The organism is Cryobacterium arcticum, assembly GCF_001679725.1.
Taxonomy (GTDB): Bacteria; Actinomycetota; Actinomycetes; order Actinomycetales; family Microbacteriaceae; genus Cryobacterium; species Cryobacterium arcticum_A.
Genome location: NZ_CP016282.1, coordinates 2,808,543 through 2,862,520, shown reverse-complemented (window position 1 = coordinate 2,862,520; position 53,978 = coordinate 2,808,543). Strand labels below are relative to the sequence as shown.

General features: G+C 70.1%; 58 protein-coding genes and 1 pseudogene (2 of these 59 cut by a window edge). 32 read left to right on the top strand and 27 right to left on the bottom strand.

Translation table 11 applies throughout. The features are described 5' to 3' along the window. Positions 1-317, top strand: the 3' end of a protein-coding gene (locus PA27867_RS12895) for an elongation factor G-like protein EF-G2 (RefSeq protein ID WP_084021124.1). Its footprint begins 1,870 nt before the window's first position; only the last 317 of its 2,187 coding nucleotides appear in the window; its start codon lies beyond the left edge, outside the window; it ends in the stop codon at positions 315-317. A gap of 236 nt (positions 318-553) precedes the next feature. Then, positions 554-1,120, top strand: a complete 567-nt coding sequence (locus tag PA27867_RS12890; RefSeq protein ID WP_066596945.1) for an SOUL family heme-binding protein — start codon at positions 554-556, stop codon at positions 1,118-1,120. Between the two features lie 17 nt (positions 1,121-1,137). Here PA27867_RS12890 and PA27867_RS12885 read toward each other — a convergent pair whose 3' ends face one another. Beyond that, entirely contained in the window at positions 1,138-1,326 is a 189-nt protein-coding gene (locus PA27867_RS12885; protein WP_066596943.1) for a hypothetical protein, read from the bottom strand. An 86-nt stretch (positions 1,327-1,412) separates the two neighbouring features. Then, the gene (locus PA27867_RS12880) at positions 1,413-1,814 is read right to left on the bottom strand and encodes a hypothetical protein (protein WP_066596941.1); all 402 of its coding nucleotides are present in this window, start codon (positions 1,812-1,814) and stop codon (positions 1,413-1,415) included. Positions 1,815-1,959: 145 nt separating this feature from the next. Here PA27867_RS12880 and PA27867_RS12875 point away from each other — a divergent pair, with 145 nt between their 5' ends. Genes PA27867_RS12875 through PA27867_RS12865 form a run of 3 tightly spaced genes read left to right on the top strand, consistent with a single transcriptional unit; the run spans position 1,960 to position 5,877 of the window. Beyond that, a complete protein-coding gene (locus PA27867_RS12875) occupies positions 1,960-2,967 on the top strand; it encodes an extracellular solute-binding protein (protein ID WP_420480700.1) in 1,008 nt (335 codons plus the stop codon). Positions 2,968-2,989: 22 nt separating this feature from the next. Continuing rightward, complete coding sequence (locus PA27867_RS12870; RefSeq protein ID WP_066596936.1) at positions 2,990-4,000, top strand: ABC transporter ATP-binding protein; 1,011 nt, start codon at positions 2,990-2,992, stop codon at positions 3,998-4,000. A gap of 8 nt (positions 4,001-4,008) precedes the next feature. Next, positions 4,009-5,877 (top strand): ABC transporter permease, encoded by a 1,869-nt coding sequence (locus tag PA27867_RS12865; RefSeq protein ID WP_066596935.1) that lies wholly within the window; start codon positions 4,009-4,011, stop codon positions 5,875-5,877. 162 nt (positions 5,878-6,039) lie between these two features. Here the strand turns inward: PA27867_RS12865 and map are convergent, their stop codons facing one another. Beyond that, positions 6,040-6,810 (bottom strand): type I methionyl aminopeptidase, encoded by a 771-nt coding sequence (map, locus tag PA27867_RS12860; RefSeq protein WP_066596934.1) that lies wholly within the window; start codon positions 6,808-6,810, stop codon positions 6,040-6,042. Between the two features lie 63 nt (positions 6,811-6,873). On the opposite strand from map, the gene PA27867_RS12855 reads away from it, so the two are divergent. After that, positions 6,874-7,176: a helix-turn-helix domain-containing protein gene (locus PA27867_RS12855; protein WP_066596932.1), complete on the top strand. Its 303-nt coding sequence runs from the start codon at positions 6,874-6,876 to the stop codon at positions 7,174-7,176. A 48-nt stretch (positions 7,177-7,224) separates the two neighbouring features. On the opposite strand, the gene PA27867_RS12850 is transcribed toward PA27867_RS12855, so the two are convergent. From PA27867_RS12850 to PA27867_RS12835, 4 genes are all read right to left on the bottom strand, one after another. After that, entirely contained in the window at positions 7,225-7,986 is a 762-nt protein-coding gene (locus PA27867_RS12850; protein WP_066596930.1) for an ABC transporter permease, read from the bottom strand. Continuing rightward, a complete protein-coding gene (locus PA27867_RS12845; RefSeq protein ID WP_066596928.1) occupies positions 7,983-8,777 on the bottom strand; it encodes an ABC transporter ATP-binding protein in 795 nt (264 codons plus the stop codon). Before PA27867_RS12845 ends, PA27867_RS12850 begins: the two co-directional genes overlap by 4 nt. A 75-nt stretch (positions 8,778-8,852) precedes the next feature. After that, positions 8,853-9,698, bottom strand: coding sequence for a DUF4097 family beta strand repeat-containing protein (locus tag PA27867_RS12840; protein ID WP_066596927.1), 846 nt, complete (start codon positions 9,696-9,698; stop codon positions 8,853-8,855). Positions 9,699-9,791: 93 nt separating this feature from the next. Further along, a complete protein-coding gene (locus tag PA27867_RS12835) occupies positions 9,792-10,280 on the bottom strand; it encodes a histidine kinase (protein WP_066596925.1) in 489 nt (162 codons plus the stop codon). A 370-nt stretch (positions 10,281-10,650) separates the two neighbouring features. Here PA27867_RS12835 and PA27867_RS12830 point away from each other — a divergent pair. Then, positions 10,651-11,116 (top strand): annotated as a pseudogene (locus PA27867_RS12830) (NUDIX domain-containing protein). A 157-nt stretch (positions 11,117-11,273) separates the two neighbouring features. On the opposite strand, the gene PA27867_RS12825 reads toward PA27867_RS12830, so the two are convergent. The 6 genes from PA27867_RS12825 to PA27867_RS12800 all read right to left on the bottom strand — a co-directional run bounded on the left by PA27867_RS12825 (position 11,274) and on the right by PA27867_RS12800 (position 17,471). Continuing rightward, positions 11,274-11,561, bottom strand: a complete 288-nt coding sequence (locus tag PA27867_RS12825) for a hypothetical protein (RefSeq protein WP_066596923.1) — start codon at positions 11,559-11,561, stop codon at positions 11,274-11,276. A 53-nt stretch (positions 11,562-11,614) separates the two neighbouring features. Then, positions 11,615-11,821: a hypothetical protein gene (locus PA27867_RS12820; protein ID WP_066596917.1), complete on the bottom strand. Its 207-nt coding sequence runs from the start codon at positions 11,819-11,821 to the stop codon at positions 11,615-11,617. 243 nt (positions 11,822-12,064) lie between these two features. Next, positions 12,065-14,143 carry a glycogen debranching N-terminal domain-containing protein gene (locus tag PA27867_RS12815; RefSeq protein WP_066596916.1) on the bottom strand — a complete coding sequence of 693 codons (2,079 nt, stop codon included), beginning with the start codon at positions 14,141-14,143 and terminating at the stop codon, positions 12,065-12,067. Positions 14,144-14,206: 63 nt separating this feature from the next. Further along, entirely contained in the window at positions 14,207-15,115 is a 909-nt protein-coding gene (locus PA27867_RS12810; RefSeq protein ID WP_066596915.1) for a carbohydrate ABC transporter permease, read from the bottom strand. Further along, a complete protein-coding gene (locus PA27867_RS12805; protein WP_066596913.1) occupies positions 15,112-16,206 on the bottom strand; it encodes a carbohydrate ABC transporter permease in 1,095 nt (364 codons plus the stop codon). Before PA27867_RS12805 ends, PA27867_RS12810 begins: the two co-directional genes overlap by 4 nt. 5 nt (positions 16,207-16,211) lie before the next feature. Beyond that, positions 16,212-17,471: a sugar ABC transporter substrate-binding protein gene (locus PA27867_RS12800; protein ID WP_066596907.1), complete on the bottom strand. Its 1,260-nt coding sequence runs from the start codon at positions 17,469-17,471 to the stop codon at positions 16,212-16,214. Positions 17,472-17,687: 216 nt separating this feature from the next. Here PA27867_RS12800 and PA27867_RS12795 point away from each other — a divergent pair, with 216 nt between their 5' ends. Further along, positions 17,688-18,743 (top strand): LacI family DNA-binding transcriptional regulator, encoded by a 1,056-nt coding sequence (locus tag PA27867_RS12795; protein ID WP_066596906.1) that lies wholly within the window; start codon positions 17,688-17,690, stop codon positions 18,741-18,743. A 497-nt stretch (positions 18,744-19,240) separates the two neighbouring features. On the opposite strand, the gene PA27867_RS12790 is transcribed toward PA27867_RS12795, so the two are convergent. Next, on the bottom strand, positions 19,241-20,104 hold the full coding sequence (locus tag PA27867_RS12790) for an NAD(P)H-binding protein (protein ID WP_066596905.1): 864 nt from the start codon (positions 20,102-20,104) through the stop codon (positions 19,241-19,243). Between the two features lie 88 nt (positions 20,105-20,192). Between PA27867_RS12790 and PA27867_RS12785 the strand changes: the two genes are divergently transcribed. Continuing rightward, a complete protein-coding gene (locus PA27867_RS12785) occupies positions 20,193-20,912 on the top strand; it encodes a TetR/AcrR family transcriptional regulator (RefSeq protein WP_066596903.1) in 720 nt (239 codons plus the stop codon). Between the two features lie 405 nt (positions 20,913-21,317). Here PA27867_RS12785 and PA27867_RS12780 read toward each other — a convergent pair whose 3' ends face one another. Both PA27867_RS12780 and PA27867_RS12775 read right to left on the bottom strand, forming a co-directional pair. Next, entirely contained in the window at positions 21,318-22,058 is a 741-nt protein-coding gene (locus PA27867_RS12780) for a TetR/AcrR family transcriptional regulator (protein ID WP_084021122.1), read from the bottom strand. After that, the gene (locus PA27867_RS12775; RefSeq protein WP_066596901.1) at positions 22,055-23,320 is read right to left on the bottom strand and encodes a metal-dependent hydrolase family protein; all 1,266 of its coding nucleotides are present in this window, start codon (positions 23,318-23,320) and stop codon (positions 22,055-22,057) included. Before PA27867_RS12775 ends, PA27867_RS12780 begins: the two co-directional genes overlap by 4 nt. Positions 23,321-23,569: 249 nt before the next feature. Between PA27867_RS12775 and PA27867_RS12770 the strand changes: the two genes are divergently transcribed. From PA27867_RS12770 to PA27867_RS12730, 9 genes are all read left to right on the top strand, one after another. Then, a complete protein-coding gene (locus PA27867_RS12770) occupies positions 23,570-25,186 on the top strand; it encodes an ABC transporter substrate-binding protein (protein ID WP_066596899.1) in 1,617 nt (538 codons plus the stop codon). Between the two features lie 78 nt (positions 25,187-25,264). Then, the gene (locus PA27867_RS12765; RefSeq protein ID WP_066596897.1) at positions 25,265-27,025 is read left to right on the top strand and encodes an ATP-binding cassette domain-containing protein; all 1,761 of its coding nucleotides are present in this window, start codon (positions 25,265-25,267) and stop codon (positions 27,023-27,025) included. Next, the gene (locus PA27867_RS12760) at positions 27,022-27,903 is read left to right on the top strand and encodes an ABC transporter permease (protein WP_066596893.1); all 882 of its coding nucleotides are present in this window, start codon (positions 27,022-27,024) and stop codon (positions 27,901-27,903) included. The genes PA27867_RS12765 and PA27867_RS12760 overlap by 4 nt, the downstream gene beginning before the upstream one ends. Positions 27,904-27,955: 52 nt before the next feature. Then, complete coding sequence (locus tag PA27867_RS12755; protein WP_066596891.1) at positions 27,956-28,954, top strand: ABC transporter permease; 999 nt, start codon at positions 27,956-27,958, stop codon at positions 28,952-28,954. 152 nt (positions 28,955-29,106) lie between these two features. After that, entirely contained in the window at positions 29,107-29,763 is a 657-nt protein-coding gene (locus PA27867_RS12750) for a cysteine hydrolase family protein (protein ID WP_066599885.1), read from the top strand. Further along, positions 29,760-30,644 (top strand): urea amidolyase associated protein UAAP1, encoded by an 885-nt coding sequence (locus PA27867_RS12745; protein ID WP_236900706.1) that lies wholly within the window; start codon positions 29,760-29,762, stop codon positions 30,642-30,644. Before PA27867_RS12750 ends, PA27867_RS12745 begins: the two co-directional genes overlap by 4 nt. Beyond that, positions 30,644-31,348: an urea amidolyase associated protein UAAP2 gene (locus tag PA27867_RS12740; RefSeq protein ID WP_084021120.1), complete on the top strand. Its 705-nt coding sequence runs from the start codon at positions 30,644-30,646 to the stop codon at positions 31,346-31,348. The genes PA27867_RS12745 and PA27867_RS12740 overlap by 1 nt, the downstream gene beginning before the upstream one ends. After that, positions 31,345-33,201 carry an allophanate hydrolase gene (gene atzF, locus PA27867_RS12735; RefSeq protein ID WP_066596889.1) on the top strand — a complete coding sequence of 619 codons (1,857 nt, stop codon included), beginning with the start codon at positions 31,345-31,347 and terminating at the stop codon, positions 33,199-33,201. Before PA27867_RS12740 ends, atzF begins: the two co-directional genes overlap by 4 nt. Further along, positions 33,194-34,483, top strand: a complete 1,290-nt coding sequence (locus PA27867_RS12730) for an MFS transporter (RefSeq protein ID WP_167550843.1) — start codon at positions 33,194-33,196, stop codon at positions 34,481-34,483. Before atzF ends, PA27867_RS12730 begins: the two co-directional genes overlap by 8 nt. Before the next feature lie 169 nt (positions 34,484-34,652). Here PA27867_RS12730 and PA27867_RS12725 read toward each other — a convergent pair whose 3' ends face one another. After that, positions 34,653-35,114 carry a hypothetical protein gene (locus PA27867_RS12725; RefSeq protein WP_157109217.1) on the bottom strand — a complete coding sequence of 154 codons (462 nt, stop codon included), beginning with the start codon at positions 35,112-35,114 and terminating at the stop codon, positions 34,653-34,655. A 292-nt stretch (positions 35,115-35,406) separates the two neighbouring features. On the opposite strand from PA27867_RS12725, the gene PA27867_RS12720 reads away from it, so the two are divergent. Continuing rightward, positions 35,407-36,117: a hemerythrin domain-containing protein gene (locus PA27867_RS12720; RefSeq protein ID WP_066596880.1), complete on the top strand. Its 711-nt coding sequence runs from the start codon at positions 35,407-35,409 to the stop codon at positions 36,115-36,117. A 16-nt stretch (positions 36,118-36,133) separates the two neighbouring features. Here PA27867_RS12720 and PA27867_RS12715 read toward each other — a convergent pair whose 3' ends face one another. Genes PA27867_RS12715 through PA27867_RS12705 form a run of 3 tightly spaced genes read right to left on the bottom strand, consistent with a single transcriptional unit; the run spans position 36,134 to position 36,953 of the window. After that, positions 36,134-36,373 (bottom strand): hypothetical protein, encoded by a 240-nt coding sequence (locus PA27867_RS12715; protein ID WP_066596878.1) that lies wholly within the window; start codon positions 36,371-36,373, stop codon positions 36,134-36,136. Between the two features lie 53 nt (positions 36,374-36,426). After that, positions 36,427-36,654, bottom strand: coding sequence for a hypothetical protein (locus tag PA27867_RS12710; RefSeq protein WP_066596876.1), 228 nt, complete (start codon positions 36,652-36,654; stop codon positions 36,427-36,429). After that, entirely contained in the window at positions 36,654-36,953 is a 300-nt protein-coding gene (locus PA27867_RS12705; protein ID WP_066596874.1) for a hypothetical protein, read from the bottom strand. The genes PA27867_RS12710 and PA27867_RS12705 overlap by 1 nt, the downstream gene beginning before the upstream one ends. Before the next feature lie 171 nt (positions 36,954-37,124). Here PA27867_RS12705 and PA27867_RS12700 point away from each other — a divergent pair, with 171 nt between their 5' ends. The 3 genes from PA27867_RS12700 to PA27867_RS12690 all read left to right on the top strand — a co-directional run bounded on the left by PA27867_RS12700 (position 37,125) and on the right by PA27867_RS12690 (position 39,939). Further along, positions 37,125-37,598, top strand: a complete 474-nt coding sequence (locus PA27867_RS12700; RefSeq protein WP_066596873.1) for a hypothetical protein — start codon at positions 37,125-37,127, stop codon at positions 37,596-37,598. Positions 37,599-37,613: 15 nt separating this feature from the next. After that, positions 37,614-38,969 carry a wax ester/triacylglycerol synthase domain-containing protein gene (locus tag PA27867_RS12695; protein WP_066596872.1) on the top strand — a complete coding sequence of 452 codons (1,356 nt, stop codon included), beginning with the start codon at positions 37,614-37,616 and terminating at the stop codon, positions 38,967-38,969. 184 nt (positions 38,970-39,153) lie between these two features. Continuing rightward, a complete protein-coding gene (locus PA27867_RS12690; protein ID WP_066596869.1) occupies positions 39,154-39,939 on the top strand; it encodes an acetoin reductase in 786 nt (261 codons plus the stop codon). Between the two features lie 52 nt (positions 39,940-39,991). Here PA27867_RS12690 and PA27867_RS12685 read toward each other — a convergent pair whose 3' ends face one another. Together PA27867_RS12685 and PA27867_RS12680 are read right to left on the bottom strand one after the other, a co-directional pair. Next, entirely contained in the window at positions 39,992-40,270 is a 279-nt protein-coding gene (locus tag PA27867_RS12685; protein ID WP_066596867.1) for a glutaredoxin family protein, read from the bottom strand. Positions 40,271-40,380: 110 nt separating this feature from the next. Next, a complete protein-coding gene (locus PA27867_RS12680; RefSeq protein WP_066596865.1) occupies positions 40,381-41,643 on the bottom strand; it encodes an MFS transporter in 1,263 nt (420 codons plus the stop codon). 202 nt (positions 41,644-41,845) lie between these two features. Between PA27867_RS12680 and PA27867_RS12675 the strand changes: the two genes are divergently transcribed. Beyond that, complete coding sequence (locus tag PA27867_RS12675; RefSeq protein WP_066596863.1) at positions 41,846-42,499, top strand: hypothetical protein; 654 nt, start codon at positions 41,846-41,848, stop codon at positions 42,497-42,499. Beyond that, positions 42,496-44,100 (top strand): FAD-dependent monooxygenase, encoded by a 1,605-nt coding sequence (locus tag PA27867_RS12670; RefSeq protein WP_066596859.1) that lies wholly within the window; start codon positions 42,496-42,498, stop codon positions 44,098-44,100. The genes PA27867_RS12675 and PA27867_RS12670 overlap by 4 nt, the downstream gene beginning before the upstream one ends. 13 nt (positions 44,101-44,113) lie before the next feature. On the opposite strand, the gene PA27867_RS12665 is transcribed toward PA27867_RS12670, so the two are convergent. Next, on the bottom strand, positions 44,114-44,551 hold the full coding sequence (locus tag PA27867_RS12665; RefSeq protein ID WP_066596857.1) for a nitroreductase/quinone reductase family protein: 438 nt from the start codon (positions 44,549-44,551) through the stop codon (positions 44,114-44,116). Positions 44,552-44,812: 261 nt separating this feature from the next. Between PA27867_RS12665 and PA27867_RS12660 the strand changes: the two genes are divergently transcribed. Together PA27867_RS12660 and PA27867_RS12655 are read left to right on the top strand one after the other, a co-directional pair. Further along, on the top strand, positions 44,813-45,781 hold the full coding sequence (locus PA27867_RS12660; RefSeq protein ID WP_066596855.1) for an aldo/keto reductase: 969 nt from the start codon (positions 44,813-44,815) through the stop codon (positions 45,779-45,781). Positions 45,782-45,826: 45 nt separating this feature from the next. Then, on the top strand, positions 45,827-46,717 hold the full coding sequence (locus PA27867_RS12655; protein ID WP_066596853.1) for a helix-turn-helix transcriptional regulator: 891 nt from the start codon (positions 45,827-45,829) through the stop codon (positions 46,715-46,717). 45 nt (positions 46,718-46,762) lie between these two features. On the opposite strand, the gene PA27867_RS12650 is transcribed toward PA27867_RS12655, so the two are convergent. Then, positions 46,763-47,317 (bottom strand): DUF6578 domain-containing protein, encoded by a 555-nt coding sequence (locus tag PA27867_RS12650; RefSeq protein WP_157109216.1) that lies wholly within the window; start codon positions 47,315-47,317, stop codon positions 46,763-46,765. Positions 47,318-47,432: 115 nt separating this feature from the next. Between PA27867_RS12650 and PA27867_RS12645 the strand changes: the two genes are divergently transcribed. Next, positions 47,433-48,158 carry a hypothetical protein gene (locus PA27867_RS12645; RefSeq protein WP_066596849.1) on the top strand — a complete coding sequence of 242 codons (726 nt, stop codon included), beginning with the start codon at positions 47,433-47,435 and terminating at the stop codon, positions 48,156-48,158. A gap of 118 nt (positions 48,159-48,276) precedes the next feature. Here the strand turns inward: PA27867_RS12645 and PA27867_RS20670 are convergent, their stop codons facing one another. Both PA27867_RS20670 and PA27867_RS12640 read right to left on the bottom strand, forming a co-directional pair. After that, positions 48,277-48,474 carry a hypothetical protein gene (locus PA27867_RS20670; RefSeq protein ID WP_157109215.1) on the bottom strand — a complete coding sequence of 66 codons (198 nt, stop codon included), beginning with the start codon at positions 48,472-48,474 and terminating at the stop codon, positions 48,277-48,279. 80 nt (positions 48,475-48,554) lie between these two features. Next, complete coding sequence (locus tag PA27867_RS12640) at positions 48,555-49,097, bottom strand: winged helix-turn-helix transcriptional regulator (protein WP_084021114.1); 543 nt, start codon at positions 49,095-49,097, stop codon at positions 48,555-48,557. A 175-nt stretch (positions 49,098-49,272) separates the two neighbouring features. Between PA27867_RS12640 and PA27867_RS12635 the strand changes: the two genes are divergently transcribed. Continuing rightward, the gene (locus tag PA27867_RS12635; protein WP_066596847.1) at positions 49,273-50,052 is read left to right on the top strand and encodes a phosphatase PAP2 family protein; all 780 of its coding nucleotides are present in this window, start codon (positions 49,273-49,275) and stop codon (positions 50,050-50,052) included. 75 nt (positions 50,053-50,127) lie between these two features. Here the strand turns inward: PA27867_RS12635 and PA27867_RS12630 are convergent, their stop codons facing one another. Beyond that, the gene (locus PA27867_RS12630) at positions 50,128-50,523 is read right to left on the bottom strand and encodes a DUF1801 domain-containing protein (protein WP_066596845.1); all 396 of its coding nucleotides are present in this window, start codon (positions 50,521-50,523) and stop codon (positions 50,128-50,130) included. A 133-nt stretch (positions 50,524-50,656) separates the two neighbouring features. Between PA27867_RS12630 and PA27867_RS12625 the strand changes: the two genes are divergently transcribed. The 4 genes from PA27867_RS12625 to PA27867_RS12610 form a co-directional block, all read left to right on the top strand. Beyond that, entirely contained in the window at positions 50,657-50,860 is a 204-nt protein-coding gene (locus PA27867_RS12625; RefSeq protein ID WP_066596843.1) for a hypothetical protein, read from the top strand. A 32-nt stretch (positions 50,861-50,892) separates the two neighbouring features. Beyond that, entirely contained in the window at positions 50,893-51,870 is a 978-nt protein-coding gene (locus PA27867_RS12620; RefSeq protein WP_066596840.1) for an aldo/keto reductase, read from the top strand. Positions 51,871-51,968: 98 nt separating this feature from the next. Then, the gene (locus tag PA27867_RS21390; protein WP_420480676.1) at positions 51,969-52,385 is read left to right on the top strand and encodes a DUF7715 family protein; all 417 of its coding nucleotides are present in this window, start codon (positions 51,969-51,971) and stop codon (positions 52,383-52,385) included. Between the two features lie 82 nt (positions 52,386-52,467). Beyond that, positions 52,468-53,978 carry the 5' portion of a DUF2207 family protein gene (locus tag PA27867_RS12610; RefSeq protein WP_167550842.1) on the top strand. 649 nt of this gene lie beyond the right edge of the window, so the window shows 1,511 of its 2,160 coding nt (coding positions 1-1,511); the start codon lies at positions 52,468-52,470; its stop codon lies beyond the right edge, outside the window.

The window sequence follows — 53,978 nt, the reverse complement described above, 5'->3', positions numbered from 1 at the left end:
CGGCGGGCCGGATCCAGTTGTTGGAACCCGTCTCGGCGGTGACGATCACCGTGCCCGACGCCTACGTGGGCCCGGTGATGACCGACCTCTCCACCCGCCGCGGCCACATGACCGGCACGACCTCGGTGGCGGAGGAGAGCTCGAACCCGGGCGCGGACGAGCGCACCGAGATCAACGCCGAGATCCCGGATGCCGAGCTGCTCCGCTACGCCATCGAGCTGCGGGCCCTCACCGCGGGAAGCGGCACGTTCAGGCGGCGCTACCTGCGGCACGAGCCGGTGCCGGCCAAGGTGGCGTCGGCGGCGGTGCACGCCTGACCGGGGGTCCGCGCCGGGAGTGAGGGCGGGCATCCGCGGCGAGCCAACCGGCCCGCGCGGTACGCGGGTGCGGCGCCGTTGCGCGGGTGAGTTGGCCGGGCTGCGGCCCGGTCGCGCGGTACGCGGGTGGGGCGCCGCTGCGCGGGTGGCGTGCCTGGGGCGGAGCGGCGCGTGGCCCGCGTCGCGCGCGGGAGCCTCTCAGGCAGAATGCACGCCGCGCGGAGTACCGTTGAGAGATGACCGAGCAGCAGCCCTACGATGTCGCCCAGACCTACGAAGACTTCGAGGTGCGCCGCTACCCCGCGCACGTTCTGGCCGAGGTCGTCGTGGACGGGGCGTTCGAGGACGCCGGCAATCGCGCATTCCGGTACCTGTTCAACTACATCAGCGGGGAGAACGTGACCCGCACCAAGGTCGCGATGACGGCTCCGGTGGTGCAGGATGCCGCCTCGACGAAGATCGCGATGACGGCCCCCGTCGTGCAGCAGCCCGGCGACGCCGCCGACGGTAGCCACCGCGTCGCCTTCGTGTTGCCCGCCGGGCTCACTGAAGACACCGCGCCGCGCCCGATCAGCCCTGAGGTGCACTTGCGCACGGTACCCGAGAGCACAGTGGCGGCCATCCGCTACCGGGGACGCTGGACCGAGGACGGCTACGCCCGGCACCTGGAAGAACTGCGCACGGCTCTCGGCGCTGCCGGCCTCACGGCGACGGGCAAGCCACGGTTTGCCCGGTTCGACCCGCCCTTCAAACCCGCATTCCTGCGGCGCAACGAAGTACTGCTCGATCTCGCCGACGCCTAGTAGCCGGCGCACCGGTCTCAGCGGAACGAGACGGAATCGGGCCTGGCCCAGACGACGACGAGCGCGGTGGCGATCGGGCCGAGCAGGAGTCCCAGCAGGAACCAGACCCAGCGCCGGCGTCCCTTCGTCTCGGCCAGGCCGGCGGTGACGATCGCCAGAGCGAACCACCAGCCGCTGTTCTCGTATACGACGGTTGTGTTGTCCATCCCGGCAGGTTAGCGGGTCGTGGGGCCGGATGAAGTGCCCTGCCACCGGGTTGTTCGCTGGGGAGCTGGTCCTCATTTAGGGGGACTTACAGGCGCGCGACGGTGCCATACGGTGGGAACCCAGGGAATTCTTTCGGGGAGATACAAATGGGGCGTGCGTCACGTTCTTCGTCATCGCGGTCGATGACGAAGGGGGCTACGACGCGTCCCCGAGGGGTCTCGACAGGCTCGACCAGCGCGGTGCGAGGGGTCTCGACAGGCTCGACCAGCGTGGCGGGCTGGGTCTCGACAGGCTCCACCGCCGCGTGGGGAGGGGTCTCGACAGGCTCGACCAGCGCGTGGGGAGGGGTCTCGACAGGCTCGACCAGCGTGGCGGGCGGGGTCTCGACCGGCTTGACCAGCGCGCGGCACCGGGCCAAGAGCACGCAGATGTACAGCAGGGAAACGACGGGCGAACAGTCGCCCGATCGGTCGGGGACGGGATCCACCCCGCCCTAACGTGAAGTGACGATTGCCGACACGCAGATACGGCCGGTGAGCGCCCTCGGCGTTTTCGCGGCCTGGACAAGGACGAGAACAATGCACAGACGCACCTTCAAGACAGCCACCGTGGCCACCCTCATTCTCAGCACCATGGTTCTGGCATCGTGCGCCTCGGCGGACGCCGGATCCGGCGGCGGCGACGCCGACGGCACCCTGATCGTCTACACCAACTCCAACGGCGACGGCCGCGGCGAGTGGGTCACCGCGCAGGCCAAGGAAGCCGGCATCGACATCGAGATCGTGGGTCTGGGCGGTGCCGACCTGGCCAACCGCATCGTGGCCGAGAAGAACAACCCGGTCGGGGACGTGGTGTTCGGGCTGAACAACATGTTCTTCGAGACCCTCAAGGCCGAAGACGCCGTGACCGCCTACGAACCGGCCTGGGCCGGCGAAGTCGACCAGGCATCCGGTGACCCGGAAGACGGCGTTTTCTGGCCGCTCGTGGAGCAGGCCATCGTGACCGTCTACGACACCAACATCGTCACCGACGCGCCCGACGAGATGTCCGACCTGTGGGAAGACGCCGCCTACGACGGTCGCTACGAAGTGAACACCGTGCTCGGTCAGGCCACCCCGCAGCTGGTGCTCGCCGGCCTGCTCGCCCCGTACCTCGATGAGAAGGGTGACCTCGGCGTCTCCGACAAGGGCTGGGAGCAGGTGGAGGCCTACTTCGCCCACGGGTCGCCCGCCGAGGAAGGCACCGACCTGTACGCCCGCCTCACCCGCGGCGACGTGGACTTCGGTGTGCTGCCCTCCAGCGGCATCACCAGCCGTGACGCCGAGTACGGCACCACGACCGGCGTGATCAGCCCGGCGGATGGCGTGCCCTACGTGACCGAGCAGATCGGCGTCATCGCCGGCACCCCACGCGAGGCCAAGGCCGAGGAGTTCATCGACTGGTTCGGCAGCGCAGAGACCCAGGGCGCGTTTGCGGCCGAGTTCTCCTCCTACCCGGTCAACGAGAAGGCCCGCGCCCAGGCGCTGCCCGCGGTCGTGGAGCTGATCGAATCGCTGCCCAAGCAGGACATCGACTTCGCGCTCACCCGCGAGAACATCGGCGCCTGGGTCGAGAAGACCGAACTCGAATACCTGCCGTAACCAACCCCGGGATAGCGCCATCATGATCAGGTTCGAGAACATCGACGTCACCTTCGGCGAGCATGTCGCCATCCCGCAGCTGAACCTCGAGGTCGAGCAGGGGGAGTTCTTCACCCTGCTTGGCCCCTCGGGGTGCGGCAAGACCACCGCGCTGCGCACCTTGGCCGGGTTCATCGAGCCCAGCGCGGGCGAGATCTACATCGACGGCAAGCCGGCCAGCAAGTTGCCCAGCGAGAAGCGCAGCGTGGGCATGGTGTTCCAGAACTACGCGCTGTTCCCCAGCATGAGCGTGGGCGAGAACATCGCCTTCGGCCTCAAGGTGCGAAAGACCGGCCGCGCGGAGACCGACCGGCTCGTGCAGGAGATCGCCGCCCAGGTGGAACTCACCCCGGAGCAGCTGACCAAGAACGTCTCCGAACTCTCCGGCGGCCAGCAGCAGCGCGTGGCCATCGCCCGCGCCCTGGTGCTCAAGCCCCGCATCCTGCTCCTGGACGAACCGCTCTCCAACCTCGACGCGAAGCTGCGGGTGCAGCTGCGCGAGCAGCTCAAGAACCTGCAACGCGAGCTGGGCATCACCACGGTCTACGTCACCCACGACCAGGAGGAAGCCCTCACCATGAGCGACCGCATCGCCGTGTTCAACCACGGCGTGGTGGAGCAGGTGGGCACCCCCGAACAGATCTACAACCGGTCGGCCACCGAGTTCGTCGCCACCTTCGTGGGCGCGATGAACCGGCTCACCGGTGAGTTCCTGCAGCAGCTGCGGGGCAACGGCGGGGAGTTCCTGTCCGCCGACAAGAGCTCGTACCTGCGCTTGGAGAAGGTGGGGCTGCAGGCACCGGCGCGCGGCGCATCCGTTCGCCTGGCGGGTGTGGTCGCCGACCGGGTCTACCAGGGCTCGCACAGCACCTACACGATCGACAGCCACGGCAGCCGGATCCGCGCGCTGGTGCCCGAGGGCGGCGCGGCCCCGCTGGTGCCCGGTGCCGCCGCGACCCTGTACATCGACCCCGCCGCGATCCTGCAGTACTAGGGGCCCGGATGCGCAACTCATCGGTGCGGACCATGTTCCGTTCCCCGCTCGTCGTCGTGGTGCTCGTGCTGTTGGTCTGGTTCGTGGCCACCTTCCTCGTGCTGCCCAACGCCACCCTGCTGATCAGCACGTTCTTTCCCGACGGCAAGCTGAGCTTCCGGGCGCTGGAGAAACTCGTCAGCTCGGACCGGGCGTTGAACAGCCTGTGGCACAGCTTCGCGCTGGCCGCGACCCTGGCCGTGACGGTGAACGTGGTGGGCATCTTCATCGTGCTCGTCACCGACTACTTCAAGATCCGCGGCTCCCGGGTGCTCTGGCTCGGCTACGCCACCACTCTCATCTACGGCGGCATCGTGCTGGCCGCCGGGTACAACTTCATCTACGGCAAGTACGGTTTCATCACCAACGCGGTGCGCAACGTGTTCCCCGACATCGACCCCAACTGGTTCTCCGGCTACTTCGCGGTGGTCGTGGTGATGACCCTGGCCACCACCACGAACCACATGCTGTTCCTCGGCTCGTCGCTGGCGAAGATCGACTACCAGACCATCGAAGCCGCCCGCAATATGGGCGCGTCGACCTGGCGCATCCTCTGGCGCATCGTGCTGCCGGCGCTCCGCCCGATGATCTTCGCCGTCACGGTGCTCACGTTCCTCACCGGCCTCGGCGCGCTCACCGCGCCGCTGGTGCTCGGCGGCACCGACTTCCAGACCATCGCCCCGATGATCCTCACGTTCTCCAAGAGCAGCGGTTCCCGCGACCTGGCGGCACTGCTGGCCATCATCCTGGGCCTCGCCACGATCGTGCTGCTCGCACTGATGAACCGGGTGGAGAAGAGCGGCACCTACTTCTCGGTGGCCAAGGTGGCCACGCCGCTGCAGAAGCAGCGCATCCGCAACCCGCTGGCCAATGTGCTCGTACACGTGGCCGCGTACGTGTTGTTTGTGGTCTACGCGCTGCCGGTGCTGCTGATCGTGCTGTTCTCGTTCCTCGAAGCCACCGCGATCAGCACCGGCACCATCACCTGGGACGCGTTCACCCTGGCCAACTACGCCACCGTGTTCGGCACCCCCGAGGTGCTCAAACCCTTCGTGGTAAGCGTGGTCTACAGCGCGCTGGCCTCACTGATCGTGGTGCTCGGCATGCTGTTCGTCGCCCGGGTGCTGCACAAGCACCGCAACCCCGTCACGTCGCTGCTGGAGTACCTGCTGCACATCCCGTGGATCCTGCCGACCATCCTGATCGCGCTGGCGCTCGTGATGACCTTCGACCGGCCCAACCCGCTGATCGGCGGGCAGGTGCTCACCGGCACCACTCTGCTGCTCCTGGTGGCGTACGTGATCATCAAGATCCCGTTCACCCTGCGTCTGCTCAAGGCCGCGTTCGCGTCGGTGCCCGAATCGCTCGAGGATGCCGCGCGCATCCTCGGTGCCGGGCCGCTGTTCACGCTGCGCACGGTGCTGGTGCCGCTGGTGCTGCCCACGGCTGCGGCGATCACGGCGCTCAACTTCAACAGTCTGCTGGATGACTATGACGCGGCCGTCTTCCTCTACCACCCGCTCTACCAGCCGTTGGGCCTCGCGATCCGGGCGAGCACCGAGGGTGAGAACAACCTCGACGCCATGTCGATCACGTTCGTGTACACGGTGCTGCTGATGATCATCATGAGCTTCACCATGTACCTGGTCTACGGCCGGAGCGGCGCCCGCGGCCGCCGCCGCCGCAAGCCGCGGTCACTTGGCGCCGGCTCGTCGGGCACCAGAGCCGGTGTGGGCCCCGCGGCCGCAGTGGGCCCGGCTGCTGCAGCGGCAGCAACGACTCCAGTCACCGCCGGCGCCGTGATGCCAACGGTGACATCAGGTTCCGCGCGAGATTAGCCCGGGCCACTACAGGGCTCCGGTGCACGCTGTGCTTCCGGCACACCCTGCACCGGGCGCGACGAACGTTTATGAGGACAACGGTCGCAAAATAGGACGCGATGCGCGAGTGCATCCTCATAAACTCACTTTCTCCCCCTAACCGTCGCCGCCAAGGCGCCGCTACCGGGCCAGGGTGAGGATCTCGGCGCCGTCGTCGGTGATCGCGATGGTGTGCTCGCTGTGGGCCGTGCGGCAGCCGGTGGCGCTGCGCAGGGTCCAGCCGTCGGCATCCGTCACGAGCCTGTCGGTGTCGACCATCACCCACGGCTCGAGCGCCAGCAGCAGCCCGGGGCGCAACGTGTAGCCGCGGCCGGGGCGGCCGGTGTTCGACACGTGCGGGTCCTGGTGCATCGTCGAGCCGATGCCGTGGCCGCCGAACTCGACGTTGACGGGGTAGCCGGCGGCGTCGAGCACCGTGCCGATGGCGTCCGAGATGTCGCCGATGCGGGCGCCGGGTCCGGCGGCGGCGATGCCGGCCTGGAGGGCGCGCTCGGTCGCGTCGATCAGCGCGACGCTTTCCGGCGGCTTGGTGTCGCCCACGATGAAGCTGATGGCCGAATCGGCGGCGATGCCGCCCAGCAGCACGGCGAGGTCGAGCGACACCAGGTCGCCGTCGGCCAGGGCGTAGTCGTGCGGCAGGCCGTGCAGCACGGCCTCGTTGACGGAAGTGCAGATGTAGTGGCCGAACGGCCCACGGCCGAACGACGGTGCGTAGTCGACGTAGCAGGACTCGGCGCCGGCCTCGACGATCATGGCCTGGGCCCACCGGTCGATGTCGAGCAGGTTCGTGCCCACCGCGCTGCGGCTTTTCATGGTCTGCAGGATGTTGGCGACCAGCGCGCCGGTTTCGCGCGCCCGGGCCACCTCGGTGGGGTTCAGGATCTCGATCATGCGGTGCCTCTCGTCTGGAACCAATAACTATACCGGTCTAAGTATCCCGGATAGACTGGTGGCATGGTCAGGTTGCCGCTCACAGTCGCTGAAGTCGAGCGTGGAGCGCGCCTCGGCGCCCTGTTGCGCCGGGCCAGGGGAGCGCGCTCGATGCTCGACATCGCACTGGATGCCGGCGTCTCACCGGAAACCCTGCGCAAGATCGAGTTGGGCCGCGTCGCCACCCCCGCCTTCCCCACCATCGCGGCGATCGCCGAGGTCGTCGGACTCTCCCTCGACGCCGTGTGGGCCGAAATCTCCGAGCCCGAACGCGAGACTGTTGAGCCCGCCGGCGCCCGCGCGCCCCGGGAGCGCCTGGCCTCCTAGGCTTCGGCGCGAGCGGCACCCCCGAGCTGCCGGCGGTCGCCGGACCGCTCAGCTCACCTTGCGCCGGTAGACCCGCATCGCGAACCCGTACGCGAGCACCAGGATGCCCACGCACCAGGCCAGTGCCACCCAGATGTCGCTGCCGACCGGCTCCCCGGCGAACAGCTGTTGGATCGTGTTGACGATCGCCGTGACCGGCTGGTTCTCGGCGAACACCCGCACGGGCCCCGGCATGGTGTCGGTGGGCACGAACGCCGAACTGATGAACGGCAGGAAGATCAGCGGATAGGAGAACCCGGCCGCGCCATCCACCGTCTTGGCGGACAGGCCCGCGATGACCGCGACCCAGGTGAGCGCCAGGGTGAACAGGGCCAGGATGCCGGCCACGGCGAGCCAGGCCAGCGGGCCCGCGGAGGTGCGGAAGCCCATGGCCAGGCCGACCGCCACGATGATGACGACCGAGATACCGTTGGCCACCAGCGAGGTGAGCACGTGTGCCCACAGTACCGAGGACCGGTTGATGGGCATGGAGTGGAAGCGTTCGAAGATGCCGCTCTGCAGATCGGTGAACAGCCGCACGGCCGTGTAGGCGATGCCGGAGGCGATCGCGATCAGCATGATCCCGGGCAGCAGGTAGGTGACGTAGTTGCCGGTACCCGTGTTGATCGCGCCGCCGAGCACGTAGACGAACAGCAACAGGATGGCGATCGGCGTGATCGCCGTGGTGATGATCGTGTCGGCGCTGCGGGTGATGTGCCGCAAGGAGCGGCCCAGTAGGCTGTTCGTGTCGGCGATGAAGTGGGTGCTCATGATGGGTCCTTTCCGGGCTCGGGGGAGGTGGTGCCCACCAGGGCGAAGAAGATCTCCTCGAGGGTGGGCTGTCGTTCGATGTACTCGACCTTTGCGGGCGGCAGCAGTCGCTTGAGCTCGGCGAGGGTGCCGTTGGCGATGATGCGCCCCTCGTGCAGGATCGCGATGCGGTCGGCGAGTTGCTCGGCCTCTTCGAGATGCTGCGTGGTGAGCAGCACCGTGGTGCCCTGCGCCGCGAGGTCTCGCACTACCCGCCACACCTCCTGCCGGGCCTCCGGGTCGAGTCCGGTGGTCGGTTCGTCGAGGAAGATCACCTCGGGGTGTCCGATCAGGCTCATGGCGATGTCCAGCCGCCGGCGCATTCCGCCCGAGTAGGCCGACACCCGGCGGGTGGCCGCGTCGACGAGGTCGAAACGCGTAAGCAACGCATCCGCGACCTGGCCTGGATTGGCGAGGTGGCGCAGCTTGGCCATCAGCACGAGGTTCTCCTTGCCGGAGAGGATCTCGTCGACGGCGGCGAACTGGCCGGTGAGGCTGATGGAGGTGCGCACCTCGAGCGGCTCGGTGGCGACGTCGTGTCCGTTGACGGCCGCGGTGCCGGCGTCGAACCGGAGCAGGGTCGACAGGATGCGCAGCAGGGTGGTCTTTCCTGCGCCATTGGAGCCGAGCAGGGCGAAGATGCTGCCCGGGGCGACGTCGAAGCTGACGCCGCGCAGCACGTGCAGCTCCTTGTAGGACTTCTCGATGTTCTGCACCCGGATCGCCGGGTGCCGGGTGAGGGTGTCGCTCATGGTGTGGTTCCCTTCTGTGGGTGGTTCTGTGGGTGGTTCTGACGGGTGTTTCTGTGGCTGATCGGCGCGCGCCCGTTACGGGGCGTGCCGCACGGTGATGTCGCCGTACTGGGTGCGTGCGCGCACCGCGACGGTGGGCTCGGACTCTGCCGGGGCGCGGTCGGCCTCGAGGTGGTTGCGCACCCGGCCGTCCTTCGAGGCGAGATCGAGCCAGGCGGCCACGCCGGGCCGCACGCCGATGGTGACCTGGCCGTAGCCGCTCTCCACCTGTACCGACCCGCCCGAGACCTCGGTCAACCGGATGCTGCCGTAGGCGGTCTTCGCGGTCACCGAGGCGAGCGCCCGGGTGATCTCGAGGTCGCCGTAGGAGAGCTTGGCGTCCAGGTCGCCACCCGACTCACCGATCTCGATGCTGCCGTGCGAGGCCTTGAGGAGCGCGTCGCCGGCCACGCTGCCGACCCGGATCTGCCCGTGGTCGGCCGTGATCTCGGCGCCGCCCGCGATGCCGTTGACGCTGATGGTGCCGTGCCCGGCGCGCAGCCAGAGGTCGCCGGTGCCGTCAACGTCCACCGCGCCCATGGAGCACTTGATGCGGGTGGCGCCGAGCCGGCCGGAGGTGTGCACGCCGCCCACCGCGATCTCCGCGGTGAGCCGCGACCCCGCCGGCAGTTCCACTCGCACGTCGACGGACTCGGTAGGGCCGATCCAGCTGAGCCGAGGCCGTGGGCCGGTCACGGTGAGCCGCTGGCCGTCGAAATCGACGCGGGTCTCCTCCGCGCCGCGACGGTCGACGGCCTTGGCGGGGTTGCTCGGCGACACGGTCACGACGGTCTCGGTGCGGTCGCCGGCCACGATCTCGAGGTCGCCGACCTGCAGGTTGACGGCCAGATCGATCGGGGTAGGGGTGGGGAAGCTGGGCATGCTGACGCCTGCCTTTCGTGGGCTCGGGCATTTTTGGGTATGGTCGACCGGCCCCGCGGCTGTGCGGAGCTGGTGGTACGGCGGGGCCTGGGCTTAGCGCGCCCAGCCCGCGAAGTTGTCGCCGGTGCGCAGGGTGCGCTGCGCGGAGCGTCGTTGTTTGGGCTGAACCGCGGCCGCGATTGCGCGCACCAGCCAGGTGTTGACCGACAGGCCGTCGGCCAGGGCCGCCTCGTCGACCCGCGCCTTGAGGGCATCGGGCAGGCGCAGCGTCGTGCGTGAGGTGCTCACATCGTCCAGGTCGACGGATGCGGCGGAGCCGTCGTCGCCCTCCTGCTCGGCCGTGGGCGCTGTCACGACGAACTCCACCTCGCGCCCGCGCAGCCGCAGGTCCACCGACCCGGGGGCGAGGTCACGGGTGATCTCGCCGGCCGCGGCCGACAGCACGTCGAGCAGCACCAGCCGCGCGGCCGCGTCGAGCCCCGCGGCAAGCCGTTCGGCCAACGCGCGGGTGTCGTCGCTGCCGGTCTCCGCGGCCTCGAGAAGCTGCCGCTGAAGGTCGGTGACGTAGGGTGCGAGTTCCATGACTTCAGTGTGACACCACTGTGGTGTCACCGCAAGGTTTTGTGGTGTCAGATATGGAATTAGTGGTGTCAGGTTGCCCAGTGGGTGTCGCATCCGTTGAGCGGCCCTCACCGTGCGGCTCACGGGGCGCCTGGGCACTAGCCGGAGCACCCCAGGCTATGGCGCAGCACGATTAAAGGGACATCGCGACATCGATAGGACGAATTCGCCGCGCGCATCCTTCTAATCTCACTTTTGCCTATGTTGCGGCGCTGCCAGGGCCTGTGCCGCGAAAGCGTGGAGCGCGGTGTGACACTAGGAGCATGGACGGAGCGAAGCGCTGGATTGCGCGGGCGGGCACGTTGGCGGCCCTGACGCGGGGAGCAGCGCGATGACCGTGTTCAGTGCGGGCATCCTGCTGTATCGGGTGACGGATGCCGGGGTTCTGCAGGTGTGGATCGCCCACATGGGTGGGCCGTTCTGGGCGCGCAAGGATGCCGCGGCCTGGTCGATCCCCAAGGGGGAGTACGAGCCGGGAGAGGATCCGTTCACGGTGGCCAGGCGAGAGTTCGAGGAAGAGATCGGCGTTCCGGCTCCGGCCGCGGACTATGTGCAGCTGGGGGTTCCGCCAGCCCTCGGGGAAGGTGGTCACGGTGTTCGCCGCCCGTTCCGACCTCGCTGTGGAGAGGGTGGCGAGCAACACCTTCGACCTCGAGTGGCCCAGGGGATCGGGCACTATCAAGCAGTTCCCCGAGATCGACGATGCGCGCTGGGTGAGTATCCCGGAGGCGCGGGAGAAGCTGGTGAAGGGGCAGGTCGCGGTTCTCGGGGCGCTCGCCGAGTTGCTCGGACGCTGAGCGCACACCGAACACCAGCACACACCGAACCTGAGCACACACAGAACGTGGGCACACACCGAACCTGAGGGCACAGAAAAACCGGGTGGCAGCATCCGTGTGTAGCGGATGCGGCCACCCGGTTCGGTGACGGGCCGTCGTGGCGGCCTGGGGCCGGTTAGCGGCGGCGGGAGACGATCGTGCCGACGATCGCGAGGGCGACCGACGCGATGGTGAGCACCAGGGCGGGGTTGCGCTTGTACGCCGCGGTGATCTTGTCGAGCGTCTCGTGGGCCGTCGCGATGACGGTGTCGGCGGTCTTGTCGAGGTCGAGGTCGTTGACGGCCGACTTGACGGTGGAGACGGTGTCGTCGATGGCGTGGCGGGCCTGCTCGGCGAGGTCGGTGGCCTTGTCGGCGGCGTCCTCGGCGAGGTGCTGGGCCTGCTGGGCGGTGTTGTCAGTCATGGTGTCCTTTCGGGCGAGGGGTCGGGATGGTTCAGGGCGAAGCGGCGAACGGCTTAGCGGTGAACGGCCTTGGTGATCTTCTTCGCGTTGCGGCTGGCGAGCTTGTGGGTGCGGGCGCGAGCCTTCTTCACGGTCGGGTCGTTCCAGGCTTTCTTGGCGTTCCGACGGATCTGCTTGTAGCGGCCGCGGCCGGCCTTGGCTCCGATGAAGTACGCGGCAAAGGCGATGGCGGCGGTGACGATGAGGCGTAGAGCGGTCATGGTGGCCTGCTTTCTTGTTGCGGAGGACGCGGACGTGTCGACGCAAGCGTTGGCGAGGGCGGGCGGGTCGCCGCAGTGCCGCAGCGATTGGCCCGCCCTCACTACTGAGAGGGGAACAGCGGCCGAATCGTCACGGAATTGCCTGAGATTCGGTGCACACCTGCAGGAACGGGCGCCGTAGTCAGCGACGATGGCTGGTGCGGCGCCCGTTCAGGCTGGGTGAGATCCCCGATCTGCCGCCGGTCAGCGGATGCAGCGGGCGGGCAGGCCGTGCACGGTCACGTCGCCCACGACGGCCGGGGTGATGGGGGCGGAGGTGACCTCGCCGGTGGCGGGGTCGGGGGCCAAGCCGAGCACCGTGCCCAGCACGGCCACCGCGGCGGCGGCGGCCCATGCCTGCGGGCGGCAGGCGGCCGGGTAGGGGCCGGCGGCGGTCACGGCGGTGGCGTCGTCGCCGGAGTGCAGCTCGGGCATCCGGTAGTCGAACGACTCGGCCGCGGCGAGCAGGCCGGTGATCAGCTCGCCCGCCTCGGCGCCGAAGCCGTCGCGGCCGAGGCCGGCGATCGCGATGGCGGTGTCGTGGGTCCACACGGAGCCGCCGTGGTAGCTCACCGGCCAGTAGCCGGCCGAGTCGGTGGACATGGTGCGCAGGCCGTAGCCGGAGTTGAGCTCGGGGGAGACCAACCGGGCGGCGACGAGGGCGGCTTCCTCGGCGGAGAGCAGGCCGGTGCCGAGCAGGTGGCCGATGTTGCTGGTGACGGTGTCGACCGGGCGCTTGAACGCGTCCAGCGCCACGGCCGGGTAGCGACCCGCGGGCGAGTCGATCCAGAAAGACTCGCGGAACCGGGTCTTGAGCTTCTCGGCCCAGGCCCGCCACACGTCGCCGCCGGGCCGGCCGAACGCGTCGAGCAGGTCGGCGCCGCCGATGGCGGCCTGGTAGGCGTAGGCCTGCACCTCACAGAGCGCGATCGGGCCGTCGGCCAGGCTGCCGTCACGCCACTGGATGGAGTCGCCGGAGTCCTTCCAGCCCTGGTTGGCCAGGCCGTGGCCGGTGCTGTCGACATACTCGAGGAACCCGTCGCCGTCGCTGTCGCCGAAGTCACGCATCCAGGCCAGGGCCGCCTCGAGGTGCGGCAGCAGGGCCTCGACCTCGGCGTCGGCCATGCCCCAGCGGTGGGCGTCGGCGAGCAGGCAGATCCACAGCGGGGTGGCGTCGACAGTGCCGTAGTACAGCGGGGGCAGCGACACGTCTTCGCCGGGGATGGTGAACGCGGCCGGCCGCAGTTCGTGCATGATCTTGCCCGGCTGCTCGGCGGTCTCGTCGTTAGTCGAAGTGCCCTGCAGCTCGGCGAGGATGCGCAGGGTGGAGGCGGCCAGCTCGGTGCCCAGCGGCAGCAGGAACCGCGCGGCCCAGATCGAGTCCCGGCCGAACAGGGTGAAGAACCACGGGGCGCCGGCGGCGAGGAACGGCTCCTCCGGACGCGCGGTGGTGGCCATCCGCAAGCCGGAGAGGTCCTCAAGGGCCTTCTGCACCCAGCGGCCCAGCCGGGCGTCGCCGGACTGCACCGACACCCCCGCCCATTCGGGGAGCCCGGGGGCCGCCTGCACGACGGTGGCGGAGTGGTCGATGTCGACGGTCCAGGTGACGGTGACGCTGCCGCGGGCCGGCACGGTGACCGCCCAGTTGGCGCCGAGTTCGGTGGGCCGGCCGAGAGCGCCGACCGGGTCGGCCGAGTGGCGGCCGAGCGCCGCGGCATCCGTGCCGAGCACGCCGTCGCCGCTCACCTGCACGAGCGCTGCCACGGTGGGGGTGGTCAGGCGGATGCCCGCGTCGCTGGTCTGCACCTCGACGGACGGGATCTCGGGCAGCTCGGCCGCCGGGAACGCGGCCCGGTCGGCCGCGCTGGCCAGCCCGGCCTTGACGGTCTGCATATCGGCGAAGTCGGCCGACAGGCGCACCGACACCGTGGTGTCGACCGGCTCGGCCAGCCCGGACTCAATGGTGATCTGCTCGGTGAGCCGCCCGGCGGTGACCGTGCGGGTGACGTGCAGCCGCAGCCGTGGGTCGGCGGTGCGGTCGTCGAGGTGGCGGAGCAGCGCGTTGAACGTCATCTCGCCGGCCCCGCGGGCGGCCGAGCCGATCGGTTCGCCGGCGGCGCCGCCGACCAGGAGGGTCCACCCGGAGAGGATGCGGGTGTCGGCGTGATACAGGCCGTGGATCGGCAGACTCGTGCGCCCGTCGGAGCCGGACCACGCCTGGGTGGGCGCGGCCAGAACGATGGCGGAATCGTGGAGCAGGGGCTGGACGGGGTGGGAAAGCATGAGTGAGGTACGACTCCAGTGGTGTTGTGGTGCGGATCCGGGAAACAAAGCGTTCAGGAGCGGCTACTCCTTCACGGCCCCGTCGGTGGTGTTCATGATGCGTTTCTGGAAGATGAAGAACATCACCGCCACCGGGATGGTCATGATCGCCGCCGCGGCGAGCTTGAGCGGGTACTGCGTGCCCTGGCTCAGCTGCCCGGACGCCAGCGACGCGACGCCCTTGGTGAGCGTGGTGAGTTCGGGCGATTGGGTGGCCACGATGAAGTGCGACAGCTCATTCCAGGAGCCCTGGAACGACAGGATGATGATGGTCACCAGCGCCGGCCGGGCCATCGGCAGCACGATCGACCAGAACACCCGGAAGGTGCCGGCGCCGTCGATGCGGGCCTGCTCCTCCACGCTGGCGGGGATGGACTCGAAGAAGTTCTTCATGATGAACACGCCGGCGGCATCGGTGAGCAGCGGCACGATCATGGCCACGTAGGTGTCGTAGATGCCCAGCTGGTTGATCACCAGGAACTTGGGGATCAGCAGCACCACACCGGGCACGCTCATCACGGCGATGAGCAGCGCGAAGATCACGTTGCGGCCGCGGAAGTGCAGCCGGGCCAGCGCATACCCGGCCAGGGAGTTGAAGAAGACCCGGCCGAGGGTGACGAAGACCGTCACGATTGCCGAGTTCTGGAACCAGACCGGGAAGTCCGAGTTGAGGAACAACTTCTCGTACGCGGCCGACGACCAGGTGGCCGGAATCAGCGACATCGGGTTGCTCGCCGCTTCGGCATCCGTCTTGAACGACGTGGCGACCTGCACCAGGAACGGGGCGATGTAAATGATCGCGAGCACGATCAGGATGGCGTAGAGCAGCGACCGGCCGGCGATGGCGGAGGTGGGCAGCTGCGGCCGGCTCAGGTTGCGCAGTCGCTGGGAGGGGGAGCGGGGCTGCACCCGGGCGCGTGCGGTGGTGCTCATTTGGAACCTCCGGGGGTGGGGGTCTGCACGTACATGCGCATCCGGCGGGCGGAGACCTTGCGTTCGGCCAGCAGAGCGCGCTGGAAAAGGGTGAAGACCACGATGATCACGAACAGGATGAACGCGATCGCGGCGCCCTGGCCCCAGGCCTGGTTGGTGAACGCGGTTTGGTAGGACAAGTACGCGGGGGTGAGCGTGGTCTTGCCCGGACCACCCTGGGTGCCGGTGTAGATCTGGTCGAACACCTGCCAGGCGCCGATCAGGCCCAGGGTGAGCACGGTGAACAGCGTCGGCCGCAGCTGGGGCAGGGTGACCCGCCAGAACCGTTGCCAGCCGTTGGCGCCGTCCATCATGGCCGCCTCCACGACGTCGCCGCTGAGGTTCTGCAGCGCCGCGATGAAAAGCAGCATGAACGTGCCGCTGGTGGTGAACACGGCCATCAAGATGAACGCGCTCATGGCCACGGATGGTCCGGCGAGCCACTCCCAGAAGGAGATGCCGAGGAAATCGTTGCCGGTGAGTGCCGCCGGGCCGTTCTGCACGCCGAAGACCCGGAGGATGTTGTGCAGCACGCCGCTGGGGTCGTTGAACCAGTTGGGCCCGTTCACCCCGATGAAGGAGAGCAGCTTGTTGACCGCGCCGGTGGAGCTGAACAGGAACAGCCAGAGCACGGTGATGGCGACCGAGCTGGTGACCGACGGAAAGTAGAAGGCGGTGCGGAAGAAGCCGCGGCCGCGCAGGATCTGTCGGTTCACCAGCACGGCCAGGAACAGGCTGAGCATGGTCTGGATCGGCACGACCAGGAGCACGTACCAGGCGTTGTTGCGCAGAGCCGTGCCGAAGTCCTGTTCGGCCAGGCCGCCACCGCCGAGCAGGGCGGAGTAGTTGTCGAGGCCCACAAACCCCACCGAACCGGCGAAGGGGCTGCCGCGACCGTTCCAGTCGGAGAAGCTCACCCAGAGGGCCATCAGAACCGGGATGACCAGGAACATCCCGAGCAGGATGATCATCGGGGCCGTGAACAGCCACCCCGAGGCGGCCTCGCCGCCCCGGATTCCGGAGCGGCGGGGCGTCTGTGTAGGCGTCGACATGATGGCTACTTCAGCAGTGCTTCGAGGTTCTTCTGCGTGGAGTCGAGGATGGTCTGCGCATCCCCGGTCTTGAGCGACTCGAGCTGTGCGTTGAGGTCACTCACGACATCCGCTGAACCCTGCAGGTTGGGCACGCCCTTGGCGTAGTCGGCCCCGGCGAGGAAGGGCACCAGGGTGGGGTTGGCGCTCTTCCAGTCCTCGGCGGCGGACTGGATGGACGGCATCGGGCCGAACTCCTCGGAGAAGGTCAGCTGGGCGTCCTTGCTGGTGAGCTGTTCGACGAGGTCGAGCGCTGCGGCCTGGTTGGGGCTGTCGGCGGCGATGCCCCAGCAGTTGGTGAACTGCAGGGTGCCCTTGCCCTCCGGGCCCGCGGGGAGCTCGGCGACCGTGTAGTTCACGTCGGGGAAGTCGTTCGTCATGGCCCCGGTGATCCAGTTGCCCTCGATGGTCATGGCGGACAGCTGCTTGCCGAACGCCTCGCCGCCCCAGCCCGCGCCGAGCTCGGTGGCGTACTTCATCACGCCGTCGTTGAGCAGGGTCTGCGCGTACTCGAGTCCTTCGACGCTCTCCGGGCTGTTCGCGGTGGCCTCGGTGCTGTCGTCGTTCATCAGGTTGCCGCCGGCCTCGGTCATGAAGGCGCCCAGCCGGGCGTATTCGCCGCCGATGCCCAGGCCCACCTGCGTGTCGGTGGTGAGGGTCTTGGCTACGGTGGCGAGCTCGTCCCAGGTGGTGGGGATGTCGGCATCCGTGAGTCCGGCCGCCGCCCAGAGGTCGGTGTTGATGATCAGCTGCAGGGTGGAGAAGTCCTTCGGGGCGCAGTAGAACTCGCCGTCGTAGGTGAAGGAGCTGACCAGGCTCGGGTAGAAGTCGTCCTTGTTGGCCAGGTCGTCGCCGTAGGGGAGCAGCGAGCCGTTCGACGCGTAGCCGGCGAGGGCATCCGTGGAGAGGTAGAAGACGTCGGCCGGCTTCTGGGCGGCGAAGCCCTGGGCGAGCTGCTGGTTGAGGTCGCTGGCGACGCTGACCTTCGCGTCGGTGCCGGAGTCCTTCGACCAGGCGGCCACGGCCTCGTTGACGGCCGCGGTCTCGGCGTCGCCGCTCGAGCCGATCAGAACCGTGAGGCCCTTGGAGGAATCGCTGGTGAGTTCGCCGTCGGTGGAGCCGGCGCTGTCGCCGAACCCCGACCCGGAACCACATGCGCTGAGAGTGAGGGCGCCGACCACGGTGAGGCCTGCGCCGATCAACCAGCGGGAGTTGCGTCGTTGCATCTTGATGCTCCTTCTGTCGCGCTACGGTGCGCGCTTGCTTGTGTAGTGGTCACAGTAGCTGAATTAATTTGATCGATCAAATGTTTTCTTGGATCGATCAAATATTGGGTATTTTGTGGGAGCAAACGCGGTACTCTGTGGGAGATCGGTGTTGGATCGATCCATTGACGGGCGCTTAGGTGCCGTGCCGATGCGGGACTCGGGGGAGGAGCGGCCATGACTACGTTTCCGACCGTGACGGATGTCGCGCTGGCCGCCGGCGTCTCCCGCCAGACCGTGTCCAATGTGATGAACTCGCCCGGCATCGTGCGCGCCGACACCCGGGAGCGGGTGCAGGCCGCGATCGCCGAGCTGGGCTACCGCCCGCACGCGTCGGCGCGGCGGCTCCGCACCCGGCGCAGCTCCACCATCGGCATCCGGCTCGACCCGATGATCGACGGCATCTCCGGCTCGGTGCTGGACAGCTTTCTGCACGCCCTCACCGAGCAGGCGGACCGGCAGGGCCTGCGGGTGCTGCTGTTCACCGCGACCGGCCCCGAAGACGAGATCACCCAGCTCAAGCGCCTGAACGACGGCGCCGATGTGGACGGCTTCGTGCTCACCTCCACGTTCGCCGGCGACCCCCGCACGACCTGGCTGCTCGAGAACGGGATCTCGTTCGTGACCTTCGGCCGCCCGTGGGGGGTCGACGATCTCGACGACCCCAAACATCTCTGGGTGGATGTGGACGGCTGGACCGGCCTGCACGATGCCACCCGCGCGCAGCAGGAGGCCGGGGCCCGGCGCATCGGGTACATCGGCTGGCCGAGCCCGTCGGGCACGGGCGAGGATCGCCGGCGCGGCTGGCGGGATGCGATGCTCGAGCGCAATGACGTGACCGAAGACGAACTGGCCGCCCTCGAGGTGGTCACGGTAGACGGCGTGGCCGAGGGAACCGCGGCCATGCAGGAGTTGCGCCGCACTGCAGGAAGGCTCGATGCGGTGCTCTGCGCGAGCGATTCCCTCGCCCTGGGCGCCATGATCGCCAACCCTGAGCGGGTGCCGGTCACCGGCTACGACAACACGCCCGTCGCCGCGGCGATCGGGCTCTCCAGCGTCGATCAGTCCGTGGACGAGGTGGCCGCGGGGGTGCTCGAGTTGCTGACGGGCGAGTTCGGCGGCAAGGTGCACGGTGCCCCCGAGTCGGCGGAGCCTCGGCACCGCATGGTGAAGCCCCGGCTGGTGGTGCGCGAGTTCGCCGCCATCCCCATGGAGGCCCCGGCGCCGGCCTGAGCGCCCTGAGCGCCCTGAGCGCGGGTGCGGCGCCGCTTCGCGGGTGGCGCGCATACCGCGCAGCGGCGTGTGGCCCGCGCGAGGCCGAGGCCGGATGTTGTGCGCGGGCGCGGCGCCGTTCCGCGGGTGCTCCGTCTCGTGCCCACCCGCGGGTGGCCCCTCATGTCCCGAGTGCGGGTGCGGCGCCGTTTCGCGGGTGGCGTGCATCCCGCGCAACGGCGTGCGGCCCGCCCTTGGCCGCCGGCGGATGCGGGGCGCGGGTGTGGCGCCGTTCCGCGGGTGTGGCGCCAGTTTGCGGGTACTCCGTCCCGCCGGGCCCGCGAGTGGCCTCCCATATGCCGAGCGCGGGTGCGGCGCCGTTTCGCGGGTGGCACGCATCCCGCGCAGCGGCCCCTGACCCGCGCTAAGCCGAGGCCGGATGCTGTGCCCGGATGCTGTGCCCGGGTGCGGCGCCGGTGCGCGGGTATGCCGCCGGTCCACGGGAGCAGCGAGAGAGGTCAGCGGTCGGCGAGGAGCTGCCGCAGAGTGTGCTCGACCGGGGTAGTGGCGTGCCCGATGAGGGTCTCCAGGGTGGAGTCGGTGACGGCGAACTCACCGCGGCGCGCGGCCTGGAACATGCCCAGGGAGAAGTCCGCCACCATGGGCGGCAGTCCGCGCTCGATCGCCGAGGCCCGCCACTCGTCGTCGCTCACGGTGACGCGGGTGATGGTCTGGCCGGTCAGCGTGCTCAGGATGCCTGCCACCTGCCCGAGATCGAGGGCGACCGACGCGGTGAGCGGGGCGGAGATGCCGTCCAAAGTGCCGTCGTCGGTGAGGGCGATTGCGGCCACTTCCGCGAGGTCCTCGTGGGCGGTCCAGGACACCGGACCGTCCTCGGGCACGACAATGCGGCCCGTGCTCAGCGCGCTGTCCAGGTGGATGCCGAGCGCGTTGGCGTAGAACCCATTGCGCAGCGCGGTGAAAGGCACGCTCTGCCCGGCCAGGTGGGCCTCGGTGGCGGCGTGTACGAGTTGAGGGGGAAAGAGCGAGTCGGGTGACGCTGCCTGGTGGCTCGTGTAGAGCACCCGCCCGGCCCCGGCCGCCTTCGCCGCGTCGATGGCGACCCGGTTGGCGTCGAATGCGCCACCGCCGCGGATGGCCGCCGAGATCACGAGCACCTGGTCCGCATCCTCGAAGGCGTGCGCGAGCGACCCGGGGTCGGTGAAGTCCCCGGCACGCACCCGCACGCCGCGGTCGGACAGTCCGCGCGCCTTGGCGGGGTCCCGCACGCTCACTCCGACGGATGCGGCCGGCACCCGTTCCAAGACGCTCTCGACGATCTGGGTTCCTAGGTGCCCGGTGGCACCAGTGACGATTATCATTGATTCGCTCCATTCGTTTCCAGTGATTCTGGTTGGCAGACTAGCACTGAAGTTCCGGTGGAAACAATTGCGCGATATCGTTGGTTTCATGACCGAACTTGCCGCAGCATCCGTCAGTGACGACCAGCGCACCCGCATTGTCGAGGTGGCCGCCCGACTGCTGCGCGAACGGGGTGCCGGCGGGCTCACCACTCGCGGGGTCGCGGATGCCGCTGACGTGCAGCCGCCGGCCATCTACCGGCTGTTCGGCGACAAGGACGGCTTGATCGAGGCCGTCGCCGAGCACGTCCTGGCCGAGCACGTCGCCGCGAAGTCGACGGTGGGCGACTCCGGCGACCCCGTCGCCGCCCTGCGGTCGGGCTGGCAGCTACAGATCGACTTCGGGCTGGCCAACCCCGATCTGGGTGCCCTGCTGACCGCGCCGGGGCGAGCGCGGCGCTCACCCGCCATCGAGGCCGGCATCGAGGTGCTTCGCGCGCGAGTGCGCGCGCTCGCCGAAGCCGGGCTCCTCCGCGTGAGCCAGCGGCGCGCGGTGGATCTCATTCACGCTGCCGGCGCCGGGGCCGTACTGGCACTCCAGGAGGCTGCGCCCGAGGAGCGCGATCCCGGTCTGTCCGAGGCGCTGCTGGACGCCGTGTTGCAGCAGATTCTCGAGCCCGACGCGGACGGGATCCAGGGCGACATCTCCAGCACGGCGATCGCCGTCACCTTCGCCGCTCACATTCCCACCCTGCTGGCGCTCACCCCCGCCGAGCGGAGCTTGCTCACGGAGTGGGTGGGCCGGTCGATCGACGCCGCGGAGCACTGACGGCGGTCCGGACCATCCGAGCCGGAGCGTTGACCGCCATCCGGGCCGGAGCGTTGACCGCCATCCGGGCCATCGGCGGTCGACCGCCCGGCGGATGCGGGCCGTTGTGGCTGCCGCCTCCCGCCTACCGCTGCCGTTGCGCGGGTGCGGCGTCCGGGAGGCGCTCATCCCGCGCAGCGGCGTGTCGCCCGCGCTTCGCCGTGCGCGGGTGCGGCGCCGAGGCGCGGGCGGCGCGCAGGGCGCGCAGCGGCGTTTGACCCGCGAATCGCCGGGTGCGGGTGCGGCGCCGTTGCGCGGGTGCGGCGCCGATGCGCGGGCGGCGCGCCGCCCGCGAAGCGGCGTCTGACCCGCGATTCGCAATGAGATGGCCCGAGCGCCGTCCGAGTGAGCGCGTGCGCCTGCGGGTCAGGCCGGGTAGGTCGCGATGGCGCGCTGGGCGATGTCGAAAATGGTCGGGAAGGCCGTTTCGGGCACCCGCACCAGGCGGAGGCAGCCGCGGGCGATCGAGTCCGCGTAGGCGTGCCGGGCGGCCCCGCCGCCCCAGTCACGCTGCACCAGGATGCTCTCCACCAGGCCGAAGACCAGGTGCAGGTCGTCGGTCACGGCCTGAGGGTCGGTGCCGGCAGCCGCGGCGGCCGTGGCGAAGCGGAGGTAGTGCTCCTGCAGGGCGGCCTGCATGGTGTCGCCGCGCTCGGCCTTGGCGTCGGGCAGGCGGTAGAGCACGTGCAGGTTCCAGCGGTCCTGCAGGATCACGTCGAGGTCGTACTTCGCCAGCGCGTAGAGCTTGGTGGGGGCGTCGAGCGGCTGGGTGTCGAGCCACTCGGCGAAGTGCACGGCCGGCTCGACGGTTCCGGTGAGCAGAGCGCTGAGGATGCTGCCCTTGTCGGCGAAGTGGTAGTACAGCGAGGCCTGGCGGATGCCCACCACCGACGCGATCTGCCGGGTGGTGGTGTCGGTGTAGCCCTGGTCGGTGAACAGGGTGGCCGCGGCCTCGAGGATCTCGTCGCGGGTGCTCAGGCCCGCGCGCTGCTTGCCCTCGGCGCGGGGGCGGCCGGCGGTGCGCTTGGGCGTGGTCGGCGCATCCGTCGGGGAGGTCGCCGCGGTGCCAGAGGTGCCACTCGCGTCGGTGTCGGGTGTCGAGGTCATGCGCTCTGGGGCTCCGTGCTCTCGAGGGGGAAGGTGGACGAGTGGATGCGGCCGGACTGCACGATCAGTCGCATTGCGCCGGGATCGGCCAGGGCAGCGATCTGGGCAAGCGGATCGACCAGAGTTGCCACCAGATCGGCCCTTTTGCCCGGCTCGATGGTGCCGACTTCGTCCAGTATGCCGCTCATGCGGGCCGCGGACGACGTGCCGGCCAGGATCGCCTGCATCGGGGTGAGGCCGAACTCCACGAGCAGGGCCAGTTCGCGCAGGTTGGTGCCGTGCTCCACGATGCCGGCATCGGTGCCGAGCGCCACATTCACACCGGCACGGATGGCGGCGCCGACCCGTTCACGGGCGTTCTGGACCGTGCGGCGACGTTTGGCCACCGTCCAGGGTGCCGCGGTGGGGGAGGCCGGGCGGGTGAGCGTGGAGAGGGTCGGCACCAAGAACGTGCCCTGCTCGCCCATCAACTCGATGGTGGCGTCGTCGATGAGGTAGCCGTGCTCGATGCTGCGCACACCCGCGCGCACGGCCGCGGCGATGCCCGCGGTGCCGATGGAGTGCGCGGCGACGCCGATGTGGCCGTGCCGGGCGGCCTCCTCCACGACGGCGCGGAGTTCGGCCTCGCTGAGGCCACCGCCCTCGGGGTTGCTGCGCGGGCTGCCCATGCCGCCCGTGGCGGCCACCTTGATCCAGTCGGCGCCCTCGCGGATCACCTCACGGGTGAGCCGCACGAAGTCGGCGGGGGAGTCGCCCACCACGCCGGCGCCGGGGCCGGTGTCCAACGGGGTGCCGCCCACGGTGCGCCAGTCGCCGTGCCCGCCGCTGACGCTCAGGATGCGGATGGCCAGCTGCAGCGCCGGCCCGGCGATGACGCCGTCGGCGATGGCATCGCGAAACCCGGAGTCCGCTCCGGCAAGGTCCCGGGCGCTGGTGACCCCGGCGTCGAGCGTGGCACGCAGGGCCGGCACCGCCCGCAGGGTCTTGGCGCTTTCCGGTTCGGTGATGCTCGTGAGGGTGTCGGTGGCGGGGGAGGTGCTCACGTGCACGTGGCAGTCGAAGAAGCCCGGCAGCGCGGTGTGGCCGGTGCCGTCGAGCACGGTGAGGGCATCCGGGTTGACCACCTGAGGCAGCGGCAGGGAGCCGGTGGGGGAGATCGACGTGAACAGGCCGTCCGTGATGAGCACATCGTGGGCGGGGCGCGGGGCTCCGCCGAGGCCGTCGATCACGGTGACATTGCGCAGCAGCAGGCTCGGGGTCATGGGCCCAGTCTACCGAATACCTATCGCTGATCGAATTTACGTGATCGAAACATTCGGCAATCACGCCGAAACAGTGCCGGGATAGTTTTTGTCAGCGATAGATATTTCGGCGGCCCGCTCGATTCCGGGTGTTGCCCCGCATCGGCCCCTGCGTCACCCCTGTGTCACCTCAGCTTCATTCCCTGTGTCACCCAGCCTCACCCCCTGCACAGCCCCCTGGCCCACCCCTGTTCCGAGAGGTTCGACCCGATGTCCCCAACCCCGTTCAGCCGCCCCGCGCGGTCCGCCTTCTCCCGCCCCCGGAAGGCCGCTCTGCTCACCGGCCTCGCCGCCGTCACCGCGCTCGCGCTCGCCGGCTGCTCCAGCTCCGCCGCGACCGACAGCTTCGGCTCGAGCGCCTCCGACAGCCTCACCGTCGTGATCACCCAGACCTACACCACCCCGCCCGACCCCGACACGAACTACGACGGCCCGGGCCTGAACATCATCGAGAGCACCTACGAGGGCCTCGTCGCCTACCAGGACGGCTCGGACACCGCCGAGATCGTGCCCGAACTCGCCACCGACTGGACCCTCTCCGACGACGGCCTCACCTACACCTTCACCCTGCGCGAGGGCGTCACCTTCCACGACGGCACCGAGTTCAACGCCGACGCCGTGGTGGCCTCGTTCGAGCGCCGCACCGCCGTCGACGGCGGCCCGGCGTACATGGTCGGCGACGTCACGGCCGTCACTCCCGTCGACGACTACACCGTCGACGTGACCCTCGCGGCGCCGAACTCGGCGTTCGTGGACTACCTCGCCTCGCCGTTCGGCCTCAAGATGGTCAGCCCCACCGTGCTCACCGAGGAGGCCGGCGACGACTTCGCGCAGACCTACCTCACCACGCACGACGCGGGCACCGGCCCCTACGAGCTGTCGGATGTCGAAACCGGCGTCTCCTACACGCTGACCGCCGCCGACGACTACTGGGGCGACGCCCCCGAGTTTGGCACCGTGAACATCGAGATCAGCGACAACGCCTCGGCCGCCCAGCTGCGCCTGGAGCGCGGTGAGATCGACGCGATCCTCGGCAACCTGAACAAGACCACCTTCGCGTCGCTGGCGAGCAACGACAAGCTCGACGCGTCGACGTTCCCCAACTTCACCACCCAGATGGTCTACGTCAACCCGGCCTCCGCGATCTTCACCACAGTGGAAGACCGCACTGCGCTGTTCTCGGGCCTGGACACCAAGACGATCATCGACTCGTCCATGGGCGAGCTCGAGGTGCCCACCAGCCAGCTGTTCCCGGCCGGTATGCTCGACGCCGCAGCGGATGACCAGGGTGTCACCTACGACCCCGCCGCACTGCAGGGCATCGTGGACTCCGGCATCGCCGCGGGCAAGACCATCCGCATCGGCTACCCGGCGTCGAGCTCCGATGCCGCGGCCGTGGCCCAGGAAATGGGCGCAACGCTCAGCTCCGCCGGCCTGCCCGCCGAGGCCGTGTCGCTCGGCAGCGGATCGGTCTACTCCCTGACCGACGACCTGGCCGCAGCCCCCGACCTGGTGATCATGGCCGCGTTCCCCGACGCCGGCCACGTGGACGCCTGGGCGCGCATCATCTACACGCCCACCGGCGGCCTCGACGTGCTGGGCGCCGAGGTGCCCGGCCTGAACGACGACCTCGACGCGGCCCTGGCCACTGAGGGCAATGACGCATATGCCGCCATCGCCCAAAAGATCATCGCGGCCAAGTACTGGTTCTCGATCGGCTCGCTGCAGACCACGACCATCGCCCGCACCGGTCTGACCGGCCTGGACGACGCCCGCAACCTGCTCGAGTACAACGTGCTGCACTTCGCGGCTCTCGGCAACGAGTAGTAGCACCCACCCGGCCGGCGGCGGCGCTTCAGCCCCGCCGGCCACCCCCTCTCCAGCCCCCGAACCCCAGAGGCGAGCATGACCTTCCCCACCGCACAGTCCGGCGCAACACAGCCCGGCGCCGGTCCCGACGCATCCGCCCCGGTCGCCCGGGTCCGGGACCTGCGCATCACCCTGCACCGTGAGGGCGCGGCCATCGAGGCCGTGCGCGGCGTGAGCTTCGACGTGATGCCCGGCGAGATCCTCGGCCTGGTCGGGGAATCCGGCTCCGGCAAGAGCGTGCTGGGCCTGAGCATGATGGGGCTGCTGCCCGACTACGCCAAGCCCAAGGTCACCGGCTCGATCCAGATCCAGGGCACCGACATCGTGGGCACCACCGCCGAAGCCGACCGGCTGGTGCGCAAGGAACACATCGGCGCCGTCTTCCAGGACCCGATGACGTCGCTGGACCCCACCATGACCATCGGGCACCAGCTCGCGGAGGTCGCCCGCGACAAGGCCCATGTGCTCACGCTGCTGGCGGATGTGGGCATCCCCGACCCGGCCACCCGGCTCGGCGCCTACCCGCACCAGCTGAGCGGGGGCCTGCGCCAACGGGTCATGATCGCCCTCGCCCTGGCCCGTAATCCGTCGCTCATCATCGCCGACGAACCCACCACCGCGCTCGACGTGACCGTGCAGGCGCAGATCCTCGACCTGCTGCTCACCCTGCGCGACGAACACGGTTGCAGCGTCATCTTCGTCACCCACGACCTCGGCGTGGCCGCGCAGATCAGCGACCGCATCGCCGTGATGTACCGCGGCGAGATCGTCGAATCCGGCACGGTCACCAGCGTGCTCGGCACCCCGCAACACGACTACACCAAGGGTCTGCTGGCCTCCCGCATCGACCTGAACACCCCCACCGACCGGCCCATTGTGAGCGCCCACGGCGCCGGTGCCGCCGACCACCTGCCCGCCCGCTGGCCGGACGTGTCTCCCGGCGGCCCCGCCGTCACCATCACGGATGTGCGCCGCAGCTTCGTCAGCGGCCCGCTGTGGAAGCGCCGCAGCCTCGACGCCGTCCGCGGTGTCAGCCTCACCATCGCGCAGGGTGAGTCGGTGGCGCTCGTGGGGGAGAGCGGCTGCGGCAAGTCCACCCTGTTGCGCATGGTCGCGGGCCTGGACACCCCCACCTCCGGCACCGTCAGCGTGGCCGGCACGACCCGCCCACAGATGGTTTTCCAGGATGCCGGCTCCTCCCTCACCCCGTGGCTGAGCGTGGGCGAACTGCTCCGCGAACGCCTCACCGCCACCACCCCGGGCCTCACCCGCACCCAGGTGCGCGACCGCATCGAGGAAGCTCTGGAACGCGTGGGCCTGCCCGCCGACGTCGCCCGGGTCCGCGGCGACAGCCTCTCCGGCGGCCAGCGCCAGCGCGTGGCCATCGCCCGCGCCGTGATCGTGCCGCCCGCCGTGCTGCTCTGCGACGAACCCACCAGCGCCCTGGACGTGTCCCTGGCCGCCACAGTGCTCAATCTGCTCGGTCGGCTGCGCCGCGAACTGAACATGTCGCTGCTCTTCGTCACCCACGACCTCGCCGCCGCCCGCGTCATCTCCGACCGCATCGCCGTGATGAACCGCGGCGAGATCGTGGAGCTCGGCGCCGCGGCCGAGGTGTGCGCCAACCCGATCAAGCCGTACACCCGGTCGCTGCTCGCGGCCATCCCCGGCCAGCACCTGCGGGTGGCCCCGCAACGGCCGCCCACCAGCACCATCCCCACGGTTGCGGGCAACACCCTCGACACCTTCGACATCGACCTGGATCTCGACCTCGACCTCGGAGAGGCCCGCGCATGAGCGTTTTCGCCCCCACGCCCACCGTGGCCCGGCCCGGCCGCGGCGCCCGCAAGTTCCAGCGGGTCACCGCGCTGCGGCACCGCTCCACGGTCGTGAACCTCATCGGCCTCACCGGCCTGGTGCTGCTCGTGCTCCTGGCACTGCTCGCCCCGGTGCTCGCGCCCTACAGCCCGATCCTGCGCGCCGGCGCACCGTTCCAGCCGCCGCTGAGCCCCGGCTTCCTGCTCGGCACGGATGCCCTGGGCTACGACATCTTCTCCCGCCTGCTCTTCGGCCTGCGCGCCAGCATCACCGCCGCGGCCATCGTGATCGCCTCCGGCGTGATCATCGGCGGGCTCGTCGGTGTCGTCGCCGGCGCCCTCGGCGGCTGGGCGGACGGCCTGCTCATGCGGGTCACCGACCTGTTCCTCGCCCTGCCGGGCATCCTCATCGCCATGGTCGTGGCCGCCGCCCTCGGCGCCAGCTTCACCAGCTCGCTGATCGGCGTGGCCGTCGTGTGGTGGCCGATGTACGCCCGGCTGGTGCGCGGCGAGGTGCGCTCCTGGGCGGCCCGGCCGCACCTGGAGGCCGCGACCCTGGCCGGCGTGGGCTGGAGCCGCCGGGTCGCCCGGCACCTGCTGCCCGGCGTCACCTCCACGGTGGTGATCGCGGCGAGCCTCGACGTGGGCGGCCTCGTCGTGGCCATGTCGGGTCTGTCCTTCATCGGTCTCTCCTCGCCGGCCCCGGCGCCCGAGCTCGGCGCCATGGCCGCCCAGGGCATGCAGTACCTGCTGCAGTTCTGGTGGGTGCCCGTGGTGCCCGGCCTGGCCGTGATGCTGCTGGCCCTGTGCGCCAACCTCGCCGGCGACGGCATCCGCGACCTGCTGGCCCGCCGATGACCCCCGCATCCGCCCCCGCCCTTCACTCACCTACCTCAGAACGGATGCCGACATGCTGATGTTCATCCTCAAGCGCATCGTCGCCATGGCCGGCGTGCTGCTGGCGCTCACCGTGGCCCTGTTCACCCTGCAGGAGCTCAGCGGTGTCGACCCGGCCAAGGCCTATGTGGGCGCCAACGCCTCGGCCGAGGCCCTCGAACGGGCCCGCGAACGCCTGGGACTCGACCAGAGCGCCGTGGTGCGCTACTTCGACTACCTCGGCGGCCTGCTGCACGGCGACCTGCAGAACTCGCTGCGCACCCGCACCCCCGTCGCCGAGGGCCTGGCCACCGCGTTCCCGGCCACGCTTGAACTGGCCCTGTGGACCCTCGGCTTCGCCCTGATCCTCGGCGCGTTCTTCGCCCTGCTCACCGTGGTGCGCTGGAAGGGCGCCGCCGTGGTGCGGTTCGTGCTGCTCTCCGGAGCCGCCGCCCCCACCTTCCTGCTCGCCATGGTGGGGCTGCTGGTGTTCTACGGGTCGCTCGGCCTCATCCCTGCCGGCGGCCGCTCCAGCTTCAGCGGCGGCTCGTCCAGCCCCACCGGCCTGCTCGTGCTCGACGCGCTGCTGGCCGGCCGAATGGATGTGGCCGGCGACGCCGTCTGGCACCTGTTGCTGCCCGCCACCTGCGCCGCGATCAGCCCGGCGGTGGCCATCGGCCGAGTGCTCGTGGACGGCCTCAAGGTCAACCTCGGCTCCGACCACGCCCGCACCGCCCGCTCGGCCGGCATGAAGGAGTCCGCCGTGCTCGTGCGGCACGCGCTGCGCAACTCCCTCGGCGCCACCCTCTCGATGATCGGCATCCAGACCGGGCTGCTGCTCGGCGGCCTTGTGGTGGTGGAGAAGATCACCGCCTGGCCGGGCCTGGGCAGCTACCTCGAGAAGTCGGTCAACGTCAGCGACTTCCCCGGCATCGCCGGCGTGGCCCTGCTGCTTGGCATCACCTACGTGCTGCTGAACACCATCGTCGACGTGCTCCAGGTCGTGGCCGACCGGCGCATCTCCCTCACCTGACCCACGGATGCGGCCGGCCGGGTTCCGGCGCCGCATCCGCTTCACCTATCCCGTCTTCACCTCACCCAGCTTCACCCCCGACCGGCGCTGGTGCCGGCATGTTCGAACTGCCCCGGCAGGCCTCACCGCCCGCCACCACGAAAGGAACCACCATGACTGCCGCCGAGACGCTAGACATCGTCGGAAACACCGTTCTCATCGTCGTCGACATCCAGGGCGGCGAGATTCCCCGCGAGGACTCCCGCACCGAGATCCCCTACATGGGCGGCCGCACCGAGCGTGCCCCGCGGGTGCGCGAAGTGATCCGGCACTGCCGCGAGAAGGGCATCCCGGTGGTGTTCATCCAGGAGGTGCACAAGCCGTCGCTCGTGGACATCGGCCGCGAGCTCGACGGCTCCGAGGGCCCGCACTGCCTCGAGGGCTGGGAAGAGACCGAGCTGGCCCCGGGCATCGACCCGCGCCCCGAGGAATTCCTGATCAAGAAGCGCCGCTACTCCGCGTTCTTCGGCACCGAGCTGGAGATCGTGCTCAAGGGCTACAAGGCCGAGACCCTGCTGCTCGTCGGCGGACTCACCGACGTCTGCGTGCACTACACCGCGGTGGATGCGCACCAGCACGACTACCGCTTCCGGGTGCTCACCGACTGCGTCGGCGGCTCCACCCAGCAGGCGCACGACAACGCCCTGCAGGCCATGCACTACCTGCAGCGCGACGCTCTCGTCACCGCCGCGCAGACCAACGAGTGGCTGGCCACCCTGCCCACCCCGAAGCCGGTGAGCCCGGTGCACGAGCTGGTGCGCAACGCGTGAACGAGGCTACTGAGCTGACTTCGGACGCCGCAGGCACAGCCTCGGCGGGAGCGGCGTCGACCGCGTCGCCCGCCGGCGCCCGGGCACACGCCCGCGCGCAGGGCGGCACCCGGGTCTCGACCATGCCCACGGTTCCGGCCGCCACGGCCGGCGGATGGCCCGCCGGGCTCGCCGAGAACGACCGCTTCGTCGCCGAAACGGTGGCGGGCGGCAACTACACGACCCTCGCCGTGCAACGCGGCACGATCGTGGAGTTCACCGACCTCGACGGCGACGCCTGCGCGCACCTGGCGATCTTCAACCAGGCGCAACTCGACGAGCGCCTGAACGTGGCCGACACCGTGAAGATCCAGTGGCAGGCCTACCTCGGCGAGGGCGCGATGCTGCTCTCCGACCGCGGCCGGGTGCTCGCCACCATCGTCTCCGACAACTCCGGCACCCACGACACCTTCGCGGGCACCTCCACCCGCGCGGTGAACGAGACCCGCTACGGAGACGGCTCCGCGCACGGCGGCACCCCCGCCGGTCGCGAGCTGCTGATCCTCGGCGCGGCCAAGCACGGCCTCACCCCGCGCGACCTGCCGCCGACCGTCGCCCTGTTCCAGGGTGTTCGGGTCGCCGAGGACGGCGCGCTGGTGTTCACCGGTTCCACCGGCCCCGGCGCTGCCGTGCGGCTGCGCTTCGAGCTGCCCGCCGTGCTCCTCGTGGCCAATGTGCCGTCCCCGGTCGACCCGCGGCCGGAGTACACCAGCACGCCGGTGCGCATCCGGGCCTGGCGAGGCGAGGCGGCCACGCTCGAGTCGCCCGAGGCCACCGCCACCCCCGAGGCCGCCCGCGCCTTCGTCAACACCATCGACTACGCCAGAACGAGAGGACTGTGATGGGCCGCACCGACACGCAGACCAGCAGCGACAGCAGCACCGGCCCCGCCGCCGACCCGACGCCGAACGCCGTACCGGAGCGCCTGTCCGGCCGGGAGATCGTGCTCGACGAGGTCGTGGGCCGTCGCGGCCCCTGGTCCCACGTCGTGGCCGCCGGCGATGAACTCACCATCGTCGACCTCGAGGGCAACCAGGCCGTCGACTTCCTGCTCTACGACGCCGCCGACACCGCCGTGCGCTACAGCGCGCCGGACACCATCAGCGCCCAGGGCAACGTCTATCTCAGCCAGGGCTCGGTGCTGCGCGCCAACACCGGCGACGCCCTGATGACCCTCGTGCACGACGAGGTCGGCCGGCACGACACCATCGGCGGCGCCTGCAGCAAGGAGTCCAACTCCCTGCGCTACGGCCACCACACCGTGCACCAGCACGCTTGCGTCGAGAACTTCCTCGCCGAGGGCGCCCGGTGGGGCCTGGGCAAACGCGACCTGGTCAGCAACATCAACTTCTACATGAACGTGCCCGTCGAGGCGGATGGCGCGCTCGGCATCGTCGACGGCCTCTCGGCCCCCGGGCTCTCACTCACCCTGCGCGCCGAACGCGACGTGCTCGTGCTGGTCTCGAACTGCCCGCAGATCAACAACCCCTGCAACGGGTTCAACCCCACCCCGGTGCGGATGCTCGTGACCCGGACCGCCCGATGACCCCCGCCGACCTCGCCTCGCCCGGCACCCCGCCCGCCGCTCGTGTCGCGGAGGTCTACGCGGCGATCGCCGCTGCGGACCGGCCCGAGGTGTGGATCACCCTGCGCGCCGAGGCCGAGGTGCAGGCCGAGGTCGACGAGGTGCTCGCCCGCGCCGCTATCGCGCGGGAACCGCTGCCCCTGGCCGGGCTGCTGTTCGCCGTGAAGGACAACATCGACGTGGCCGGCCTGCCCACCACGGCGGCCTGTCCCGGTTTCGCTTACCCCGCCGAGGAGGACGCCACGGCCGTGGCCCGATTGCGCGCCGCCGGCGCCGTGGTGCTCGGCAAGACCAACCTCGACCAGTTCGCCACCGGCCTGGTCGGCACCCGCAGCCCCTATGGCGCGGTGCGGAGCGCCCGGCGCCCCGACCGCATCTCCGGCGGCTCGTCGTCGGGTTCGGCCGTGGCCGTTGCCCTCGGCCTGGTGGACTTCGCCCTCGGCACCGACACGGCCGGCTCCGGTCGGGTTCCCGCCGCCCTGCAGGGGCTCGTCGGGGTCAAGGGCACCGTCGGCCTGGTGCCCACCACGGGCGTCGTGCCGGCCTGCCGGAGCCTCGACTGCGTCACCGCGTTCGCCCGCGACCTCCACACCGCCGAGTCGGTGCTGCGGGTGATGGCCGGACCGGACGGCCGCGACGCCCTCGCGGCCCTGCCCCACGCATCCGCCCCGCTCGCCGCCCCAGCGGACCCCGTGATCGCGGTGCCGCGCGCCGCCGACCTCACGGCACTTGCGCCGCTCTGGCGGAGCGCCTTCGACGCCCACCTCGGCCGCCTGCGCGACGCCGGCGTCACCCTCGTCGAGATCGACATCTCCCCGTTCCTGGAGGCCGCCGCGCTGCTCTACAACGGCGCCTTTGTGGCCGAACGCTACGCCGCCGTCGGAGCGGCCATCGACGCAGCACCCGCAGGACTCGACCCTGTCGTCGCCGGCATCGTCACCGCCGCCGGGCAGCTGCCCGCCCACCGGTACGCGGCCGACCTGGTGCGCCTGGCCGAGCTGAAGCTCGCCGGAGAACGGGCCTTCGCCGGCGCCGATGCCATGCTGCTGCCCACCACCACCCACCACCCCACCCTGGCCGAGGTGGCGGCGGAGCCCATCGCCGTGAACTCCCGGTTGGGCACCTTCACCAACTTCGCCAACCTCTTCGGCTACCCCGCCTACGCGGTGCCGATCGACGCCGGCGCACCCGACGAGAACGTGGGCGTGCAGGTGCTCGCCCGCCCCTTCGCCGACGCCGTCGCCCGCGACGTGGCCGCCCTGCTGCTGCGCGTGGAATCCCGGGCCTTGAGCTCGCGAGAGCGGTCGAACGGCCACCTCCGTGCTCCCGAAGCAGCCACTTCGCCGCTTCCGCGGGATGTGGTGTCGCGAGAGGACGTGGGGGAGCGGCGTATGGCGGGACACCACGTGCGCTCGGACCTCGCGGCCGGCGTACACCTGCTCGTGGTGGGTGCGCACCTGTCCGGCCTGCCCTTGCACGACCGGATGCGCCGCCACGGCGCCCTGTTCGCCGGCGACGTGCGCACAGCGCCCGGCTACACCCTCGTGGCCCTCGGCGACCCGCTGAACCGGCCCGGCATGATCCGCACGCCCTACTCCGACTCCAGTGTGCTCGGCGAACTGTGGCGGGTGCCCGAGACGGCGCTCTCGGCACTGCTGCTCGAGGCCGCCGCCCCGCTGGGCCTCGGCCGGGTCACCCTGTCCGACGGCCGCGAGGTGGTGGGCTACCTCTGCGAGGCCACCGCAGCGACCGGCAAGCCCGTGGTGGCCGACGGCGACTGGCGTGCGCACGTGGGCGGAGCCGTCCGTGCCTGACGCCGGACGCTCGAGCTCGCCCCGCACCGATTCACTGCCGCTGCCCGGACTCGAGCCGGTCTCGCCGGTGGTTCCGGCGGCGGGGGCAGGCGCGGTGGCCGGTCGCGGCGCATCCGTGCCCCACGTCAGGCCCCGGCTCTGGCCGCTGGCGCTGGGCACCTTCGCGATCGGGTTCGGCTCGAACATCGTCACGGGGCTGTTACCCACCATGTCCGCCGACCTGGGCGTGACCGTGCCGGAGATCGGCCGGCTCGTGAGCGTGTACGGCTTCACCTACGCCGTGACCACGCCGATAGTGGCCCTGGCCGGCAACAGGCTGCCCCGGCGGCTGCTGATGCTCACCGCGCTGGCGCTGTTCGCGCTGGCCTGCGTGGGCACCGCGTTCGCCGAGGACTACGACACCGTGGCGCTGCTGCGCGGCCTGGCCGCGTTCGCTGCCGGTGGGTTCACGCCCACGGCCACGGTGCTGGCGTCGCGGCTCGCGGCGCCGGGGGAGCGCGGCCGGGCCCTGGCGACGGTGTTCGGCGGGCTCACCACGGCGACCGTCGTGGCCGCGCCGGTGGGCAACCTGCTCGGCCCGGTGCTCGGTTACCGCGGCGTATACGCCCTCACCGCGGGCCTGGCGGTGCTGGCCTTCGTGGCGGTGCTCGCCCTCGTGCCGCGGCCGTCACGCGAATCGCTCGAGGCCGCGATCGTCGCGCGGCCCGGCCGGGGCTGGCCGTCACCGATCGTGCTCGTGGTGCTGCTGGTGTCGATGCTCGAGACCGCTGCGGCCCTCATGGTTCAGACCTACGCATCCCCGTTGCTCACCGCGATGTCGGGCGTGGACGGCATCGGCCTCAGCGTGCTGCTGCTCTGCTACGGCGCGGCCGGGGTGCTCGGCAACATTGTGGGCGGCCGGCTGGCCGACCGCTGGGGTGCCTCGCGCACCCTCTGGCTGAGCTTCGCGGTGTGCGGGATCGCGCTGGTGCTGCTGCCGATCGCGAGCCGGTCGATCGTGGGCGCCGGCCTGGTGTTCGCCGTGTGGGGGTTCGCCGCGTGGGCGGCCAACTCGCCGTTGCAGGGCATCCTGCTCGGCCTCGCCGGACGCCACGGGCAGCTCGTCGTGGCGCTGAACTCCTCGGTGATCGCGCTCGGCACGGGCCTGGGCGCCCTGGCCGGCGGCGCCATCATCGCCGGTGGCGGCATGCTCGTGATCGCCTACTGGGGCGCGGGCGTCATGGCCGTGGTGGTGGCACTGGTGCTGGCGGTGTCGGCGCGGGGGCGGGTGGCCGGGTTCTGAAGCGGCCCGGGGCGCGAACCGTCCCGGGCGGCGCGAGGCCAGCGCAGCGGCGCCTGGCCCGCGCATCCGCCCGCACACGCCGAGCGCGGGCAGCGCGCCGCTGCGCCGGTGGCGCGCAGCCCGCCCAGCGGCGCCCGGCCCGCGCCTAGCCCGCGCGGCGCCCGGCCACTCAGCCCTGCAGCGCTGTGACCGAACCGAAGAACTCGGGGTAGCTCGCGTAATAGGTGATGCCGCCGCTGTTGACGACCACGGGCAGGAAGCTCGGGTCGTAGTCGGTCGGTGCGCGGAGGACGCCCTGGACGGGAACATCCGTCTGGGTCCACCCCTCGTCGAGCAGTTGCTGCTTCTGCGCGGCCCAGCTTGCGTCATCCTGCGTCGCCTGGGCGTACCAGACCTGCACATCGCCGCCGTCTCGTTTCCAGTAGCAGCCGAAGCCCGCGTCCATGAGCGATTGCATCGTGGCGTCGAACGCGCGGGTGTCCGGATTCAGGGTCAGTCCGTCCTCCTCCAACGACGAGTACTCCTCGGCGGTCAGCACGGTGTCGCAGCTGGCCGTGGCCGCGGATGCCTCCGGCTCGGCTGCAGGCGCGGCAGCGGTCGGCGTCGGAGTGGCGGTCGGTGTCGGGGCCACCGTCGCGGTCCGAGTCGGCGTCGGCGACGGTTGAGCGTCGTTCCCTGCCGCACATCCAGTCAGCACAAGGACCAGGGCCAGACACGCGGGGACTACGGATCGTCTCATGCCCCCAACCTAACGGTGCTTCTCTCGGATGGGGCGAGTCACGCGTGCCAGAGATGGCATCTCCCCGACGGATGCTCGGGAGCGACGCCGTTGCGCGGCGGGCGCGCTGGCCCCTTGATGGGTGACAGTCACGCGGATACGGTCTCGGTGTGCACGTCTGACAAAGGAAACGAAGGAGGTTCCCATGCCCGCCACAGCACTGCCGTCCAGCGGTGACACCCCCGACGACGGGGCCGGCCCCGGCCCCGGTACCGTGCAGACCTGCGACGCCCGGGGCATGGCCGAGATCCACCGGCTGTTCCGGGCCGGTTTCGGTGAGGCGCCCGGACTGGTGGGCGGTGTCGCCGACGGCGATTCCGGCCGGGCCGAGACCGTCGGCGACCACCTCGCGATGCTCTCCACCGCGTTGCACGCCCACCACGAAGGCGAAGACACCCTGCTCTGGGGCCGACTCGAAAGCCGTGCCCCGTCGTGCGCGGCTCACGTCGCCCGGATGAAGCAGCAGCATGCCGAGATGCTCGTGCACCTCGAGGAGCTCGACGCGAGCCTGCCGGCCTGGCGGGGGAGCGGCAGAGCGTCGGATGCCGCATCCGTCTCGGCCGCCCTCGCCGGCATCAACGCGGCCCTGGCCGTGCACCTGCCCGACGAGGAGACGAACATCGTGCCCGTGATCGAGACCGTCATCACGCCGCGCGAGGTCGACGCGCTCGCCGAGCACGCGCGCAAGGCCACGCCCAAGGGCAAGATGTTCATCCAGTTGGGCGCGATCCTGTCCGCACAACCGGATGGCGGCACCGCCTGGCAGCACGAGCACCTGCCCGCTCCGGTGCGGCTGCTCTGGCGGCTGGTGGGACGGCCGCGGTACGAGCGGTACCGCGCGCAGCTGGTGCGCTAGCCCTACGATGCTCCGGCTACGGCAGCGACATGTCCTGCAGCACCGGCCAGAGCAACGACACGAACAGCACGATGACCACCACCACGAGCACGGCGAGGCCGAGGATCACCGCGTAGGTGAGCACCACGGCCAGCAGCTGCAGCCCCACCACGCCGACGGGCGGGCTGGCCACCTCGTGCTCATCCTCGAAGATCGCCAGGCCGTCGGCGTGGCCGGCATTCTCGGCTGCGGTCGTGTTCTGCTCTGGCGTGCTCATCTGTACCCCCGGGGGAAGACTACCGGTGCCTGGTCACTGCGGGCCGGCCGGACTCACACGGCCGAGTTGTCGTCGAGAGCAGTGAGGGTGTTGGTGCGGGCGTCCACCCGCATCCGGGTGCACAACTCGTCGAGGGGCAGCCGGGCCTGCTCGTCGGTGAGTTCGATGCGCGCGAGTGTGTAGTCCTCGGGCGGAACCGGCGTGGGCGTGGGGTGTTCACCGTCGTCGATGACGGCGCCGATGATGGTTCCGGCGTGGTCGTGCACGGCGAGAAGCAGCATCAGGCCTCCACTTTGATGGCGGTGAACATGAGTAGGCCGCCGTTGCCCGACGGCCGGAATTCGCGGCCGACCGGGTCGGACACGGTGACCAGGAAGTTCTCGACGAACCGCATGTCGTTGTCGGAGGTGGTCCACTGGCGTTCGACCTCCACCTGCATGTTGCCCTGGTGCGGGCGTACGGCGAAGCCCCAGTAGTGCGAGTTGTCGCCGAGCGGCCACGACCAGATGAGCTGGCCCCTGGCCTGGTAGAGGCCGTTCTGGTTGTCGTGCGGTGCCCAGTACTGGGTGACGGTGGTCATGGCGCATACGGTACCCCGGCCGCAGGTGCGCTTCAACGGGCAGCGGTGGTCTGTCGGATGCCTCGGTCGCACGGGGCTTTCGGGCAGCGGATGCGCGGGCGTAGCGTGGATGGCACAGGCGGGGATGTTTCGACACCCAGCGCCGGGGGCCGGCACCGATCGGGAGCTCAGATGGCCGTCAGGGATGCGTTCAGCACAGAGGAGTGGCGCACGGTCGGCGCCGCGCCGTTCCTGGTCGGCCTGTACCTGGTGGGGGCGTCGCAGAGCTCTCCGATGGGGATCGTCACGGAGATGCTGGCCGCGGAGAAGGCGGTCACTCTCGAGGCATCCCAGCCCGACGGGCTGCCCATCGTGAAGGAGATCGAGGCCGACCTGGTGGCGGAGGTTCTGACGAGGGACTTCGGTCTGGTCGACGGCGCCGACGAGACCCAGGCCCGGGTGCTCGGCGAGCTGACCCTGGCGCTGGCGCTCGTGAAGACGCAGGTGCCCGGCCTGGACTCCGCGTTCCGGGCCTGGCTCTTCCGGGTAGCCGAACACGTGGCCCGGGCGTCGGCCGAGGGCCCTCCCGGCGACCGGCGGGTCATCGGAGACCACGAACTCGACGCGCTCCATACCCTGGCCGGCCTGCTCGGGGTGCCCCGGTAGGTATACCGTCTAGGCATGCGCACGCCGCCATCGATCGACCGGGTGAGCGCCGACGACCTCATGTCGCTGGTCGCCGAACACGGCTCCACGCCGATGCAGGTCGGCGCGGTGCTGCTGCTCGACACGAGGCCCGGCCTGGATGCCACCCGGCTGGTCCGTGAGCTGGGCCGCCGGGTCGCGGGCATACCGCGGCTGCGCCAGCGACTCGCGACGGTGCCGGTGGGATTCGGCCGACCGATCTGGGTGGACGACCCCGGCTTCGATATCGCCCGGCACGTAACCGTGACCGAGGTAAGCGACCCGCTGGCCGAGCACGAGGTGCTCGACATCGCCGCGACGCTGCTGAGCACGCCCCTGCCGCGCAGCCGCCCGCTCTGGACGGCCACCCTGGTAGTGACCCCGGGCGGCACAGAGGCCGCCCTCATCGTGGTGTTCCACCATGTGCTCGCCGACGGCATCGGCGGCCTCGCGGTGCTTGCCGGCCTGGTCGACGGCACCCACGGAGACGGCTCGCCGGCGCCAATCGCCCCGTTCCCCCGGCCGCGGCCGTCCGCCGGGCAGATCGCCGCGGACATGCTGCGGCTCCGCCTGCGCGCTCTTCGCCGGGTGCCGCGGGACCTGCTGCGCCTGGCCGCGGCCGCCCGCCAGCTGCGGCTCGTGGGCGCCAGCCGTGTGGCGCGCACCTCCCTCAACGTGCCGACGGGAGCCCGCCGCCGGTTCCTCGACATCCGGGTCGGCCTGCCGCAGACTCTCGCAGCCGCCCGGGCGCGTCAGGCCACGGTGAACGACGTTCTGCTCGTGGCCATCGCCGGTGCCCTGCACACCCTTCTCCTGAGCCGCGGCGAACTGGTCGATGAGTTCGTGGTGTCGGTGCCGTTCTCGGCCCGGTTGCAAGCCAGCGCCGGGCAGCTCGGCAACGCGAGCGGCGTCATCCCGCTGCGCATCCCCGCCGTGGGCGACCGCGACGAGCGGCTGCGCCGGGTGGCGGCGCTCACCCGCACCGCCAAGCGCACAGCGCGCGGCGCATCCACGGCCCTGATCGGCCCGCTCTTCCGGCTGCTGGCCCGGCTGGGGCTCTACCGATGGTTCATCGACGGCCAACGGCTCATCCACACCTTCACGAGCAACGTGCGCGGGCCGGCCGAGCCGCTCACCCTCGTCGGCTGCCCGATCACCGCGCTGCTGCCGTTGAGCGCCGCGACGGGCAATGTCTCCGTCGCGTTCGTTGCACTCTCCTACGCGGGCACCCTGGTGATCACGATTGTCGCCGACCCGGATGCCTGCCCCGACCTGCAGGCGCTCCGGGAGGCCCTCGTGACGGAACTCGCCGCACTGGGCATCACAGCCACAGGAGAGGTCAAACCGGCCTGACTCAACCGTTATCACACAGGCCTGACCGGCTGCTCACTGCGATACGCCCCTAGCGAAATGCCTGTTGATAGCGTTTTTAATTCGGGACGACGCAGGCGAAGGCCACGAGCCTTCACACCTTGCGCCCGCCAAGGAGGACGCCCATCACGGCGTCCGCCGCACTGACAGGAACAGGGGTATCACCATGACCGTCACCAACAAAGTCGCACTCGTCACCGGAGCCGGCCAAGGCATCGGACGCGGCATCGCTCTGAGGCTCGCCCAGGACGGCTTCGATATCGCCGTGGCCGACCTCGCGGTGCAGGCCGAAAAGGCTGCGGGCGTCATCACAGAGATCGAGGCGCTGGGCCGCGCGGCAGTGTTCGTCAGCGTGGATGTCTCCCAGCGCGACGACGTGTTCGCCGCGGTCGACGCCGCGGCGCAGCGACTGGGCGGGTTCGACGTGATCGTCAACAACGCCGGCATCGCCCAAGTGACGCCGTTGTCAGAGATAACCGAAGACGAGCTCGACTCGATCTTCCGCATCAACGTGAACAGCGTGATCTGGGGCATCCAGGCCGCCGTGGCCAAGTTCGACGAACTGGGACGCCCCGGCAAGATCATCAACGCGGCGTCGATCGCGTCCATCCAGGGCTTCCCGATCCTCGGTGCGTACTCGGCCTCGAAGTTCGCCGTGCGCGGTATCACCCAGGTCGCCGCGCAGGAGTTGGCGCCGAAGAACATCACCGTCAATGCCTACGCCCCCGGAATCGTCGGCACGGGGATGTGGGACCTGATCGACGAGAAGCTCAGCGTGATCAATGGCAAGCCCCGTGGGCAGAACCTCAAGGAGAACGTCGACGGCATCGCGCTCGGCCGCATCGAGACCCCGGAAGACGTGGCAAAGGTGGTCTCATTCTTCGCCGGGCCCGACTCCGACTACGTCACCGGGCAGGTGCTGCTGGTCGACGGTGGCATGCTCTACAACTGAGTCGCATCACTCCAGCTGGGCGGTTCCCTTCGTGGGAGCCGCCCGCTCGCGCCTAGATCGTGCCGAGTGCGGTGAGCTTGGCGCGCACATCCGCGTCGCTGGGCTCGACCATGTGAGTGTTGTCGGCGAAGACGAGCACGGGAATCTGGGTGCGGCCGCTGATGGCCCTGGCCCGGTCGGCGCCGTCCTCGACGGTCTCCAGGTCCACGTAGTTGTAGGCCACGCCCAGGCCGTCGAGCAGTTTCTTGGAGCGGCGGCAGTCCTTGCACCACTCGGCGCCGAACATGGTCAGGTCGGCGGTGGCGGCGGCGGGCGTTGCGGGTGCGGTCATGGGTCGAGCTTACGGGCGGGCCGGCTTGGAGAACCCTGGGCACCCGCGCTGTGCCGGCCGTCGCCGGTCGGTCACGTCCGATGCAACAACCGGACCGGAGCATGAGAGGTTCAGCTCGCGGAGGTGAGTTCCGGTTCGTCGGAGGGCGCCACATCGGCAGCGCCGGGCCGCACCCGGGTGGCCAGCACCGGCGCGAACAGAACCACGAGCAGCCCCGCCAACGGAACCACGAGCAGCCCGTAGCGGAGCGCCGTGAGGTCGGCGATGGCGCCCACGATGGGCGGGGACACCAGGAAGCCCAGCCGTAGCAACCAGGCCACGATGGTGAGCCCGGTGCCGGCCCGGAAGCCGGGCAGCTCGTCGGCGGCGTGCATGGCGGCGGGGATCAGCGTGGCAACGCCCAGACCGGCGAGGCCGAAGCCCACGATGGTGCCCGGGATGGACGGGAACGCGAGGGCGCTGCCCATGCCGAGGAACACGATGGCGCCGCCGGCGCGGGCCACGGCGCGCTGGCCGAACCTGTCGACCAGACCGTCGCCGAGCATCCGGCCGATGAACTGCATGCCCTGCAGGGCGATGAAGCCCAGGCCGGCCACCAGAGCGGATGTCTCGAGCGTGTCGGTGAGGTAGATGGCCGACCACGACGCCCCGGCGTCTTCCACGACGGCGCCCGACGCGGCGATCACCACGAGGGCTCCGAGCACCAGCCACTTGCCGAGTCGGGCGGGGGAGCGGGTGGGGACCGTGGTGGCGATCGGCGCGGCGGCCTCGGGCTCCAGTGGCTCGGGGCCGGCCAGCAGGAACCGGTAGGTGTAGAGCGCGAACAGGCTGAACGTGACGGCCGAGACCACGAGGTGGGTGCCTCGGGGCACGTCGAGCTGGGCGGCTGCGGCGCCGAGCAGACCGCCGGTGACCGCGCCGATGCTCCACACCGCGTGGAAGGAGTTGAGGATGCTCCTCTTATAGAGCCGCTGCACCCGCAGGCCGTGCGAGTTCTGGGCCACGTCGGTGATGGAGTCCATGGCCCCGGCGAGGAAGATGCCGGCCGCCAGGGCGATCCAGCTGGGCGCGATGCCGGCCACGATCAGGCCCACCGAGGTGAGGATGGTGGAGGCGATGGCCACCCGCGAGGAGCGGAACCGGCGGATGAGCATGCCCGCGGCGAGTCCGGCGATGAGCGCGCCCAGCGGGAACGCCGCGACGGCCAGCCCGAACTCGGCGTTGCTCAGGCCCAGCTCGGACTTGATCGCCGGATACCGGGGGATCAGGTTCGCGAACAGCGCGCCGTTGGTGAAGAACAGAACGGCGACGGCCACGCGCGCGCGGCGCACCTCCACGGCGGGGCGGATGCTGGAGCGAGCGGGAGGCGTCATTGCGTCAGGGGTCTTTCCGGTGGAGGTCGCGAATCCGGTGCGGGGCACAGGGTTCAAGCTTGGCACGGATGCCGGAGCCGGTGGGTGCGCCACCGGCGCGGGCGGCCCTTTCCGGCGGCCGGATGCCTGCCTATGCTGGCAGGGTCGTGCGCAGGCCGGCGGTGCTTCCGCGGTGCGCGTGCCCGGAGCCAGGGAGGAACCCATGACGTTCACCGATCTCGACGGGCGCCCCGAGAAACCGCCGCTCAAGGTGGGCCCGGCGGTGCGGGGGCTGGCCGGCTGCGTGGCCCGCACCGCTCTGCTGCTGGCGGAGCGGCGCATCCACCTGCCCCAGGAGAACACCGGCCGGTTGCTCCGGTTCGGCGATGGCAGCCAGGCCGTGGTGTACCGCGAGACCGTGGTGGACCGCGGGGTCACCCACGACCCGGCGGTGCTCGTCGTGGGGTTCCGGTTGCGGGTATTGCGGGGCCGGGCGCACCGTTGGTTCCGGGTGCAGAGCATCCTCAACACACCCCTGTTCGTCGGGTTTCCCGGCTTCGTGTCCAAGCTCTGGATGACCCACGACGAACACGGCGTGTACCGCGGGATCTATGAGTGGGACGGCCCCGACCGCGCGGAGACCTACGCGCGCACCCTGTGGCGGGTGCTGGCGCTGGGCAGCGTGCCCGGGTCGATCCACTACCGGGTGCTGCCCGGGGTGCACCGGGACGAGTTCCTCGCCGATCCGGCCGCGTACCTGCCCGGGGTCGCGCCGGCTCTGGAAGGCCCACCGGCCGTGACGGTGATCGGCCCGGCGGGCTGGTGGCGACCGGCCCGGCCGATGCTGCCGAAGGCCCGGCTGCGCGAACCGGTATGACCGGCTTCGACACGGATGTGCTCGTGGTGGGCGCCGGCACCACGGGGCTCACTCTCGCGTTGCAGGCGCACGACCACGGTGCCCGGGTGCGAATCGTGGAACGGCGGCCGGAGCCGTTCCGGCCGTCACGGGCGATGGTGATGCATCCGCGCACGCTGGAGCTGCTGCGTCCGCTGGGGGTGACGGATGCCCTGCTCAGCCGCGGCGATACCTCACCGTCCGTGCGGCTGCACCTGGGCTCGCGCGAGGTCGCGGTGTCTGCGGACCGGTTCGATCTGCCGGGCACGGCCTTCCCGCACCTGCTGCTGATCCGGCAGGCGGATGTGGAGGCGGTGCTGGCCGCGGCGCTCGCCGAGCGGGGCGTGCTGGTGGAGCGCGGCACCGAGGTGGTGCGGGTGGCCCGGCTGGGCGGCGGCGGTGCGCGGGCGGTGCTGCGCGGGGACGACCGGCCCGAGCAGGAGGTGCGCTGCCGGTATCTGGCCGGCTGCGACGGACCGGCCAGTCTGGTGCGCCGGTCGGTGGGCGGTTGGCTGGGCGGTGACTACGCCCAGGAGGTGGTGCTGGCCGACCTGGAGCTGGGAGCATCCACGGTGCTCGAGCCGGGGGTGGCGCAGGTGGTCGTGGGGCGGCGCGGGCTGGTCTTCCTGTTCAACATCGGGGAGCGGGCCGGCTGGCGCATGCTCGCCACCCGCCCAGCCGGCGCCGACCGGCAGCCGTTCGGTCAGCCGGGACCGACCGTGCCGGCCACGGCCCTGCAGAGCCTGCTCGACGAGGCCGGGCTGCCGGCCCGGATCGCGTCCGTGGCCTGGTCGGCCCAGGTGCGGCTGCAACACCGCCTCGCCAGCCGGTTCAGCCGCGGGCCCCTGTTCCTGGCCGGCGACGCCGCCCACGCGCACTCGCCGGCGGGAGCGCAGGGCATGAATGCGGGCATCCATGACGCCGTCAACCTCGGCTGGAAACTGGCCTTCGCGGCGGCCGCCGGCCCCGCCGGGTCACTGGCCGCCCTGCCCGGATCGGCGCTGCTGGATTCGTACGCCGCGGAGCGCCGCCGCGCGGATGCCGCCGTGCTGCGCCTGACGCACGCCATCTACTGGGCCGAGGCGAGCCTCAATCCGGTGGCCCAACTGGCCCGCGGCGTGCTCGTACCGCTGGCCGCGCCGCTGGTGCCCTGGCTGCTTCGCGGCCGCCGTCTCACGGCTGCGGGGGTGCGCACGCTGGCCCAGTTCCGGCTGCGGTACCGGCACAGTCCGCTGTCGGTGGAGGTGCACGCTTCACTCACGCCGGTGCGTGGCGGCCTGGCCCGGCGCGGGCTGCGGCCCGGGTCCCGCGTGGCCGACACCCTGGTGCGCTGCGAGGGCCGCCGGGTGCGGTTGCACGAACTGCTTGCGGGGCCGGGGGTGCATATCCTGCTGCAGGCGGATGCCCGCCCGGTGCCGGAGCGGCTGCTCGGAGCGCTGACGCACGCCTATCGGCTCGCCGACCGGCCGGGCACCGGCATGCTCGTCGTGAGACCCGACGGGTACGTGGCGCTGCGTGCTCCCGTCGTCGACGAGCCGAACCTCGCCGCGTGGCTGCGGATGGTGGGCCTGCTCGTCGGCTGAGCCGGCGGCGGGCTCAGTGCTCGGCCGGTGCGAAGACCAGGGCGCACGGGTCGAGCCGGAAGATCGGATGGTCCGCCACATCCGGCAGCTCGGCGAGGAACGCGTCGGCCCGCCGGCCGAGCCTCTTGAGGTACGCAGCCGCGATCCGGGCATGTTCGTCGCCGCGTAGCTCGGTGGCACGGTAGGGGTGCCGACGCCAGTGGATGCGCAGCTCGCACCGTCCGGCGACGCGGAGGTTGCGGACCCACTGGGTTTCCCCGCGGCCGGCGATCACATAGCGGTCGCCCTCCATGTCGAACGGGGCGACGGGGGTGCCGATCTCGCGTCCACTGGTGCGGCCGCGCACGATGAGCGTGGGGGCGCCGAGGGTGCGCGCGACGGGGTTGACGACGTGCTGCAGGAACGGGCTGGGCGGGAGGTAGCCGCCCTGACGAACGTGGGTGGTGCTCACTGGAGGCTCCTTTCTCAAAGCGAGGCGCGCATCCGCCCCTCGCCGCACACGGTACTGCCGGCGCCCCGGCCACGGAAGTACCGCGCGAGCCGGCGTGTCTGAGAACCCTCGAATCATCCGTCCGTGACACTGTGGCCCGTCTTCGACCGGCGTCGTTCGGTTCGGTGCGAGCCGTTCCCCGTCAGGGACTCCCTCGTTTTTCGCCAGTCGCGTACCGTCGCTCGCAGCCGATATAACAACCGCTCGACAACAGGAGGAGCCATGCAATACACCCGTCTAGGCCGAAGCGGACTCACGGTGAGCCGGATCGGGCTTGGTTGCATGAGCTATGGCGATCCACAGTCCGGATTGCACAGCTGGACCCTCGATGAGGATGCCGCCGCCCCGTTCTTCCGGCAGGCCGTCGAACTCGGCGTCACCCTGTGGGACACCGCGAACGTCTATCAGAGCGGCTCGTCCGAGGAATACGTCGGGCGCGCCATACGGCGCTACGCCCGCCGGGAGGAGATCGTTCTCGCCACCAAGGTCAGCGGGACGATGCACGCCGGTCCCGGAGGTTCGGGTCTCTCGCGGGCAGCCATTCTCGAGCAGGTCGACGCTTCGCTCAGCCGCCTCGGCACCGACTACATCGACCTCTATCAGATTCACCGTTTCGACGGTGACGTCCCGGTGGAAGAGACGATGGAAGCTCTGCACGACATCGTCCGGGCGGGGAAGGTGCGCTACCTCGGTGCATCGTCGATGTACGCCTGGCAGTTCGCGAAACTCCAGTCGGCCGCCGCGCAGCACGGCTGGACGAGCTTCGTGTCGATGCAGGATCAATACAACCTGATCAAGCGCGAGGAAGAACGCGAGATGCTGCCGATGTGTGCCGACATGGGTGTCGGCGCCGTCCCGTATTCGCCGCAGGGGAAGGGCCGGCTGACCCGGCCCCGCGACGCCGTCACCGAACGGTCGGCCGTCGACACCGTGGCGAAGGCGTTCGACACGGACTTCGACGGGCCGGTGATCGATGCCGTCGAGCGGCTCGCGGCCGACCGCGGCGTGCCGATGGCCCAGATCGCCCTGGCCTGGGTGCTCAGCAAAGCCGTCGTCAGTGCGCCGATCGTCGGTGCCACCAAACCACACCACCTCGCTGACGCGGCGGCGGCCGTCGAGCTGCAACTCACCGCCGAGGAGATGCGCATGCTGGAGGCACCGTACGTGACCCAGGCGCCGTTCTGGTACTGATCCGGCCAACGACCGTGCCCGGCGATCGTGACTACCCTCGAGGATATGGAGAGCAAGATGCAGCTGCAGGACTTCCTCACGTCGCGTCGCGCCAAGGTCCAACCTGAGCAGGTCGGCCTGCATCCCGGCACGAATCGGCGGGTTCCCGGGCTGCGGCGCGGAGAGGTCGCACAACTCGCCGGCGTCAGCGTCGAGTACTACACCCGCATGGAACGCGGAGACGTCGGTGCAGTGTCCGAGACCGTTGTCAACGCCGTCGCCCGCGCGCTCCTGCTGGACGACGCCGAGCGCGCGCACCTGTTCGACCTCGCCCGCACCTTCGACTCGGTGTCCCCTCGGCCGCGCCGGCGACCGGGCGGCGTCTTGACCGTGCGTCCCAGCCTCCAGTTCGTCCTCGACACGATCACGACCGGGCCGGCGTTTGTCCGCAATGGGCGGATGGATGTTCTCGCCGGCAACCAGCTGTGGCGCGCTCTCTATGCCGATATGTACGCCGGCCAGGGCGCACAGCCCAACCTGGCCCGGTTCACCATCCTCGACCGGAAGCATTCGGAGCCTTTCCACCCGAACTGGGATCTCGCAGCCGACATCACAGTCGGGATCTTGCGCATGGAGGCAGGACGGGACCCCCACGACAAGGACCTGCACGACCTGATCGATGAACTAACCACCCGCAGTGAGGACTTCCGCAGACGGTGGGGCGCCCACAACGTCCGTGATCACGGGACGGGCACAAAACACTTCCGGCATCCCGTCGTGGGTGATCTCCATCTGGTCTACGAAGCCGCAGAGCTGGTCGCAGATCCCGGACTCTCCCTGCTCATCTACGGTGCCGAACCGGGCTCCAGCTCCGCCGCTGCACTCCAACTGCTCGGCGCGTGGGCAGCGACCCACGAGAACTCCGGCACAAGCACCGTTCGCCTCGCCGCCGAGTAGGACCCGTTCTGCCCGGGACGGGGCTGCGGCGGGCGCCACAGAACACTATCCCCGGACTCGGACTATCCAGCCGACAATCCGACCATGATGTGCGCGTGGCTTGTGCAGACTCGGCACCGTGTGCTGCATGGCACCGCCGGGCTCGGGCACCAGTCCGTGTTCCGCTGGGTCGTCCGACAGTTGGTACCGCACCGAGATCTGGTCAATCCGAGCCACGCGACCGGAAAGGTAGGTCCAGTCCGAGGCGCCGAGGTCCCGCGTCGCCTCGGCGTAGGTGTCTCGCTGTAGCGGAACGGTTCGGCGGCCGGCGAACAGTCGGGCCAGCCAGTCCTGATCCATCGGCACTAGGGCCCAGTCGACCCGCTGATCGAGTTCGACCTTGAAGCCGTCCTCGGCGACCTGCCATTCGGTGAGCCAGACATCCGTTTCGTCGGAATCTCTGGGCGGCGAGATGTCTTCTGCGTCGACCGCTTGTGCTTCGCTTCGTATGAGTGATTCGTACGAGGCGCCGAGACGCATGTGATCGGTGGAGTCGCAGGACGCGACGTGGTGACTCCCGGTACTCCCCGCTGAAGGCTGCTCGCTGCTCGGGAGTGACATTGACCCAGACTAGGTGGGGACAGCGCCGTGCGCGAGGACCTGCGGAAGTCAACCGTTCCGTAGCGAGTTCAGGTGCAGAACGTCGGAGTCCAGGCCCGTGTGTGACCATGTGGGTATGGACGAGAGACCAGAACTTGGAACGATCGCGGTCGAGGCCAGCGTGCTCGGACAGGACGGGGTTGAGCTCGACGTGATGCTCGCTGAGCTGCAGGCGGACCTCACCGGGGAGATGCCGGCGGACACTCCTCGCCAGGGGTGGCGTGTGCTCACCACACGGGACGGTGCGGCCGAGATGGTCGGCGCGCCAACGGATGCCGATGGTCAGTGGTGGCGGATTGGCCTCATCAGGCGCGCGCAGAGTGAGGGCGCACCGCGTCTTCTCGAGCTGCATTCCACTTCACAACGTCGCCGGCCCAGCAGGAAGGACCGGGCTGGCCGGCTCACCCTCCGGTGGACGGCTGCCACTCGCACGGCACCCGATCTGGACCTGCTGGCGATCGATATCGTCAACGCTGGAGCAGAACGCTGGTATCCCCAGGGGGACTCGTTCATGGTGTTCGCGGCGCTCGGCCGACCGGGTGAGCCTGCCCCTGGAGTCAATTTCGCGTACGTCGCCGGACAGAACCCTGCACTGCCCCTGGACCCGGGCGAGTACGCACGGGTGCGGGTTGTTGTCGATTCGGGCCAATGGCGCGATGCGCATCCCGGGCCGCATGAGGTTCACGCCTTTCTCGTCAATCTGGGTCTGCGTGGAGCAGAGCCGCTTCACGTGGAGCTGTCCGAGCGAGACATAGAGGTCCACCAGCCTCGGAAGCAACCACCGGCGCCACCATCCCCGTGACGGGTCGGCCGTTCCGTCCTCCGGGTGGGCGCGATAGCGACGACAAGAGGATTCTGTGCATCCGGCTGTTTCGGGCCAGGAAGAGCCACTGAGCCGAATCGGGATGGGACGGCCGTGATCAACCGGCGTTCCACTTCGGCCGAACCAACCAGGCCATCACGGCGCTCACGGCAGCGAGCGCACCCACCGTGATCGGAATCCACGCTCGAATCGAGGCGCCAGCCCCGAGGCTGGCCGGAAGCGTCAGAATGAGGACGCAGCTCGAGATCACGAGCACAGCGAGGAAGACAAGGAACCTCGGAGTAGATCGTTTCATGGTGCCGCAACCTCACTCGGGGTACCCGGACGGTCCAGGGCGAAGGCAGCCGGCCGCATGTCTCGGCGCAGACGCCCAGGTCAGTGCGGCCCGCCGACGGGGCGGATGGCGAAGATCTCAGGGTCGTTCTCGCCCGGGCCTGGCACAATGGCGATGTCCTCCGGCGCAATCACCCTGCCCGCAGCGGTGACGAAGGCGATCGAGGCCGCCTCGCCGGTGTCGGCGTGCTGATACAGGCGGCTCGGGCCGTGCCCCGAGGGCCGGTAGACATTGCCCCACTGGGCGAGCGCACCGAGCACGGGCAGCAGCGCGTCGCCGGCCGAGGTCAGGTGGTAGTCGAAGCGTTCCCGGGCGCCGGGCTCCCGGTAGCCGCGCCGCTCAAGCACACCCGCATCCACGAGGCCGCACAGCCGTGAGGTGAGGATGTCGGTGGGGATGCCGAGGATCCGGCGGAAGTCGCTGAACCGGGTGTGGCCGCGAAACGCTTCCCGCACGATCAGCACGGTCCACTTGTCTCCGAGCACCTGCATGGTGCGGGCGATGGAGCAGCGAGAGTCGGTGCCGGGGCGCGGGGCCGGACCGGGGGACAGTGCGTGAGGAGCATCGGAACGATCCGTTGTCATGCCCTCATCTTGGCACCACCGCTCCTGGGCGAGTCGAGTGGATTTCACCTTTGCCGCTGTGTAACGTCGGTCTCCGGCCAACCACGATCCGCACCACGACCGAACGGCGGCCGGCACCCGCACCTGAAAGGCTCCACATGCACCGACGCATCCGTATCTCGTTCGGCTCAGCCCTGTGAGCGAATCGTCCCTCGGCAAGCGGGAGCGCCTTCGGGCGTTGCACGACAAGTTCATTGTGGAGGACCGGTGGCGCACGGCCGACGAACGCACCCGGCTCTACCTGCTGTCGGCGGCCCTCGTGGTCATCGGGGTGGCGGGGTTCCTGATCATCCTCGCCGACATCGTGCAGCGCGATGACGTGGCCGGCATCGACATCCCGATGAACGAATGGCTCATGCAGACCCGCACCGGGGCCATGACCGCGATCATGATCGGCCTGGCCATCGGGTTCGGACCGGTGGCGCTGCCGGTGATCATCTTCGGCACGATCGTGGTGTGGGGCGTGCTCGCCAAGCACCTGTGGCGGCCGGTGCTGCTGGCCCTGGGCACACTCACCGGCCTGGTCCTCGTGCAGGTGATCACCCGGCTCGTCGAGCGGCACCGCCCGCCGGTGGAGCTCATGCTCTTCGGCGTGGACACCACCTACTCATTCCCGTCCGGGCATGTGTCGGGTGCCACGAATTTCCTGCTGCTGCTCACGTACCTCATCTACTCCCGGCGCGCAGCGAGCCGACGAGCGGTCATCGTCGTGGGAGTGCTGCTCGTGATCGCCGTGGGCCTGGCCGCCATCAGCAGGGTCTACCTCGGTTATCACTGGCCAACTGATGCGCTGGCTTCCATCGCCCTCGCGCTCGCGATCCTCGGCGGCATCATCGCCCTCGACACCTGGCGCACCGTGCGGGTGCGGGCGGGCGGGCGGCTGGGCACAGACGCAGACGCATCCGCAGATAGATAGGCAATGGTGAGGTTATGAGGACGCTTTGCGCCACAACATCCGCATAAGCTTCCGAAATCCTTTTTTCCGTGCGACCTAGTCACCTTGGCCGAGCCAGGCCCGCACCACCTCCACGGCCGCGGCGCGTTTCGCCGTGAGGTCGGCCAGATCCGTCACGAGCAGGCTCGCCCGGATGTCGGAGTGCCAGGTGAGCAGGCCCTGCGGGTCGCCGGTGAAGGCGGATGCGGCATCCGTGTTCTCGGCGGTCGTCGCGCCCCTGTGCAGCACCAGGCGCACACCGTCCTTGCCCTGAGCGCTGATCGTGGCCTGGTCGACACCGTCGATGACGTAGCTGGGGGAGTTCCACTTGATGTGTTCCTGCGCGGTCGGGTTCGCTTCATGCACGAGCGACCGCAGCGCCTCGATCACGGGGAGTCGGGCCGCGGGCTGAGCAGCGAGGAACTGTTGAACCGAACCGTAGCGATCAACCATGCGGCCGATCGTAGCGCGAGAGCAACAGGGTGCGCGTAATTGACTGCACCGCGCGTAAGCGGTAGACACGATGGAAGGGTCGGCCGCCCCGTGTGACCCATCCGACGGCCGGTTCGCAACGTTTGGAGGACTCGTGTCCGACACCTTCACCCTTATCCTCGGCACCGCGCTGGTGCTGGGAGCGATCGCCGTTTCGGTGTTCCTGTACGTGACGTCGCGCCGCTCGCGGTCGGCCCACCTGACCGAACAGGAGCGGGCCGAACGCGACGCTCGCACCCAACTCGAAGCCGCCCAGGGCACTAAGATCCGCAACACCGGCAGAGGCGCCGGCCTCTAGGCCGATCGGCCGCCGCCGTCGAAAGGAAACCCATGAAGTACACCCGTCTGGGCACCACCGGTCTCGAAGTGTCGGCGATCACGCTGGGCTGCATGAGCTTCGGCAACCCGATGCGCGGCAATCACGCCTGGACCCTGCCCGAGGAACAGAGCCGCCCGCTGATCCGGCAGGCGTTGGAGGCCGGAATCACCACCTTCGACACTGCCAATGTGTACTCCGACGGCAGCAGCGAGGAGATCCTCGGCCGGGCGCTGCGGGACTTCAGCAGCCGCGACGACTACGTGCTGGCCACCAAGGTGCACGGGCGGATGCGGCCGGGTCCGAACGGTGCCGGACTCTCGCGCCGCGCCATCCTGGCCGAGATCGACCACAGCCTCACCCGGCTCGGCACCGACCATGTCGACCTGTACCAGATCCACCGCTGGGACCCGCTCACGCCCATCCTGGAAACCATGGAGGCCCTGCACGACGTGGTCAAGGCCGGGAAGGCCCGCTACATCGGAGCGTCGTCGATGTACGCGTGGCAGTTCGCGCAGGCGCAGTACACCGCCGACCTGGCCGGGTTCACCCGCTTCGTGTCGATGCAGGACCAGTACAACCTGATCAACCGGGAGGAAGAGCGGGAGATGCACCCGTTCTGCCTCGACCAGGGCGTGGGGGTGTTGCCCTGGAGCCCGTTGGCGCGCGGCAAGCTCACTCGCGAGTGGGACGCGTCCACCAACCGCTCCGAAACCGACACCTTCGGCCAGACCCTCTACAAGCAGCAGGAGTCGGACGACCGCGAGATCGCCGCGGTCGTGGCTCAGGTCGCGGCTGAGCGCGGGGTGCCGCGGGCGCAGGTGGCCCTGGCGTGGGTGCGTCAGCAGCCCGCCGTGACCTCGCCGATCGTGGGCGCCACGCAGGCCCACCACCTCACGGATGCTGTCGCCTCGGTTGACCTCACCCTCACCGACGAGGAACTGGCCCGGCTCGCCGCGCCGTACCGGCCGCACGCCCCCGAGGGGTTCTAGCCGTCCACTCGGGCGACCGGCCCGCCGAATGTCGGCGGTGTCGCGTAGCTTGGCGTCACCTACTCACTCACCCTCGTGCCGAGAAAACGGAGCAGATCATGAGGGTATTGGTGGCGACGTCGGCGACCCAGGGGACGCGCTCAAGCGATCACGCGGGCTGTGCGGACGGAGAACTTGTCTGGATGGTGGACGCTTGTCGCTCAGGGTTGCGCAATCCTTACGGTGCGTGTCCGGGCGGCCGGACGTTCCGGGGTCTGAGCTCGGACGCTGACACGACGACTGCCGTCGTGCGCGACATCGCTGGTCTCACGGTGGAAGAAATTGTCGATGCGGTGCTGGCGCGGTGGCACGCGGCCGGACGGGACTCGACGCACCCAGCCATGATCGTGAGTGCGACGCTGCTCAGCTTCCAGATCGTCAGCCTGGCAGCCGGGTTTCCCGCCGGGCAGGTCGTGGAACGACGCGGAAACACCGTGTACGCACGCACCAAGTCCCTGTCGAGCGCGAAGCGGTGAGGCCGACGGCGTACCACCGTGGACCAGCACAGATGCCGGTGAAACGGATAAACGGACAAAGGGGGTCGCTAGGCTCGGAGACGTGACTCGTCTTTTGAAGGTCCTGTCCTCCCTTGCCGTGACCGCCGTGCTGACACTCGGTGCGCCGCTGGCGGCGACCGCCGTTGCGCCGGCTCCCGTCGCGGCCGGACGGTCGGCCTCGACGGTGCCGGGCGGGGTGTCCGGCCTGGCCGGAAGCGCGCGTGCCGCCGTGCCCGCGGACACGTCGGACTTCAGCTTCGCGCTTTATGCGGGGGAGTACTACCTCGACCGGGATACGACAGGTCACTCCACGCTGCGCACCGTCGAGACCTTCGTCGCCGAGTTCCCCGACTTCGACCAGAACCGGGGCATCATCCGGGCCATCCCCAACGACTACGACGGCGTGCCGTTGAACACCACGGTCGAGTCCGTCACCGACGCCGAGGGAACGCCGGTCTACTTCGAGTCCACGGACACCGGCGGATTCACCGAGCTCGCCCTCGGCACCGACGAGTTCGTGCGCGGCACCCAGACCTATGTCATCAGCTACACCCAGCAGAACGTCGTGCGCGCCTTTGCCGACACGAACGACGACGAGCTCTATTGGGACACCAACGGCACCGGCTTCGACCAGCCGTTCGGCTCCGTCGCCGCCCGGGTGCACGTGGCCCCGGCGATCGCGGGGTTCCTCACGGGCAACAACGCCTGCTACACCGGTGCGCAGGGCGAGAGCGGCGACTGCACCATGCTGCAGGAGGACGATCCGGATGCGCCGGCCACCGCGGCCGGCGACCCTGCCGCCGCTGAGCCGTCCGCGGCTGATCCCACGGTCACAGACCCGGCCGCTGTAGACCCCGCTCCGGCAGACCCGGCGGCGACCGACCCCGCCGCGACCGACCCCGCCGGCGCTCTCCCGGCCGGCCAGATGTTCACCGCTGAGGCCACCGACCTGGGCCCGGGTGAGAATCTCACCGTGGCCATCGGATTCACGGCCGGAACCTTCGTGCAGGTGCCCGCCGATTACCAGTCGGGATCCGGCTACCAGCCCGGGTTCAGCGCTCCGATCGACGCCAGCGGCATCCCGTTCGGCCTGATCGGCCTGGCCCTGCTCGGCGGAGTCTTCGTCCTCGCCCGAGTGTTCGCGTACCCCCGTGAGCCCCGCGGCCGCGGCACCATCATCGCCCAGTACAGCGTGCCCGCCGGCTACAACCTGCTCGAGGCGGCCGACCTCATCGGCCGCACCCGCTCGGGCGTCGCCGCGGAGATCGTGAGCCTGGCGGTGCGCGGCAAGGTGCGCATCCTGGACTACCCGGTCAGCGCTTCGGGCGGCGACTACACGCTGCAACTGCTGCGCACCGACGGTGTCGACGACCAGGAGTTGACGCTGCTGGCCACGTTCTTCCCGGGCCTCACCGAGGGGGCCGTGTGCGCGCTCGGCGTCACCAACGACCCCCTGGCGCGAGCTCTGACCGCGGCGACCGCCGATGCGAATCGCCGTAACATCGCCCGCGGCTGGCGCACCCGGCCTGCCATGTCACCTGCCCGCAAGCGCCTGATCATCGGTCTCGGCGC

Excerpts from the sequence above, each read along its gene's own strand:
- PA27867_RS12715 (WP_066596878.1), bottom strand. The coding sequence starts at position 36,373 with ATGAGCACGCCAGAGCAGAACACGACCGCAGCCGAGAATGCCGGCCAC.
- PA27867_RS12785 (WP_066596903.1), top strand. The coding sequence starts at position 20,193 with ATGACCGAACTTGCCGCAGCATCCGTCAGTGACGACCAGCGCACCCGC.
- PA27867_RS12790 (WP_066596905.1), bottom strand. The coding sequence starts at position 20,104 with ATGATAATCGTCACTGGTGCCACCGGGCACCTAGGAACCCAGATCGTC.
- PA27867_RS12770 (WP_066596899.1), top strand. The coding sequence starts at position 23,570 with ATGTCCCCAACCCCGTTCAGCCGCCCCGCGCGGTCCGCCTTCTCCCGC.
- PA27867_RS12630 (WP_066596845.1), bottom strand. The coding sequence starts at position 50,523 with ATGGTTGATCGCTACGGTTCGGTTCAACAGTTCCTCGCTGCTCAGCCC.
- PA27867_RS12670 (WP_066596859.1), top strand. The coding sequence starts at position 42,496 with ATGACCGGCTTCGACACGGATGTGCTCGTGGTGGGCGCCGGCACCACG.
- PA27867_RS12645 (WP_066596849.1), top strand. The coding sequence starts at position 47,433 with ATGGACGAGAGACCAGAACTTGGAACGATCGCGGTCGAGGCCAGCGTG.
- PA27867_RS12705 (WP_066596874.1), bottom strand. The coding sequence starts at position 36,953 with ATGACCACCGTCACCCAGTACTGGGCACCGCACGACAACCAGAACGGC.
- PA27867_RS12780 (WP_084021122.1), bottom strand. The coding sequence starts at position 22,058 with ATGACCTCGACACCCGACACCGACGCGAGTGGCACCTCTGGCACCGCG.
- PA27867_RS12885 (WP_066596943.1), bottom strand. The coding sequence starts at position 1,326 with ATGGACAACACAACCGTCGTATACGAGAACAGCGGCTGGTGGTTCGCT.
- PA27867_RS12775 (WP_066596901.1), bottom strand. The coding sequence starts at position 23,320 with ATGACCCCGAGCCTGCTGCTGCGCAATGTCACCGTGATCGACGGCCTC.
- PA27867_RS12835 (WP_066596925.1), bottom strand. The coding sequence starts at position 10,280 with ATGGAACTCGCACCCTACGTCACCGACCTTCAGCGGCAGCTTCTCGAG.
- PA27867_RS12700 (WP_066596873.1), top strand. The coding sequence starts at position 37,125 with ATGGCCGTCAGGGATGCGTTCAGCACAGAGGAGTGGCGCACGGTCGGC.
- PA27867_RS12660 (WP_066596855.1), top strand. The coding sequence starts at position 44,813 with ATGCAATACACCCGTCTAGGCCGAAGCGGACTCACGGTGAGCCGGATC.
- PA27867_RS12820 (WP_066596917.1), bottom strand. The coding sequence starts at position 11,821 with ATGACCGCTCTACGCCTCATCGTCACCGCCGCCATCGCCTTTGCCGCG.
- PA27867_RS12800 (WP_066596907.1), bottom strand. The coding sequence starts at position 17,471 with ATGCAACGACGCAACTCCCGCTGGTTGATCGGCGCAGGCCTCACCGTG.
- PA27867_RS12805 (WP_066596913.1), bottom strand. The coding sequence starts at position 16,206 with ATGTCGACGCCTACACAGACGCCCCGCCGCTCCGGAATCCGGGGCGGC.
- PA27867_RS12690 (WP_066596869.1), top strand. The coding sequence starts at position 39,154 with ATGACCGTCACCAACAAAGTCGCACTCGTCACCGGAGCCGGCCAAGGC.
- PA27867_RS12890 (WP_066596945.1), top strand. The coding sequence starts at position 554 with ATGACCGAGCAGCAGCCCTACGATGTCGCCCAGACCTACGAAGACTTC.
- PA27867_RS12720 (WP_066596880.1), top strand. The coding sequence starts at position 35,407 with ATGCCCGCCACAGCACTGCCGTCCAGCGGTGACACCCCCGACGACGGG.
- PA27867_RS12760 (WP_066596893.1), top strand. The coding sequence starts at position 27,022 with ATGAGCGTTTTCGCCCCCACGCCCACCGTGGCCCGGCCCGGCCGCGGC.
- PA27867_RS12675 (WP_066596863.1), top strand. The coding sequence starts at position 41,846 with ATGACGTTCACCGATCTCGACGGGCGCCCCGAGAAACCGCCGCTCAAG.
- PA27867_RS21390 (WP_420480676.1), top strand. The coding sequence starts at position 51,969 with ATGAGGGTATTGGTGGCGACGTCGGCGACCCAGGGGACGCGCTCAAGC.
- atzF (WP_066596889.1), top strand. The coding sequence starts at position 31,345 with ATGACCCCCGCCGACCTCGCCTCGCCCGGCACCCCGCCCGCCGCTCGT.
- PA27867_RS12755 (WP_066596891.1), top strand. The coding sequence starts at position 27,956 with ATGCTGATGTTCATCCTCAAGCGCATCGTCGCCATGGCCGGCGTGCTG.
- PA27867_RS12865 (WP_066596935.1), top strand. The coding sequence starts at position 4,009 with ATGCGCAACTCATCGGTGCGGACCATGTTCCGTTCCCCGCTCGTCGTC.
- PA27867_RS12870 (WP_066596936.1), top strand. The coding sequence starts at position 2,990 with ATGATCAGGTTCGAGAACATCGACGTCACCTTCGGCGAGCATGTCGCC.
- PA27867_RS12650 (WP_157109216.1), bottom strand. The coding sequence starts at position 47,317 with ATGTCACTCCCGAGCAGCGAGCAGCCTTCAGCGGGGAGTACCGGGAGT.
- PA27867_RS12695 (WP_066596872.1), top strand. The coding sequence starts at position 37,614 with ATGCGCACGCCGCCATCGATCGACCGGGTGAGCGCCGACGACCTCATG.
- PA27867_RS12855 (WP_066596932.1), top strand. The coding sequence starts at position 6,874 with ATGGTCAGGTTGCCGCTCACAGTCGCTGAAGTCGAGCGTGGAGCGCGC.
- PA27867_RS12810 (WP_066596915.1), bottom strand. The coding sequence starts at position 15,115 with ATGAGCACCACCGCACGCGCCCGGGTGCAGCCCCGCTCCCCCTCCCAG.
- PA27867_RS12815 (WP_066596916.1), bottom strand. The coding sequence starts at position 14,143 with ATGCTTTCCCACCCCGTCCAGCCCCTGCTCCACGATTCCGCCATCGTT.
- PA27867_RS12845 (WP_066596928.1), bottom strand. The coding sequence starts at position 8,777 with ATGAGCGACACCCTCACCCGGCACCCGGCGATCCGGGTGCAGAACATC.
- PA27867_RS12620 (WP_066596840.1), top strand. The coding sequence starts at position 50,893 with ATGAAGTACACCCGTCTGGGCACCACCGGTCTCGAAGTGTCGGCGATC.
- PA27867_RS20670 (WP_157109215.1), bottom strand. The coding sequence starts at position 48,474 with ATGAAACGATCTACTCCGAGGTTCCTTGTCTTCCTCGCTGTGCTCGTG.
- PA27867_RS12825 (WP_066596923.1), bottom strand. The coding sequence starts at position 11,561 with ATGACTGACAACACCGCCCAGCAGGCCCAGCACCTCGCCGAGGACGCC.
- PA27867_RS12655 (WP_066596853.1), top strand. The coding sequence starts at position 45,827 with ATGGAGAGCAAGATGCAGCTGCAGGACTTCCTCACGTCGCGTCGCGCC.
- PA27867_RS12680 (WP_066596865.1), bottom strand. The coding sequence starts at position 41,643 with ATGACGCCTCCCGCTCGCTCCAGCATCCGCCCCGCCGTGGAGGTGCGC.
- PA27867_RS12750 (WP_066599885.1), top strand. The coding sequence starts at position 29,107 with ATGACTGCCGCCGAGACGCTAGACATCGTCGGAAACACCGTTCTCATC.
- map (WP_066596934.1), bottom strand. The coding sequence starts at position 6,810 with ATGATCGAGATCCTGAACCCCACCGAGGTGGCCCGGGCGCGCGAAACC.
- PA27867_RS12875 (WP_420480700.1), top strand. The coding sequence starts at position 1,960 with ATGGTTCTGGCATCGTGCGCCTCGGCGGACGCCGGATCCGGCGGCGGC.
- PA27867_RS12640 (WP_084021114.1), bottom strand. The coding sequence starts at position 49,097 with ATGACAACGGATCGTTCCGATGCTCCTCACGCACTGTCCCCCGGTCCG.
- PA27867_RS12795 (WP_066596906.1), top strand. The coding sequence starts at position 17,688 with ATGACTACGTTTCCGACCGTGACGGATGTCGCGCTGGCCGCCGGCGTC.
- PA27867_RS12840 (WP_066596927.1), bottom strand. The coding sequence starts at position 9,698 with ATGCCCAGCTTCCCCACCCCTACCCCGATCGATCTGGCCGTCAACCTG.
- PA27867_RS12740 (WP_084021120.1), top strand. The coding sequence starts at position 30,644 with ATGGGCCGCACCGACACGCAGACCAGCAGCGACAGCAGCACCGGCCCC.
- PA27867_RS12765 (WP_066596897.1), top strand. The coding sequence starts at position 25,265 with ATGACCTTCCCCACCGCACAGTCCGGCGCAACACAGCCCGGCGCCGGT.
- PA27867_RS12685 (WP_066596867.1), bottom strand. The coding sequence starts at position 40,270 with ATGACCGCACCCGCAACGCCCGCCGCCGCCACCGCCGACCTGACCATG.
- PA27867_RS12850 (WP_066596930.1), bottom strand. The coding sequence starts at position 7,986 with ATGAGCACCCACTTCATCGCCGACACGAACAGCCTACTGGGCCGCTCC.
- PA27867_RS12710 (WP_066596876.1), bottom strand. The coding sequence starts at position 36,654 with ATGCTGCTTCTCGCCGTGCACGACCACGCCGGAACCATCATCGGCGCC.